This is a genomic window from Lentzea sp. NPDC020367 (genome assembly GCF_044387305.1).
In the GTDB taxonomy this organism is placed as follows: domain Bacteria; phylum Actinomycetota; class Actinomycetes; order Mycobacteriales; family Pseudonocardiaceae; genus Lentzea.
Genome location: NZ_JBIRVV010000005.1, coordinates 475,103 through 531,766 on the forward strand (window position 1 = coordinate 475,103; position 56,664 = coordinate 531,766).

Sequence of the window (56,664 nt, forward strand, 5' to 3'; positions counted from 1 at the left end):
CACGTCCAACCAGAAGATCACGGAACTACTCGGCGAAATCGACGCGGGCCAGGAGGGCCAGGAGGACGGCGACAACACCGAGTGAGCAGCGTTTTTGCAGGTAGGGACTGCGCGCTCACACTTAGGCTAGGACCCGCCGCCCGAATCTTCGTGGCGGAAGAAAGCGGCGGGCCCTCCGAGGCACAGACTCCTGCGCCACGACTCTGGGGGAACATCACCGAGTCCGGGAGTTCCGATTGCAGTCACAGCACCCAGTAGGTGCTAAGCCTCCACAAAGTGCAAAGCATGTGACTGGGGTCACATGCGAGGATCCTTAGCATTCGCATCTATCACAGATGTGCCACACACGGAGTGTGACCCTCATCTCTCAGCAGGCGTCGATCGTGGCGCGCAAGCCGATCACAGTCCAGACTGAACGCCAACTTGAAGGGCTGAGGCCCGGTTGCCGGAATCTGTGGCGGAAGACGGCACCAGCCTCCCGAGGTGTGAAAGAGGGATAGTGACCGCGCCGACAGACGCGGTGAGCAGGACTGGAGAGACCCGCGGCGGCATGCCCCGGTGGGTCTCCTTCCTCCTCACCCTCGCAGTGATCGACTTGATCTACCTTGAGGTCCCGCCGCCGATCGGAGCGGACGACGTCAAGGAAGTCCTTAGGCTTGCCCTACCAATCATTGGCGGGCTTCTCCTGACGCAGTGCTTCCGATACGTAATGCGCCTTCTCTTTACGTTTGGACGCACGATCTCCAACAAGGTCAAGCGTTCAATTTCATGGCTGCGAGACTACAAACAAGCGCTTGACGAATGGCGCGTCCAGCGCGACCGCAACCCTAGCGACCGTGGCGACGGATAACAAGAACACGACAGCCACCCCTGGCAATCCCAATACGCCAGGGGTGGCCGCCTTTTCCGAATTCCATCGCGCAGAGCTACCTAGATTGATAGCTTTTCTTACTTACTTGGGCTACACCCTAAATGATGCCGAAGACGCCGCCCAGGAGTCCCTATGGCTGCTTTATCAGCAGTGGGATTCCATTGAATCTCCATCAAAATGGGTACGCGTCGTCGCGGCGCGTGCCGCAGCCCGTACCGCGTACACGCGAAAAAGGGTCGAGCTCGCTGGCAGCCCTGGGGATGTCGAGGAGCTCGCAAATGCTAGCGGCTTGACTTTTAGCGACTCCGAGTTTCGGCAACGACACGAAATAATCGAACTACTCGGCACCCTGCCGCAACGCCAGCGAGTCGCGTTGGCGTGGTGGCTAGACGGTTTCACCACCAGAGAAATTGCAGAGGCGATGGACATGCGTGAATCAACCGTCAGATCCAGCATAAGACACGCAAGGAACAGACTGAGGAATTTGCTGGATAAGCAAATTAAATGAGCACTCCCCTGCGGGAAAATCAGCGGGCGCGACGGTCTACACGGACGCGCGGAAGAAGACGCGGAAGGTCGGGCTGTCGCCGCAACAATTCGCCTCGCCGCTGGCGGGAGATCCGTATGCCGCTGTGTCGACGTGGCTCGCGGCCGGCGTACCCCCGACCGAGGTCGCCGAGCGTGCGGGCCACACCGTCGACGTTCTGCTGAAGGTCTACGCGAAGGTGATGGACGGTCAGCGGGACACGTCCAACCAGAAGATCACGGAACTACTCGGCGAAATCGACGCGGGCCAGGAGGGCCAGGAGGACGGCGACAACACCGAGTGAGCAGCGTTTTGGCAGGTAGGCTCATATGAGAACGCCCCGAGCAATGATCTTGCTCGGGGCGTTTTCTGTTCCGTGCATGTTCCGTGAGCCGTGGCAGACCGACGCAGTTAGCGGCAGACGGTGACCTGCGGCGCTGACGTCGTTGGCAGCATCAGACCAGGTCAACCGGCATTTCGGCCCTTCACGCAGGAACTGCGGAACGGCACTGCGTGGGCGAGGTCAGCCGCGCAGTTCCATCGTGCAGCACTTCGGGCCGCCGCCCGACTTGCGCAGCTCCGAGATGTCCACGAGCACGGGCTCGAACCCGCGCCGCGCCACCTGCTCCGCGAGGTGGGTCGCCTCGAACGGCATGACGACGTGCTTGCCGTCGGAGACCGCGTTCAGGCCCAGGCAGACGGCGTCGTCGTCGTTGGCGATCACGGCGTCCGGGAAGAGGCGGCGAAGGACCTGCTGGGAGCCCGGCGAGAAGGCTTCCGGGTAGTAGGCGACCAGTGGGGTCGGGGACTGGTCGTCGAGCATGAACAGGGCCACGTCGAGGTGGTAGAAGCGTGGGTCGACCAGCTGCAACGACACCACGGGCACGCCCAGGACCTCTTGGGCCTCGCCGTGTGCGCCTGGGTCTGTGCGGAAGCCCGTGCCGGCCAGCAGCAGGGAGCCGGTCCAGGTGAAGTCGCCCTCGGCCTCGTTCACGGCGGTGGGCATGACGACCGAGTTGTAGCCCGACGACAGGAACCAGCGGCGGAAGTGGTCGGCCTCGGCGCTGCGTTGTTCGGCTCGGAAGCGGGAGCCCAGCACTCGGCCGTCGATCACGGTGCCGCTGTTCGCGGAGAACACCATGTCGGGGAGGCCGGCTACCGGCTCGATGACCTGTACGTCGTGGCCCAGGCGCTCGTAGGTCTCCTTGAGCGCGGTCCACTGCTCCACGGCCAGCGTCGTACTGGTCGGCTGGGTGGGATCCATCCACGGGTTGATGGCGTACTCCACCGTGAAGTACGTCGGCGGGCACATCAGGTACCGACGGGTCGTCGGCATGCGCGTCGGCGCTAGGGGCGTGGCGATGTCGAGCGTGATCGGCTCGCCGGGCCCGGAGATGGATACGGTCATGGATCGAAATGTAAACGGCGGTTAGACCATCGATCAACGCCGCGACATTGCGTTAACTAGGGCAGAATGTTGCGTGTGGACAGCATCGACCAGCGAATCATTTCGTGCCTCATGGCCAACGCCCGTTCCAGCTACGCGGAGATCGGCAAGGAGGTGGGGTTGAGCGCTCCCGCGGTGAAGCGGCGGGTGGACAAACTGCTGGACACGGGGGTGCTGCGGGGGTTCACGGCCGTGGTCGATCCGGAGGCGCTCGGGTGGGGTACTGAGGCGTTCGTCGAGGTGCACTGCAAGGGGAACGTCGCGCCGCACGACATCCAGCACCGGCTGGAGCCGATGGCCGAGGTCAGCGCTGCTTATACGGTGTCCGGGGCGGCGGACGCGATCGTGCACCTGCGGGCCGCGGACATCCATCACCTGGAGACCGCGCTGGAGCGGCTGCGGGCCGTCGAGATCATCGACAGGACCGTGTCGACGGTCGTGTTGTCCCGGCTCCTGGACCGGCCGCTGGCGCCCTAGGGTTCTGGGCATGGCTGAGGTTCTGCTGGAGTTCGACGAATCCGTCGCGGTGATCACGATCAACGACCCGGAGCGGCGCAACGCACTGACGATCGACCTGTCGCAGGAGCTCGCGGACAAGGTCGAGGAAGCGGAACGAGAAGCCAACGCGCTGATCATCACGGGTGCGCCGCCCGCGTTCTGCGCCGGCGCGGACCTCACCCAGCTCGGCAACTCCAAGGACGAAGGCCTCAAGAAGATCTACAAGGGCTTCCTCGCGGTGGCCGACGCCAAGATCCCGACGATCGCCGCGGTCAACGGCGCGGCGGTCGGCGCCGGGCTCAACCTCGCGCTGGCGGCGGACGTGCGGATCGCCGGGCCGAAAGCGAGGTTCGACGCCCGGTTCCTGCAGCTCGGCATCCACCCCGGCGGCGGTATGACGTGGATGTTGCAGCGGATCACCAACCGGCAGACCGCGACGGCCATGACGCTCTTCGGGCAGATCTTGGACGCCGACCAGGCCGTCACCCAAGGGCTCGCTTACGCCAGGGCCGAAGACCCACTGGCAGTAGCGAAAGAGCTGGCTAGGGCATCCGCGGAGGCACCAGGGGAACTCGTCCGGACCATCAAGGCGACGATGCGCCTGACCGATGTTCTCGACGACCACGCGGAAGCGGTGGAGACCGAGCTGACGCCACAGGTGACTTCGATCGACACTCCAGAGTTCGCTGCGAGGCTTGCCGCGATGAAGGCTCGGATCAGCGGGCGGTAGGTGTTACCTTGGGTAACAGGTATCGAGGGTGACGTCTGCCGCATTCGGGTATCCGCTGGTAGCGCTGTGCTTACCGTCTAGTTAAGGACCCGGTGCGGCAGATGGGACAGTTCGTCTCGCCTGGTGGTACACGGCCCGTCTCGCAGGCGGTCCTGGCGACTACCCTCGTGGTGGGGCACGGCCACCCTTGGAGAGAGGTATCGGCGTAGGAATGAGCACTGAGACTCGCAAGCTGGATCGCGTTGTGATCCGCTTCGCCGGCGACTCCGGTGACGGTATGCAGCTCACTGGAGACCGGTTCACGTCGGAAGCGGCGGCGTTCGGCAACGACCTCGCCACGCAGCCCAACTTCCCCGCCGAGATCCGCGCACCACAGGGCACGCTGCCCGGTGTGTCGTCGTTCCAGCTGCACTTCGCCGACTACGACATCCTGACGCCCGGCGACCGTCCCGACGTTCTCGTCGCGATGAACCCGGCCGCGCTCAAGGCGAACGTCGTCGACCTGCCGGACGGCGGCATCCTCATCGTCAACACCGACGAGTTCTCGAAGCGGAACCTGACGAAGGTCGGGTACGACTCGAATCCGCTCGAGGACGACTCGCTCGAGAAGTTCCAGGTCCACAAGGTCGCCATGGCGACATTGACCATCGGCGCCCTCGAGGAGACCGGCCTCGGCAAGAAGGACGCCGAACGCGCGAAGAACATGTTCGCGCTCGGCCTGCTGTCGTGGATGTACCACCGGCCGACCGAAGGCACGGAACGGTTCCTGCGCGAGAAGTTCGCGAAGAAGCCCGACATCGCCGAGGCCAACGTCCTGGCGTTCCGCGCCGGCTTCTACTACGGCGAGACGACCGAGGCCTTCGCCGTCACCTACGAGGTGGCGCCCGCGAAGCTCAACGTCGGCACGTACCGCCAGATCACCGGCAACACGGCGACGGCGTACGGCATCGTCGCGGCGGCGCAGCTGTCGGGCCTGCCGGTCGTGCTCGGCACGTACCCGATCACGCCGGCGTCGGACATCCTGCACGAACTGAGCAAGCACAAGAACTTCGACATCACCACGGTGCAGGCCGAGGACGAGATCGCGGGCATCGGCATCGCCCTCGGCGCGTCCTACGGCGGTGCGATCGGCGTGACGTCGACGTCCGGCCCCGGCATCGCGCTGAAGTCCGAGACCATCGGCCTAGGCGTGATGACCGAACTGCCGCTGCTCGTGATCGACGTGCAGCGCGGTGGCCCGTCCACCGGGCTGCCGACGAAGACCGAGCAGGCCGACCTGCTGCAGGCGATGTTCGGCCGCAACGGCGAGTCGCCCGTGCCGATCGTGGCGCCGCAGTCCCCTTCGGACTGCTTCGACGCCGTGGTCGACGCGACCAGGATCGCGCTGAAGTACCGCACGCCGGTGCTGTTCCTGAGCGACGGCGCGATCGCGAACGGCTCCGAGCCGTGGATGATCCCCGACGTCGAGACGCTGCCGGACCTGACCGTCGAGTTCGCGACGGATCCGGAGAACTTCCAGCCGTACTCCCGTGATCCGGAGACGCTGGCCCGGCCGTTGGCGGTACCGGGCACCCCTGGTCTGCAGCACCGCATCGGCGGTCTGGAGAAGCAGGACATCACCGGCAACATCTCGTACGACCCCGACAACCACGACAAGATGGTCCGCCTGCGTCAGGCGAAGATCGACGGCATCGAGGTGCCGGACGTCGTGGTCGAGGACCCGGACGGCAACGCGAAGGTCCTGGTCGTCGGCTGGGGTTCGTCCTACGGCCCGATCGGCGCGGCCGCACGCCGGGTGCGCAAGCTCGGCCTTCCGGTCGCGCACGCGCACCTGCGGCACCTCAACCCGTTCCCCAAGAACCTGGGTGACGTGCTGAAGTCGTACGAGAAGGTCATCGTGCCGGAAATGAACCTCGGCCAGCTGGCGTTGCTGCTGAGGGCGAAGTATCTGGTGGACGCCGTGTCGTACACCAAGGTGCAGGGCCTGCCCTTCAAGGCGGAAGAGCTGCAGGACGTGCTCGCTGACGTGATCAAGGGGGTGTCGGCGTGACCGCTATCGACATCGGACTCCCCGGCTTGACCGGGGTTCCCACCACCGACGAGAAGCAGTCGGCCAGGGACTACAAGTCGGACCAGGAGGTCCGCTGGTGCCCCGGCTGTGGCGACTACATCGTGCTCAACACCATGCAGTCGTTCCTGCCGTCGCTGGGTCTCAAGCGCGAGAACATCGTGTTCGTCTCGGGCATCGGGTGCTCGTCCCGCTTCCCGTACTACATGAACACCTACGGCATGCACTCCATCCACGGCCGTGCGCCGGCCATCGCCACGGGTCTCGCCGTGGCACGGCCGGACCTGAGCGTGTGGGTGGTGACCGGTGACGGTGACGCGCTGTCCATCGGCGGCAACCACCTGATCCACACGTTGCGGCGCAACGTGAACCTCAAGATCCTGCTGTTCAACAACAGGATCTACGGCCTCACCAAGGGCCAGTACTCGCCGACCTCGGAACCGGGCAAGGTCACCAAGTCGACTCCGATCGGCTCGGTCGACCACCCGTTCAACCCGGTGTCGCTGGCACTGGGCGCGGAGGCCTCCTTCGTGGGCCGGGCACTCGACTCGGACAAGGCCGGTCTCACCTCGGTGCTGCGCCAGGCCGCGGAACACCGCGGCTCGGCGCTCGTGGAGATCTACCAGAACTGCCCGATCTTCAACGACGGCGCGTTCGACGTGCTGAAGGACGCGGACGAGGCACAGCGGCGGATCATCAACGTCGTCGACGGCGAGCCGATCAGGTTCGGTCGTGAAGGCGAGTACTGCGTGGTGCGCGAGGGCTTCGGGCTCGCGGTCGCGAAGTCCGCGGACGTGGACGCGAGCGACATCGTCGTGCACGACGCGTCGGACCTGAACCTGTCGTTCGCGCTCTCGCGGCTGTCGACGCAGGACCTCACGCACACCGTCACGGGTGTGTTCCGGCGGGCAGACCGCGCGACGTACGACGACGGCGTGCGCGCACAGGTCAACGAGGCCAAGAACGCCAAGGCCGCGGACCTGAGCAAGCTGTTGCACGGCAAGGACACCTGGACCGTGGTCGGCTGACCCCGGAACCGCTGAAAGGCCCCCACCGAACGCGGTGGGGGCCTTTTGTCACCTCTGGTGCGAGCGGCGGTCGTACGAGACGGCGTAGATCGTGCTGCGAGCGGCCAGCACCGGGTCGTCCGAGAGCTCGATGCCGTCGACGAGCGAGGTCGGGTCGAACACCTGCGACTGCCAGTACTCCTGGTCCGGCGCCTCCCCGATGATCTCGATCCGGCCGACGTCGACGGACCGGCGGTCGTCCGGCCACGCCACCGTCGAGTCGTGCGTCGGGTCGCCCGGCTCGCCGAACGTCACGCGCAGCACGAACGAGATCGGCAGCCGGTCGCGCAGTTCCTCGGTGAGGTGGTGCGGGGTCCACGACGACGAATCAGTCGCGTCGACGATGCCCGCCTCCGGCACCCACGAGTAGCGGATCGGGCGCACCACACCGGAAGCGTCACGCCACAGGAACGCGTGGATGGCCCAGTACTGCGTGGTGCCGTAGCTGTCCGGGATCGCGATGGTCTTGGCCGCCACCAGCGCGGGGCCGACGGTCGGATGCGCGCCGACGAACGACTTGATGTGCGGCACGGACGGGTCGTGGGCATCGGTGTCCGCCTTGGCGGCCTTGATGAACTCCACGAACTCCTCAGGCGTCGCCGCCACGAACCGCTGCACGTTCACCATCACCAGGTCGGTGTTGGTGCCGTCGGCGAGGTGGAACTTCGTCGCGAACCCCCGCACCGAACGGTCGCTGTCGAACGCGTGCGGGTTGGCGTCGGTGTGCGAGAAGCGAACGGTCGCGCGGACCGGTGCACCCTGGAGATGCGGGGCGGTGGTGAACGGCGCCGCGGCACCGTTGGGCGTGAACACGGCTTCGTAGACGAAGCCTCGGGCGTGGGCGCGGCGGAAGCCGTGGTGGGTGCCCTTCAGATCCTCGATCGAGTCCACGATGGTCGAGGAGATCTGGGATTTCGCCAGCTCGGATGACATGCGTCGAAGCTATCGACGCACGTCATCCGCAGCCAGAACAGCGTTCCATTTGGCGGTGATCGATCAGGGGGCGGGACGGAAACCGGCCTTCTCGGCGTCCGCCTCGGTGCGGAACCACACGTCGGCCCGCGTCTCCACGAAGTTCGCGGAGCCCTCGGCGTAGTAGCGGCGACCGGTCAGCGTGGCCTTCACCGCGAAGTCCGCGGCCGGCGCGTGGCCGTCCGACTTCGGCAGCACCGAGCCAGGACCGAACGGCGAGCGCGGGTTGAAGCCCTCCGGCTGCTGGAACCTCGCCCCCGACGGGCTGCCCGCGGGCGTTCCGTTCGGACGGCCGCCGGTGGACGGCGAGAATCCGACGGGACGCGGGCGGGCCGGCAGTGCGGCGGGCGTCGGCTGCGGTTCCGGCTTCGGGGACTCGAACGCCTGGAACGCCGGGAAGCTCTGCTGACGCTGCGGCGTGGTGCGCCGGGCCTCGCGGATCGGCAGGCCCGCCTCGGTGTGCCGCGGCGGCAGGTCCTCGATGATCGGTTCGGGCTCGGGCGGGGCGGCGAGCAGCGGCTCGTCGCTCGGCACGAACTTCGGCACGAACGGCTGGTCGTTGCTCGTGTCCGGCAGCGAACGGGTCTGCCCGAGAGCCGGCAACGGCTCGTCGGCCTCCAGCAGCGGCTCGAACAGCGAGCGCCGGGCCTCGGCGACCGGCGCGGGCGGCGCCACCGGTGCGACAGGCGTCTCGATCCCGTGGGAGAACGCGGCACCGACCGCACGCGGGGTGCGCTCCGGGACCTCGTCGAGCTCCACGCGCGGCTCGAACGCCGAGAACGGCGCGGGCGCCGGGGCGCCGGGGGTCGAGAACGGCTGGGAGAACAGCGACTGGGTGTAGCTGACCTCGGGCTCGACGAACTCCTCGTACACGGGCTCGAAGACCGGCTCAGGCTCCTCGCGCAGCGCGTGCGCGGACTCCTGCGCGGGCTCCGGCTCCGGTTCGGGCTCCGCCTCGGCCTCGGGCTCCGTGAACTCCTGCTCCTCGGCCAGCGTCGACTCGAAGACGCCGTTGCGGACGCTCGGCGCGTCCAGGTCGACCGGCTCGACGATCGGCTCGATCAGGCCGGTCTGCTCGGCCGGCGACTCGGGCTCGACCTCGTGCGCGGGTTCGGTGAAGCCGTCCAGCTGACCGGAGATCTCGTCGCGCAGGCCGGGGTACTCACCGGTGAGGTCGTTGTCCGGCCAGCTGCCCTCTTCGACGGCGATGAACGTCGTCTGCTCGGAGCGGGTGCCGGTGGGCTCGTCCTCCTGCTCGGCGGCCTCGTCGAGGAACGCCTCCTGCTCCTCCTGGGCCCACACCTCGCGCGGCTGGTAGATGAAGTCGTCGGCCTGCTCGTCGACCTCCGGCCCCGCGGTCGGCTGCGTGGCCGGGGCACCGGGCTCGGCGACCGGTACGGCCGGCGGCACCGTGGGCACGTACGACGTCTGCTCGGACGGGAGCTCCGGCTCGTCGTCGAAGTCCGCGGCCTCCAGGCCGGAGAGCTGTAGGACCGTCGTCTGCTCCGCCGGGGTCTCGGCGGGGACGTCCTCCGGGCCGAGACGCTCGAACAGCGACCGCGGACGGTCGTCGTCGGCTTCGGCGAGTGCCTTCTGCTCGGCCAGCTGCTCCTCGAAGCGGCGCTGGGCCTCCTCCGGCTCCAGGTACTGGCGGACCGGTGCGGCCGGCTCCTCCTCGACCTCGGGCTGGGCCTCGAACGTCGTCGTCTCGTACGTGGTGGTCTCGAACGGCGCGCTCTCGTACGGCGCGGGCTCTGGCTCCTCCACGACCGGGAGCGGCGCCGGAACCGGGAGGGGCGCCGGAGCGGGAGCCGGCACGGGCTCACCGAAGTACGCCGGCGGCTCCGCGTACGGCGCGGGCGCGGGCGGCAACGCCGGAACGGGCGTGGGCGGCGTCAGCACGTCGTCGCTCAGCGACCGCGGCGGCGCATCCCACTCGTCGACCACGAAGTCGTCGACGGGAACTGGCGCGGCGACCGGCGAGGCCGAACGACGCGCGTCGAGAAGTTGATCATCCAGGTCGGCAATCTGCTTGCGTGCGGGGCGCACCATCACCAACCAGGTGAGCAGTACTCCCGCAACGAAGGACAGCAGGCTCCACAGCCAGACCTGCCCGAAGATGTTCACGGGTAAGCCCCTTCTACGACCACACTCCGACCCCACTCACTCGGAAGGGTGAGCAGGGCCAAACTACAGTGCCTTTGATGATGCTCCGTCACTACGCCGTTCAGCGCAAATAACGGGTGGAAAGCCCAGCGTAGAGTGGGATTTTGTGCCCCCTCTGACAACCTCGGCCATCACTTCGCCAGAAGTTCACACCCAGGGGCGAGGACTCACCTACGGCGCACTCGCCTACGTCCTTTGGGGCCTGTTCCCGGCGTACTGGCCACTCCTCGTACCCGCCCAGCCGGTCGAGGTGCTCGCACACCGGATCGTCTGGTCGTTCGTCACGCTCGCCATCGTCGTCATGATCCTCCGACGGTGGCGCCCTTTCCTCGATCTATCCGGAAAAGGCTGGCTGATCGTTACCGCAGCGGCCGTGTTGATCACGGTCAACTGGGGCACCTACATCTACGCGGTCAACGCCCACCACGTCGTGGAGGCCGCGCTCGGCTACTTCATCACGCCACTGGTGAGCGTGGCGCTCGGCATGATCTTCCTGAAGGAACGCGTGCGGCTGCCGCAGACCGTAGCGATCGCTGTGGTCGTCGTCGCTGTGATCGTGCTCACCGTCGACTACGGCAGGCTGCCGATCATCTCGCTGGTCCTCGGCTTCTCGTTCGGCGTCTACGGCCTGCTCAAGAAGAAGGTGCCGCTGGACTCCATCACCAGCCTCACCGCAGAGAGCGCGGTGATCGCCCCGATCGCGCTCGTGTACCTGCTCTTCCTCGGCAGCGCGAACACCTTCACCACCGCGGGCGCCGACCACACGTTGCTGCTCCTGAGCACCGGCATCGTCACGGCGGTCCCGCTGGTGTTGTTCGGCGCAGGCGCGCAACGGATTCCGCTGATCACGATGGGCATGCTGCAGTACCTGGCTCCGGTGCTGCAGTTCGCCTGGGGCGTGTTCGTGGTGCACGAACCGATGCCGGCCAGCAGGTGGATCGGGTTCGCCCTCGTCTGGCTGGCGCTCGCGATCTTCACGGTCGACGGGCTGAGGAACCGGCGCAAGCAAACGCTCGCGCCGGTCAGCTGATCGCTAGCGAGAACGCTCCACGACGTAGACCGCGAGCTCCTCGAGAGCGTCACGGGCGGCGCACTCCGGCAGCTTGCCGAGTTCCGTGCGAGCCCGGTCCGCGTAGTCGTCGAGCGTCTCGCGGGCCTTGTCCATGCCGGACGACTTGCGCAGCAGCGTCAGGGCCTCGTCCACCAGCACGTCGTCGGTGATCGGCCCCGCCAGCAGTTCGGCGAGCCGCGTCTCGGACGGGTCGGCCAGCGCGTAGAGCATCGGCAGCGTCTTGACGCCCTCGCGCAGATCGGTGCCGGGGGTCTTGCCCGACTCCACGGACGGCGACGCGATGTCGATCACGTCGTCCGAGATCTGGAACGCCGCCCCGATCACGTCGGCGTAGCGGCGCAACGCGTCCGTCTGCTCCTCGGTCGCGTCGGAGAACATGCCGCCGAACCTGGCGGCGGTGGCGATCAGGACGCCCGTCTTCTCCTCGATCACCTTGAGGTAGTGGGAGATCGGGTCCTCGTCCGGCTTCGGGCCGACGGTCTCGCGCATCTGACCGGTCACCAGGACCGAGAAGGTCTCCGCGATGATCCGCGCCGCGTCCGTGCCCAGATCGGCGGTGAGCCGGGACGCGTGGGCGAACAGGAAGTCGCCCGTCAGGATCGCGATGCTGTTGTCCCACTTGACGTTCGCGGAGACCGCTCCGCGCCGCATGGTCGCCTCGTCCATGACGTCGTCGTGGTAGAGCGTCGCGAGGTGGGTGAGCTCGACCACAGTGGCCGCCTTGATGACCTTGTCCCGGTCCCAGTCGGCGCCGAACTGCGATGCGAGCAGTGTGAAGAGCGGGCGGATCCGCTTCCCGCCCGCCTCCACAAGGTGAAGCGAGGTTTCCGTCACCGGGGCGAACTCGCTCTGCACGACGTCGTGCAGATTGCGCTCCACCTCGGCCAGGCCGTCCTGGACTACCTCGGTGAGCACGGGGTCCACCAACGCGAACCCCGGTCCCACATGCTCGCTACTGGTCACACCAGCAGACTACGTACACCTAGCTGAGGAAGGAGCCGGTACCCGCCCAATCGAGCACGAACGTGGGCCACAAACCCAGCACCAAGGTCACCACGGCACCCAACGTGATCGCGATCGTGGTGAACGCGCCGGGCACCGTCACGGTCGGGCCGTCCGGAGCCGGGTCGCTGAAGTACATCAGCACGATCACCCGCAGGTAGAAGAACGCCGCGATGGCCGAGGCCACCAGTGCGATCACCACGAGCGGCGTCAGGCCGGCCTCGATCGCCGCGCTGAACACGACGAACTTGCCGATGAAGCCGGACGTCAGCGGAATGCCCGCCAGGGCCAGCAGCAGGAACGTGAAGGTGGCCGCCACGATCGGCGACCGCTTCGCGAGACCCGCCCACTGCGACAGGTGCGTCGCCTCGCCGTCCGAGTTACGGACCAGCGACACGATGCCGAACGCGGCGATCGTGGTGAAGCCGTACGCCAGCAGGTAGAACATGGTCGCGCTCACACCGGGGGCGTCGCCCTCGGGCGTCAGCGCGATGGAGCCGATCAGCAGGAAGCCCGCGTGCGCCACCGAGGAGTACGCGATCATGCGCTTCACGTCGGTCTGGGTGAGGCCCAGGATCGCGCCGATCACCATCGACACGACCGCGACGCCGTAGAGCACGCCACGCCATTCCCACTGCGTGTTCTCGAACGCGACCGTGAGCACACGCAGGATGCCGCCGAACGCGGCGACCTTGGTGCACGCGGCCATGAACGCCGTCACCGGCGTCGGTGCGCCCTGGTACACGTCCGGAGTCCAGGCGTGGAACGGGCCGACGGCGGCCTTGAACAGCAGGCCCACCACCAGAAGGCCGAAGCCCGCGAACAGCAGCGTGTCGGAACGGTCCGTGCCGCCGGCGGCGGTCGCGATGGCCGAGAGCTTCACCGAACCCGCGTAGCCGTACAGCAGAGCAACGCCGTACAGGAAGAACGCGGAGGCGAAAGCGCCGAGCAGGAAGTACTTCACAGCCGCTTCCTGCGAGAGCAGGCGACGGCGGCGAGCCAGGCCGCACAGGATGTACAGCGGCAGCGACAGGACTTCCAGCGCGATGAACATCGTCAGCAGGTCGTTCGAGGCGACGAACGTCATCATGCCGCCGAGCGCGAACAGCGTGAGCGGGAAGACCTCGGTCTGCATGCCGGTCTTCGTCGCCTGCGCGCGGTCCTGCACGGTGCCCGGACGGATCGCGGCCTGCGCCACGAACGCGCCACCGGGCTCCACCGAGCGGTCGGCGATCAGCAACACCGAGCCGAATCCCAGCACCAGCAACGTGGCCCACAGGAAGAGCGACGGCGAGTCGACCGCGATCGCCCCCGCCAGCGTCGCCACGCCCTGCTCGGGACGCTCCGACGTCGCGTAGACGATCAGTGCGCCAACGGCACCGACCAGCGTCACGAGCGTGAGCACGAGCTGCACGGCCCACCGCTGATGCTTGGGCAGCAACGCTTCCAGCAGCACGCTGACGCATGCGGCGCCGAGCACGATCAGCAGCGGCGCGATGGCGCCGTAATCGATCTCCGGCGCCTCGATCGTCTGCGCCTGAGCGACGAGAAGGTTCACGTCACTTGCCTTCCTGCACGGTGACCGGGTCGGTCACGCCGACCTCGGTCAGCGTCGCCCCAACGGTCGGGGTGATGACGTCGAGCACCGGCTGCGGGTAGAACCCGAGCGCCAGCACGATGACAACGAGCGGTGCCAGCACTGCGATCTCACGCTTGTTGAGATCACCGATGGCCGTCTTCTTCTCCGGGTCACCGACGGCACCCGGTCCGGCGGCCGCACCCAGCAGCGCGTCGCCGCGCAGCGGGCCGGTCATGATCCGCTGGTAGAGCCACAGCACGTAGAGCGCCGCGAGCACCATGCCGACCGTCGCGATGATCGTGAACACCGGCTGCGTCGGGAACGAGCCGATCAGCACGAGGAACTCCGAGACGAACGAGTTCGTGCCCGGCAGCGACAGCGTGGTCAGACCCGACAGCAGCAGCATGCCCGCGAGCAGCGGGGCCACCTTCGACATGCCGCCGTAGTCGGAGATCAGCGACGAACCACCGCGCGCGATCACCATGCCGACCACCAGGATCAGCATGCCGGTCGAGACCGAGTGGTTGAGCATGTACGACACCGAGCCCACGCCTGCCTGCGACGTGAACGAGAAGATGCCGAGCGCGATGAAGCCGAAGTGGGCGATCGAGACGTAGGCGAGGAACCGCTTCATGTCCCGCTGGCCCGTGGCGAGCAGCGATCCATAAAGGACACCGGCCACCGCGAGCACGAGCACGAACGGCGCCAGGTTCTTCGACGCCTCCGGGAACATCGGCAGCAGGTAGCGCAGCATGCCGAACGTGCCGACCTTGTCCAGGATGCCGACGACGATCACCGTGACGCCGATGGGCGCCTCGGCGGCCGCGTCGGGCAGCCAGGTGTGGAACGGCACGAGCGGCGCCTTGATCGCGAACGCCAGGAAGAAGCCGAGGAACAGCCAGGTCTGCGTCGTCGAGTCGGCGTCGCTGACCACCTTCACCAGCGTCGCCCAGTCGAACGTGCCCTTGCCCAGCTCGTCCGACGCCATCGCGTAGGCGCCGATCGCGGAGGCCAGCATGATCAGGCCGCCGAGGAACGAGTACAGGAAGAACTTGACCGCCGCGTACTGCCTGCGCGCGCCGCCGTAGCCGCCGATCAGGAAGTACATCGGGATGAGCATGACTTCGAAGAGCACGTAGAACAGGAAGACGTCGGTGGCGGCGAACACCGCGACCGTCACGGCCTCCTGGATCAGGATCAGCGAGAGGTACCCGCCCTGCGAACGGCCGGCGGGCAGCTTCTCCGTCCAGCCGGCACCGATCACCAGCGGGATCAGCAGCGCGATGACCGCGATCATCACCAGCGCGATGCCGTCGATGCCGAACTGCAGCCGCACGCCGAACGCCGGGATCCAGTCCACGCCCGCGGCGAGCTGGATGCGGTCGCCGTTCGGGTCGTAGGCGGCCCAGAGCAGAACGGCGAGCACGAGCTCGACGACGGAGAACGCCAACGCGACGAGCTTGGCCTTCTTGTCGTCCTTGCGCAGGAACGCCACCACCAGCGCGCCGACCAGCGGCACCACCAGCAGTGCGATCAGAACCCAGGTCACGAGAACCTCACCACCAGGAGCGCCCCGAGCACGAAGATCGAGCCCAGCAGCATGGACAGTGCGTAGGAGCGGACGAACCCGGTCTGCAGCCTGCGCAACCGGCCGGAGCTACCGCCGAGCAGCGCCGCGGTGCCGTTGACCACACCGTCGACGCCCTTGAGGTCGAGGAACACCAGCGCGCGGGTGAGCCAGGTGCCCGGCCGCGCGAACAGGGCCTCGTTCAGTGCGTTGCCGTAGAGGTCCGCACGGGCCGCGCGCACCGGGAACGACACGCGCACCGGACGCTCGACCGGCTGCTTGCCGCGGCCGAAGAGCAGGAACGCGAGACCGGCGCCCACCAGGGCGAGCACGACGGTCAGGATCCCGACCATGCCGTGCGAGATCACACCGTGCTCTTCCTTCAGCTCGCCCAGCGAGGGCTCCAGCCAGCCGGCCAGACGTCCGCCGGAAGAGAGGAACCAGCCGCCACCGATCGAGCCGACCGCGAGGATGATCATCGGAACGGTCATCGTCAGCGGGGACTCGTGCGGGTGGTATTCCTTGCCGTCCTCGGTCTTGAGTTCCTTCCAGCGGGGCTTGCCCAGGAAGACGAGGATCAGCAGGCGCGTCATGTAGAACGCGGTCAGCGCGGCACCGAGCAGTGCGACACCACCGAAGACGTACGGGCGCCAGCCCTCCCCGGTGAACGCCGCCGCGATGATGGCGTCCTTCGAGAAGTAGCCCGCGAACGGCGGGATGCCGATCAGCGCGAGGTAGCCGAGCGTCCACGTGACGAACGTGATCGGCAGGTACTTCGCGAGCCCGCCCATCCGGCGGATGTTGCCCTCGTCGTTCATGCCGTGCATGACCGAACCGGCACCGAGGAAGAGCCCTGCCTTGAAGAAACCGTGCGTCAGCAGGTGCATGATGCCCAGCGCGTAGCCGATCGGGCCGAGGCCCACCGCGAGGATCATGTAACCGATCTGCGAGACCGTCGAGTACGCCAGGACCTTCTTGAAGTCGTCGTAGGCGCAACCGATGATGCAACCGATCAGCAGCGTGACGCCACCGATGATCATGACGACCAGCCGGCCGTCCTCGCTCAGGTTGTAGAGCGGGTTGGAGCGGGCGATCAGGTACACGCCCGCGGTGACCATGGTCGCCGCGTGGATCAGTGCGGACACCGGGGTCGGGCCGGCCATCGCGTCCGGCAACCAGGCCTGGAGCGGGAACTGACCCGACTTGCCGCAGGCACCCAGGAGCAGCAGCAGCGTGATCGCGAGGACCTCGGCGGAGGAGAACTCGCCGACGCGGCTGAAGACCTCGGTGTACTGCGTGGTCCCGAGCTTGTTGAACATCAGGAAGATCGCGATCGCGAGGCCCAGGTCACCGACGCGGTTCATCAGGAAGGCCTTCTTGGCCGCCGATGCCGCTTCCGGCTTGTACTGGTACCAGCCGATCAGCAGGTACGAGGCGAGACCGACGCCCTCCCAGCCGAAGTACAGGGTCACGAAGCCGTTGCCCAGCACCAGCAGGAGCATCGCCGAGACGAAGAGGTTGAGGTAGGCGAAGAACTTCCGCCTGCCTTCCTCGTGCGCCATGTAGCCGATCGAGTAGATGTGGATCAGCGAGCCCACACCGGTGATCAGCAGCACGAACGTCAGCGACAGCGGGTCGATCCGCAGTCCGAACGCGACGGTCAGCGCGTTGACGTCGATCCAGTTGAACAGGTGCAGGTTCTGCACCCGCTCCTCTGCGTTCGAGATGCCGATCGTCGAGAAGAACAACGCGAGCGCGTAGCCGAACGACGCCAGCAGCGTGGCACTGCCGAGCAGGTGACCCCACTTGTCGGCGCGCCTGCCACTGACCAACAGCACCGCCGCACCGAACGCGGGCAGCGCGAGCAACAACCAGGCGAAGCTCGCGACCCCGCTGGCGACAACAGGTTCCGTCACCGGTGACCCCTCAGTACTTCAGCAGGTTCGAGTCGTCGACCGAGGCCGAGCGACGCGTCCGGAAGATGGACATGATGATCGCGAGGCCGACGACGACCTCCGCCGCGGCGACGACCATCACGAAGAACGCCATCACCTGACCGTCGAGCGAGCCGTTGATCCGCGCGAACGTCACGAGGCTCAGGTTGACCGCGTTGAGCATGAGCTCGACGCACATGAAGACCACGATGGCGTTGCGGCGCACCAGGACGCCGACGGCGCCGATGCTGAACAGCAGTGCCGACAGCAGCAGGTAGTACGTGGGAGTCACGACTCACTTCCCTTGAGCGCGTGCGCGTCGGCCTCGTGCCCGGTGCCGGCCACGTCGGCGACGTCGTCCGAGAGCGTGGCCTTGTCGGTCGCCTCGATGACCTCGAACAGCGACTCCTCCGCCACGGTGCCGTCGGGCAGCAGGGCGGGGGTGGCCACCGAGTTGGCGGTGGCGAAGACGCCGGGGCCGGGCAGCGAGCCGACCCGCTTGCCGTCCTGGAAGCGCTCCTCGACGAGTTCCTTCTGCGTCTTCTTGGAGGGCTTCCCGTCGCGGCCGACGAAGGCCAGGATCATCGCGCCGAGGGCGGCGGTGATCAGCAGCGCCGACGTGAGCTCGAACGCGAACAGGTAGTCCGTGAAGAGCTTCTGGCCGATGTTGCCGACGTTGCCGCCGTTGGTGGTGTTCGCCTCGGCGAGGCCGCGGGCGTCGACACCGTTCAGCGCGCGGCCGACCGAGCCGACCAGCAGCACGGCGAACCCGATGCCGAGCAGCGCGGCCGCGAGTCGTTGTCCGCGGATCACTTCGACGACGGAGTCCGAACTGTCGCGGCCGACCATCATCAGCACGAACAGGAACAGCATCATGATCGCGCCGGTGTAGACGATGATCTGCACGAAGCCGAGGAACGGCGCCTGCTGGACCATGTACATCATGCCGAGGCTGAGCATCGTCACGACGAGCCACAGCGCGGAGTGCACCGCGTTGCGCGCGAAGAGCATGCCGAGCGCACCGGCCAGCGCGAGCGGGCCGAGGATCCAGAACATGATCGCCTCGCCCGTGGTCACGGTGTCGACCACGCGCTGCACGGGCTCCGGCTGCTGGGCGAGGAAAGCCAGGAGGCTCACTGCTGAGCCTCCTTCGCGAGCCGCGGGCCGTTGACGTAGTAGTCCTGCTCGTTCTCGCCGAGCCGCATCGGGTGCGGCGGCTGCTCCATGCCGGGCAGCAGCGGGGCGAGCAGGTCTTCCTTGGTGAAGATCAGGTCCTGGCGGTTGTCGTCGGCGAGCTCGTACTCGTTCGTCATCGTGAGCGAACGGGTCGGGCACGCCTCGATGCACAGGCCGCAGCCGATGCAGCGCAGGTAGTTGATCTGGTAGTCGGCGCCGAAGCGCTCACCGGGGGAGAACCGCGCCTCCTCGGTGTTGTCACCACCCTCGACGAAGATCGCGTCCGCCGGGCAGGCCCACGCGCACAGCTCGCAGCCGACGCACTTCTCCAGCCCGTCCGGGTGCCGGTTGAGCTGGTGACGGCCGTGGAACCGCGGCGCGGTCACCTTCTTGACCTCGGGGTACTCCTCCGTCACCACCTTCTTGAACATGGTGCCGAAGGTGACTCCGAAGCCTTTCAGGGACTCGAACATCCCTACTCAGCCTCCTTACCGGTGGTGACGGCTGCCGTCTCCTTGGGGAGAGTGGCGACCTTGACCTTGCGTTTCGGCGCGGCCTTGGGAACGACGAGGTCGAGCGGCGGGACGGGGAAGCCGGAACCCGCGAGCGGAACGCCCTTGGTGTCCTGGACCTTCTTGTCCGGCAGCAGGAACGAGACCAGCAGCACCAGGCCGACGATGACGCCGAGCGCGATGAGCCGCTGTGCCGTGGAGAGCTGCTGGATCGCGCCGGTGCGGATGACCGCGACGGCCATGATCCAGACGAGGCTGGTCGGGACCAGCACCTTCCAGCCCAGGCGCATGAACTGGTCGTAGCGCATGCGGGGCAGCGTGCCGCGCAGCCAGATGAAGATGAACAGGAAGCCCAGCGTCTTGATGATGAACCAGAGCAGGCCCCACCAGCCGGTGTTCATGAACTCGCCGCTCCACGGGGCGTGGTAGCCGCCGAGGAAGAGCGTGGTCGCGAGCGCCGAGACGGTCACCATGTTGACGTACTCGGCGAGGAAGAACAGCGCGAACTTCAGCGAGCTGTACTCCGTGTGGAAACCACCGACGAGCTCCGACTCGGCCTCGGGGAGGTCGAACGGGGCGCGGTTGGTCTCGCCGACCATCGACACGACGTAGATCGCGAAGCTGGGGAACAGCAGGAGGCCGAACCAGCCGGGCGCGAACCCGAGCACGGTGGTCGCCTGCGCGCCGACGATGTCACCGGTCGACATCGAGCCGGTGAACATGATCACCGCGACGATCGACAGGCCCATCGCGATCTCGTAGGAGATCACCTGCGCGGCCGACCGCAGCGCGCCGAGCAGCGGGTACGGCGAGCCGGAGGCCCAGCCGGACAGCACGATGCCGTAGACGCCGATCGAGGAGCAGGCCAGCACCACCAGCACGCCGACCGGGAGGTCGACGAGCTGCAGCGCGGTCTGCTGGCCGAACAGGTTGACCTCGCCCGCGAGCGGGATCACCGAGAACGCGAGGAACGCGGGGATGCAGGAGATCACCGGCGCGAGGAAGAACACCCACTTGTCCGCGAGGACCGGGCGGATGTCTTCCTTGAACGCGAGCTTCAGACCGTCCGCGAGCGACTGGAGCCAGCCGTTCGGGCCGACCCGGTTGGGGCCGGGGCGGTGCTGCATCCGCGCGACGACCTTGCGCTCCCAGTTGATCATGAACAGAGTCATGACCACGAGGAACGCGAAGATCGCGACGACCTTGATCAGCACCAGCCAGATCGGGTCGTCGGCGAGGAGCTTGGCGGTCTCGCCGATCTCCGCTGCGACGAACTGCTGGGTCATGACTTCACCCCACTGACGGAGACGATCGAGCCGTGGCCCGCGCCGAGCGTGCGGCGCACGGTCACGTCACCCGAGTTGGTGGGCAGCCAGATGACGCCCTCGGGCAGGTCGTCGGTCTCGACCGGGAGCGTGATCGCGCCGCGGTCGGTGGAGACCGTGACCTGACCACCGTTCTCCAGGCCGAACTGCTGTGCGGTGGTCACGGCGACCTTCGCGACGACCGGGCGGGCCGTACCGGCGAGGTTCGGCTCGTCGACCTGCAGAGAGCCGTTGCCGAGCAGGCGGTGCCACGTGGCGAGCACTGCCTTGCCGGCACCGGCCGGGGACACCAGCGGCGCGGCGACGTTGAGCGACGAACCGCTCGGCGTGCCCTCGCCCAGGCGGGCCAGGTCGGCGGCCGAGGCGGCGGGCGTCTGCGTGAACAGGTCCGCGTCCATCTCCACCGCGAGGGTGTCGAGCACGCGGCAGTCCGGCAGCGCGCCGGTGCCTTCGAGCGTCGCGCCGAACTCGCGGCGGCGGCCCTCCCAGTTGAGGAAGCTGCCGGACTTCTCGACCACCGGGGCGATCGGGAGCACGACGTCGGCGTACGCGGTGACCGCGCTGGGCCGGAGCTCCAGGCTCACGACGAAACCGGCGCCCGACAGGGCCTTCTCCGCGAGCCGCGGGTCCGGCAGGTCGAACGGGTCGACGCCACCGATCAGCAGACCGGACAGCTCGCCGTTCGCGGCGGCTTCGAGGATGCCCGTGGTGTCGCGGCCGGGCGTCGCGGGAAGCGAGCCCTCCTCGACGCCCCAGGTGCGCTCGACCTCGGTGCGCGCCGCGGCGTTCGCGACGTGACGGCCGCCGGGCAGCAGGTTCGGCGTGGCACCGACCGCGAGCGCACCGCGCTCACCGGCACGGCGCGGAATCCACGCGACCTTGGCGCCCGTGCGCTCGGCCAGCCTGGCGACCGCGGAGAACGCGCCGGGGATCTCGGCGGCGCGCTCGCCGACCAGGATCACCGCACCGGGCTTGCCGAGCAGGTCGACGACGTCGGAAGCGTGCTCCGGCAACGCGTTGATGGCGTTCGCCTCGGCACCGGGCACGCAGGCGAGCAGCGTGCCGTAGGTCTTCTCGACGGCCGGGGTCGTGTACTGGCCGAGGTGGAAGACCTTCGTGGTGCCCTTGCGAGCGGCCTTGCGCAGGCGCAGGAAGACGATCGGCGCCTCTTCCTCGGGCTCGAACGCGACCAGCAGCGCGGCCGGTGCGGACTCGATGCCCTGGAAGGTGACTCCGGTCTCCGGGTTCGTGAACACCGTGGTGCCGGACAGGAACTCCAGCTCCTCGGCGCTGTGCGGCCGGGCGCGGAAGTCGATGTCGTTGGTGTGCAACGCGATCCGGGCGAACTTCGAGTACGCGTAGGCGTCCTCGACGGTCAGCCGGCCACCGGTCAGCACGCCGACGCCGTTCGCCTCGCGGGCCGCCGTCAGACCGGCCGCCGCGACCTGCAGCGCCTCGGTCCAGGACGACTCGCGCAGCTCACCGGACTCGGCGTCGCGGACCAGCGGACGCCTGATGCGGTCACCGGTCGTGGCGTAGCGGAAGGCGAACCGGCCCTTGTCGCAGATCCACTCCTCGTTGACCTGCGGGTCGTCGCCGGCGAGCTTGCGCTGCACCTTGCCCCGCCGGTAGTCGGTGCGCTCGGCGCAACCGGAGGAGCAGTGCTCGCACACACCGGGCGCCGACACCAGGTCGAACGGCCGCGCGCGGAAGCGGTAGGCAGCGCTCGTCAGAGCGCCGACCGGGCAGATCTGGATGGTGTTGCCGGAGAAGTAGCTCTGGAACGGCTTCTCCTGCGCGATGCCGATCTGCTGCTGCGAACCGCGCTCCAGCAGCTCGATGAACGGGTCGCCGGCGATCTGCGCGGAGAACCGGGTGCAACGCTGGCAGAGCACGCAACGCTCGCGGTCGAGCAGCACCTGCGTGGAGATGCTGATCGGCTTCGGGAACGTCCGCTTGTGCTCGTGGAAGCGGGAGTCGCTGCGGCCGTGGGCGAGCGCCTGGTTCTGCAGCGGGCACTCACCGCCCTTGTCGCAGATCGGGCAGTCCAGCGGGTGGTTGATGAGCAGCAGCTCCATCACACCCTGCTGGGCCTTGTCCGCGACGGGCGAGGTCAGCTGGGTCTTCACGACCATGCCGTCCGCGACCGTCATCGTGCAGGAGGCCTGCGGCTTCGGCATCGGCCGGCCGCCCATCTCGACCTCGACGAGGCACTGGCGGCAGGCGCCGGCGGGCTCCAGCAACGGGTGGTCGCAGAAGCGCGGGATGACCGTGCCGAGGCGCTCGGCCGTGCGGATCAGCAGCTCGCCCTTGGGCGCGACGACCGTCTCGCCGTCGATGACGAGCTTGACGTGACCCTCTGGCACGACAACCTCGGCTGCGGTGGGCTTGTCAGGCGCGATGGTCATGCGTTCGCTCCAGCCAGGACCTTGGAGTTCTGGTCGCACAGGGCGAGGAACTCGTCCTTGAAGTACTTGATGCCGCTGGTGATCGGGCTGACGGCACCGTCACCCAGCGCGCAGAACGAGCGGCCGAGGATGTTGTCGCAGACGTCGAGCAACGTGTCGATGTCGCTCGCCGTGCCGTTGCCCGCCACCATCCGCTGCAGGATCTTCACGAGCCAGTACGTGCCCTCGCGGCACGGCGTGCACTTGCCGCACGACTCGTGCTTGTAGAACTCCGTCCACTTCATGACGGCCCACGGCACGGACACGGTCTCGTTGAAGATCTGCAGGGCGGTGGTGCCCAGCATCGAACCGGCCTCGGCGGCACCCTCGAAGTCCAGCGGCACGTCGAGGTGCTCCGCCGTGAACAGCGGGGTGGACGAACCACCCGGCGTCCAGAACTTGATCGGGATGCCGTCCTTCATGCCACCGGCCATGTCGAGCAGCTGCCGCAGCGTGGTGCCCATCGGCGCCTCGTACTGGCCGGGGCGCGTCACGTGACCGGACAGCGAGTAGATCTTCGGACCGGGTGAGCGGTCGCGACCCATCTCGCGGAACCAGTCGGCGCCACCGTTGACGATGAAGGGAACCGACGCGATGGTCTCGACGTTGTTCACGACAGTGGGCGACGCGTAGAGGCCCGAGGTCGCGGGGAACGGCGGCTTGAGTCGCGGCTGGCCACGACGGCCCTCCAGCGAGTCGAGCAGCGCGGTCTCCTCGCCGCAGATGTACGCGCCGGCGCCGGCGTGGATCACCACGTCGAGGTCGAACCCGCTGCCGAGGATGTTCTTGCCCAGGTAGCCCTTGGCGTACGCCTCGCGCACCGCCGCGTTGAGGCGGCGGATGCAGTGCAGGACCTCGCCGCGGACGTAGATCGCCGCGAAGTTCGCGCGGATGGCGAACGACGTGATGATCACGCCCTCGATCAGCGAGTGCGGGTCCGCCATCATCAGCGGGATGTCCTTGCAGGTGCCGGGCTCGCCCTCGTCGGCGTTGATGACGAGGTAGTGCGGCTTGCCGTCGCCCTGCGGGATGAAGCCCCACTTCATGCCGGTGGGGAACCCCGCGCCGCCGCGGCCGCGCAGTCCGGAGTCCTTGCACTGCTGGATGAGCTGGTCCGGGTGGGCCGTCAGCGCCTTGGGCAGGGCGGTGTAGCCACCGGTGCGCTCGTAGGTCTCGATGGTCCAGGACTTGGGCTCAGTCCAGCGCTTGGTGAGAACAGGAGTCAGCGGGTCAACCATTGTCTTCCCTACTTCTTTTCCGGCAGGGCAGGGAACTCGACCGTGGACGGCGTGTTCGGCGCGTCCCAGCCGCGGTCCTTGGCGATCTGCGCACCGGCCAGCGTCTCCGGCGCCGCCGACGGGCCGTCGAGGTCGGCGTCGCGACCCTCGAAGAACCCGGCGAGCTGGAGCTCGGCCTGCTTGAAGTCGGTGAGCGGGGCGCCGCGCGTCGGGGCGGGCTTGTCCCCTGACTGCAACGCCTTCACGAGTCCCAGCGCCTTGTCCGGCGTCTGGTTGTCGTAGAACTCGTAGTTGACCTGCAGCACCGGGCCGAGGTCGCACGCGGCGAGGCACTCGGCGTGCTCCAGCGTGATCGAACCCTGCGTGCCCGGCTCGCCCGCGGTCTCCTCGTGGCCCACCCCGAGGTGGTCGGAGAGGGTCGAGTAGATGGCGTCGCCGCCCAGCGCCGCGCACAGCGTGTTCGTGCACACGCTGACCAGGTGCTCGCCGCACGGCTTGCGCTTGTACATCGTGTAGAACGTCGCGACCGCGCTGACCTCGGCCTCGCTCAGGTCGAGCTGTCCGGCGCAGAACCGGATGCCGTCCTGCGAGACGTAGCCCTCGACCGACTGCACGAGGTGCAGCATCGGCAGCAGCGCGCTGCGGGCCTGCGGGTAACGAGCGACGATCGCCTGCGCCCTGTCCACAGTGGACTGATCGAAGGCGGTGTCCTGTGCCTGAGTCATCGGTCGCAACCACCCATCACGGGGTCGATCGAGGCGACGGACGCGATGACGTCGGCGACCATGCCGCCTTCGCACATCGCGGGCATCGACTGGAGGTTCACGAAGCTTGGTTCGCGCAGGTGCACGCGCATCGGCCTGGTGCCGCCGTCGGAGACGACGTGGTAGCCGAGCTCGCCGCGCGGCGACTCGACCGGCACGTAGACCTGGCCCGCCGGAACCTTGAAGCCCTCGGTCACCAGCTTGAAGTGGTGGATCAGGGACTCCATGGACTGGCCCATGATCTTGCGGACGTGCTCGAGCGAGTTGCCCATGCCGTCGCTGCCGATCGTGAGCTGGGCCGGCCACGCGATCTTCGCGTCCTCGACCATGACCGGACCGGTCGGCAGGCTCTTCACGACCTGCTTGATGATCCGCAGCGACTGGTGCATCTCCTCGAGCCGCAGCAGGTACCGCGCGAAGCAGTCCGCCGCGTTCGAGGTCGGTACGTCGAACTGGTAGTTCTCGTAGCCGCTGTACGGCTCGATCTTGCGCAGGTCCCAGGCGAGGCCGGCGGAGCGCAGGATCGGGCCGGTGATGCCGAGCGCGAGGCACGCGTCGACGGGCAGGTAACCCACGCCCGCCATGCGGTTGCGCCAGATCGGCTGACCGGTGAGCAGCTTGTCGTAGTCCGGCAGCCGCTTTTCCATGATCTTGACGAACGCGGTGATCTTCTCGACCGCGTCGTCCGGCAGGTCCTGCGCGAGACCACCGGGACGGATGAACGCGTGGTTCATCCGCAGGCCGGTGAGGTGCTCCAGCAGGTGCAGGGCCTCCTCGCGCTCGCGGAAGCCGGAGGTCATGCCGGTGAGGGCACCGAGCTCCATGCCGCCGGTGGCGAGCGCGACGAGGTGCGAGCTGATGCGGTTGATCTCCATCAGCAGCACGCGGATCGCCTGCGCCTTGTCCGGCACCGTGACGCCGAGCAGCTTCTCGACGGCCATGCAGTACGCGGCCTCGTGGTGCAGCGGCGCGAGGTAGTCGGTGCGCGTGATGAAGGTGACGCCCTGGACCCAGTTCCGGTACTCGAGGTTCTTCTCGATGCCGGTGTGCAGGTACCCGATGACGCTGCGGGCGTGCGTGACCGTCTCGCCCTCGAGCTCCAGGACCAGGCGGAGCACGCCGTGGGTCGAGGGGTGCTGCGGGCCGAGGTTCATGACGATGCGCTCGTCGTGGACCGCGTCCGCGAGCACCTCGTCCCAGTCGCCACCGGTCACCGTGTAGACGGTGCCCTCGGTGGTCTTCCGGGAGTCGGCGATCTCGGGAGTCTCTTTGGTCTCCACGGAGTCGCGGCCGGGCCCGCTCGTGTCGGTGCCCGTCGTCGCGTCGGAAAGCCGCTCGGTCATGAGTAGGACCGCCTCTGGTCCGGCGGAGGAATCTCCGCGCCCTTGTACTCCACCGGGATGCCACCCAGCGGGTAGTCCTTGCGCTGGGGGTGTCCGTCCCAGTCGTCCGGCATGAGGATGCGGGTCAGTCCGGGGTGACCGTCGTAGATGATCCCGAACATGTCCCAGGTCTCGCGCTCCTGCCAGTCCGCCGTCGGGTAGACCTCGACGAGGCTCGGCACGTGCGGGTGCTCGACGTCGACCGCGACCTCCAGCCGCACCCGGCGGCGATACGTCATCGACGTGAGGTGCACGACCGAGTGCAGGCGCTGCGGCACGTCGGCGCCGTAGTCCACACCGGACACGGAGCTGCAGAGCTCGAAGCGCAGCGCCGGGGTGTCGCGGAAGATCCGCGCGACCTCCAGCAGCGTCTCCGGCTTGAGGTAGAAGGTGATCTCGCCGCGGTCGACCGTCACCTGCTGCACCGTGTCGGCGGGCAGGCCCTTGTCCGCGATCGACGCGAACAGTTCGTCGGCGACCTCGTCGAACCAGCCACCGAACGGGCGCTCGGCGGGCGCGGCGACGTGGGCGGGCAGCCGCAGGCCACCGAAGCCCGACGTGTCACCGGAGCCGGAGACGCCGAAGAGTCCCTGGCGGTCCTTGCCCGCGAAGATCGGCGCCTTCGCTTTGGCGTCTGTCGGATTGGTCTTCTCGAGGTCTTCTCCCGCGCGGTTGACGCTGGAGTGCTCGCCCCCTGGCTCGGTCACTTCTTCCTCGCAAAACGCTCGGACGACGGGATGAGATCGGTGCGGTAGCCCGAGTCGGCGAGTGCCTTGGCGCGCACGGCGTTGAGCGGCTCGTCCATGATCTTGGCGTGGATCTTGAGGATCGCGTCCATCAGCATCTCCGGCCGCGGCGGGCAGCCCGGCAGGTACATGTCGACGGGCACGACGTGGTCGACGCCCTGCACCACCGCGTAGTTGTTGAACATGCCGCCAGTGCTGGCGCACACGCCCATGGCCAGCACCCAGCGCGGCTCGGGCATCTGGTCGTAGATCTGCCGCAGCACCGGCGCCATCTTGTTGGTGACGCGGCCGGCCACGATCATCAGGTCCGCCTGGCGCGGTGAGGCCCGGAAGACCTCCATGCCGAAGCGGGCCAGGTCGTACCGCGGACCACCCGTCGTCATCATCTCGATGGCGCAGCAGGCCAGGCCGAAGGTGGCAGGCCACAGCGAGGACTTGCGGGTCCAGTTGACCAGCTTCTCGACGCTGACCAGCAGGATGCCGTTCGGGAGCTTCTCCTCGAGACCCATGACTTCCTCAGTTCCAGTCGAGGCCGCCGCGACGCCACACGTAGACGTACGCGAAGCCGACCGTGGCGACGAACAGGACGATCTCCACCAGCCCGAACAGGCCGAGCTTGTCGGCCGCTACGGCGAACGGGTAGAGGAAGACCATTTCGATGTCGAACAAGATGAACAGCATCGCCGTCAGGTAGTAGGCGACGGGCATGCGCCCACCACCGATGACGGGCTGCGGACTCGGCTCGATGCCGCACTCGTACGCGTCGAGCTTCGCCTTGTTGTAGCGGCGCGGTCCGATGTAGGGAGCCGCGGTCACCGAGAACAGTGCGAACGCCCCGGCGAGCGCGAACATCAATACGAGGGGGAGGTAAGGGTCAAGCACGCTCCGTCGTCCTTTCCTCGCGGTCGCCCGCACCCTAAGGGTGTTGTTCTCCAGCGCGTTTGTTAGGCGAACCTAACAAACGCTTGTGAAACAGTTCACAAGCTTGTTCAGACTGTTGTGAAGTGATTCACAAGGTCGCCCGCCAGTGTAGAACGCCTGTAAATGACCTAGATCACAGGGTCTGACCTGGGGCTTTAACGTGGTGGACACATGCGAAACGGCACCGGCTCGTATTGAGCCGGTGCCGTCACCTAATCGGAGTAATTTACGCGCTGGGAGCGAGCTTCGTGGCGGCCACGATCAGGCGGTCCATTGAGTCGCCGTCCTTGGGGTCGTAGAGGCCCGCCAGGAGCTTGAGCACCAGTTTCATCAGGCGTTTCCGCGGCATTCCGTACTTCGTTGCGGTCCGCATGATCGCCGGGTTTCCGATGAGCTTCGAGAAGACGTTCCCGAGCCGGTAGTAACTGCCGAGCGCCTCTTCGATCCGGACCGGGTAGCCGTGCAGCGCCCGTTCACGGTTGACGCCCGTCCGCGCAAGCGCTTGGACGATCGACTCGGAGGCGATCTTGGCCGACTCCATGGCGTAGCCGATGCCCTCGCCGTTGAAGGGGTTGACCATGCCGCCGGCGTCGCCGACGAGCAGCAGACCCGCGCGGTAGTGCGGCTTGCGGTTGAGGCCCATGGGAAGCGCGGCGCCACCAATGCGGCTCGTCGCGTTCTCCTCGCGGAAGCCCCACTCCTCCGGCGTGCCGTCGAGCCAGCTGCGCAGGAGCTGGCGGTAGTCGGTCGTCCCGTAGGCCTTTGACGTGCTGAGAATGCCCAGGCCGACGTTCACGCTGCCGTCGCCCATGCCGAAGATCCAGCCGTAGCCGGGCAGCAGCTGGCCGTCCGGAGCCCAGAGCTCGAGGTGCGACTCGAGGTAGTCGTCCTTGGTGCGCGGGCTGTTGTAGTAGCGCCGGACCGCCACGCCCATGGGCTTGGCGTCGTCCTTCTGCAGGCCGATGCTCAGAGCCAAACGAGCTGACACACCGTCACAACCGACGACGATCGGGGCCCGGTAGGTGACCGGGTTCTTTTCCGGTCCCTGCTTGGCCTCGACGCCGACGACCCGGCCGTTCTCGATGATGGCCTTGGTGACCGTGGTGTGCTCGTGCATGCGCGCGCCGGCCGCCTTCGCCGCGTTCGCGAGCATCTCGTCGAAGTCCATCCGCGGACGCACGACACCGTAGTTCGGGAACGTGGCCAGATCCGGCCAGTCCAGCTCCATCGTGACGCCACCGCCGACGACCCTGAGCCCCTTGTTGTGGAGCCAGCCGTTGCTCTCGCGGGTGTCGATGCCCAGGTCGATGAGTTGCTTGACGCCACGAGGGGTCAGGCCGTCGCCGCAGACCTTCTCCCTGGGGAAGGTGCTCTTCTCCAGGAGGAGAACGTCGAGGCCCGCCCTGGCGAGGTAGGTGGCCGCGGTCGAGCCCGACGGTCCCGCCCCCACCACGATGACGTCGGCGTCCTCGTTGATCCCGCGCCTGCTCATCCAGACTCCCTGCGTGTACCGGTCACAGCTTCTGCTGGCGACTCTAACCGGACATTGCTGAGGGTCTCGTTGCCGAGCGGGTCTAGCGGCGTGCGTGCGTCACGTTCCAGCGGGGTTGGTCACGTTCCGTGCGGGCGGTCGCCTTGCGGGGGTGGTTGCGCGGGTAGTGACGAAGTGCGGGGTTGCGATTGGGGCTTGACCTTGAGCCTCTAGCTGGGCGCGTAGTCGGCCTCAAAGACCGGGGTGAAGAGCGCCCCGGCCGAGCCCAGACAGGGTGGCACCCAGCCCCTCAAGGTCAAGCCCCAATCGCCATGAGCGGGGTGCACCGCCACCCAGCCCTGAAGGTTCAGACGGCTCGCTTCGCATCGCCACGCCCGGACTCGTACGTGGTTGCTTTGCGAGGGCAGTGCCTCAGGCCGTCGACTCCGCTGCGGCCTCAGGTTCCGCCTTCGGCTTCGGCTTCGTCGCGCGGTGCAGGGCGACCATGCCGCCGGTCAGGTTGAACCAGGCCACGTCCTCCCAGCCCGCCTGCGAGATGAGCTCGCCGAGCGAACGCTGGTCGGGCCACGTGGCCATGGATTCGGCCAGGTACGAGTACGCGACCGGGTTGCTCGAGACGAACTTCGCGATCAGCGGGAGGAGTTTGAGCAGGTAGCGCATGTAGACGAAGCGGAACGGCTTCCAGACCGGCGTGGAGACCTCGCAGATCACCATGCGGCCGCCCGGCTTGGTCACACGGGCCATCTCCCGGAGGGCCACGACCGTGTCGTTGAAGTTGCGGATGCCGAAGGAGACCGTGACCGCGTCGAACGAGTTGTCCTTGAAGGGCAGGCGGAGGGCGTCCGCCGCCACCTTCGGGACACGGCGGTGGGCTCCTGAGGCGAGCATGCCGACGGAGAAGTCCGCCGCCACGCACCAGGCGCCGGAGGCGGCGTACTCGACCGTGGAGACCGCGGTGCCCGCGGCGAGGTCCAGGACCTTCTCGTTCGGGCGGGCGTCCAGGACGCGCCTGCTCCAGTCCCGCCAGCGGCGGTCGAAGCCCAGCGTCATGACCGAGTTCGTGCGGTCGTAGCCCTTGGCCACGCCGTCGAACATCTCGGCTACTTCGCGGGGGTTCTTGTCCAGGCCGGCTCGCGACATGACTAGAGACTAAGTCAGGCTCGCTGAGATCATCTTCAGGGCACCTTCAGGGCGGTCAGCATGCCGTCCACCGCCGTGTGCCACGGGTACTCCTCGGCTCTGGCTCTGGCGGCCTCTCTCGAGCCTGACGTCAGCAGGCGCTGGGCCGCGGAGGCGAAGGCCGGGGCGTCGTCGGGGACCGCGGCGCCGCAGGACGGTTGGACGATCTCCTTCAGAGCGCTGCTCTGGCTGACGACCACCGGGGTGCCGCTCGCGAGGGCTTCCAGCGCGGCCAGGCCGAACGTTTCGTGTGGGCCTGGCGCGAGGGACAGGTCTGCTGACGCCAGCAGGGAGGCCACGTCCAGGCGGGACTTCACGAAGCCCAGGAACGTCACCGGCAAGCCCGCCGCCCGCTTTTCCAGCGAGGCGCGTCTTGGGCCGTCGCCGGCGATCACCAGGCGGGTGGAGTGGCCCTGTTCGTGCAGTTCGGCGAGGGTGTCGACGGAGCGTTCCACGTGTTTCTCCGGCGACAGGCGTCCACAGTGGATCAGCAGGTTCTCCTTGCCCTGCAAGAGGTCTCGGCGAAGATCTGCGGAGTGGCGGCTCGGGGTGAACGTGGCCAGGTCCACGCCCAGCGGGACCTGGGTGACGTTCGAGGCGCCGATGCGTTCGAACTCCTCGCGGGCGAAACCTGTCGTGCAGACGACGGTGTCGTAGGAGGCGGCCATGCGGCGGTTCGCCCAGTCCGCGGCGTGGACGGCCGGGGTGGTCGGCAGCACGAACTGCAGCAGGCGGTCGAGGCGTTCGTGGGAGATGACCACGTTCGGGATGTCGCGCTCGCTCGCCCACGCCCCCATGCCGCGCAGGGTCAGGCGGTCGGAGACCTCCAGGCGGTCCGGTCGAAGGTGTTCCATCAGGGTTTTGACGCGCCACGGGTCCACCACGCGGTAGCCGCCGGTGTACGGGATCTTGACCGCGGGCAGCGTGATGCGGCGGACTCCGCCCGGCAGTTCCTCGTCGGCGTGACGGGGGCCCGGCACGACCAGCACCACCTCGTGGCCCAGCTGCGCGTAGCCGGTGCCGAGGTGGTGCAGCGCGGTGCGGAGGCCGCCCGACTTGGGGCCGTAGAAGTTGGCGAGCTGCACGATCCTCAAGCGGCCGCCTGGTGAGTTAGTCCGATCACTGCGGCGTAATGGCCCATCAGCTGGTCGCAGATCGCCGGCCAGGTGCGGGAGAGCACCGACTTGCGGGCCGCCAGACCGAACCGCTTGCGCAGCATCGGGTCGCGGAGCAGGTCCACGTACTGCGCGATGTCTTCTTCGAAGAGGTAGCCCGTGCGGCCGTGCCGAACGAGGTCGCGCGGGCCGCCCGCGTTCGGTGCGAGCACCGGCAGACCGGTCGCCAGGGCTTCCTGCACGGCCTGGCAGAACGTCTCGTGCGGGCCCGTGTGGATGAAGACGTCCAACGACGCGTAAGCCTCGGCAAGTTCGTGGCCGGTGCGGAAACCGAGGAACTCCGCGTTCGGCATGTCCTTCTCGAGCTGCTCGCGGTCCGGGCCGTCGCCGACGATCCGCAGCTTCACGCCCGGCAGGTCGTGCAGTTCCTTGAGCCTGGAGACCTGCTTCTCCGGCGCGAGGCGACCGACGTAGCCGATGGTGAGCTCGTCGTTGTGCCTGGGACGCGGGTGGAAGAGGTCGATGTCGACGCCACGGCCCCACCGGTGCACGCGCGGCACGCCGTGGTGTTCCAGCGCCTCGACCGCCGAGCTCGACGGTGCCAGCGTGCGGTCCGCCAGCGTGTGCAGGCGTTTGGTCCACCGCCACGCCGCGCGCTTGGTGAGCCCGAGGCCGTAGTTGCCGGCGAACCCGGCCACGTCGGTCTGGTAGACCGCGACGGTCGGCACGTCGAGCTTGCGCGCGGCTCTGAGGCCGTACGCGCCCAGCACGAACGGCGACGCGAGGTGCACGACGTCGGGCCGGAAGTCGGCGAGCGCGTGCAGCACTCTCGGGCTGGGAACGCCGATGGGCAGACTGGTCACCATCGGCACGTCGACCGCAGACACTCTGACGACGGGCGTGCCGTGGTGTTCGTCCGCGCCGGCACCGGGCGCCACGACCAGCGCCTGATGGCCGTTGCGGCGCAGGTGCTCCAGCACGCGGAGCACGGAGTTGGTGACGCCGTTCACCTGAGGCAGGAAGCTCTCGGTCACGATCGCTACTCGCACAGGGACACCATGAGGTGCCCGCATGAAGTCCGCGTGACCTCAGATTTGACGTGGACGGAACACCTCACGTCGTGGCCAGGTGATCGTCGATTCGTCATCTGCGCTTGGGTTCCCGGTCATCCGACGCGGTGAAACTAGGCCAGCATGACCGTCTTGTCGTCCCGTCCCGCTCACCCGGTCGACCCCGGCCTCGTGTCCATCGCGCTGGAAGTGGCCGGTCGCCTGGCGAACGACGCCTCGGACGTCATCATGGCCACCGCCGGCCGCGGCGTGCGTCCCGACTCCGGCGAGTCACCGTTCGACTGGGTCACCGACACCGACCGCACCCTGGAACGCCACACCCGGCGCGTGCTCACCAAGGAGTTCCCGTCGATCCCGGTGTTCTGCGAGAACTCCGACTCCGGGGACGCGCCGAGCGACTCCGAGTTCCGCTGGGTCGTCGATCCCGTCGACGGCACTGCGAACTACACGGCAGGCATGCCCTGGTGTGCCTACAGCCTGGCGTTGGTGGACCGCTGGGGCCCGGTGGTCGGCGTCGTCGCCGACCCGTACCGCTCGCAGATCTACGCCGCCGCCCGCGGCCGTGGCATGCGCGCGAACGGCACCCCGATCCGCCTGACCGAACGCCAAGGCGACTCTCTTGTCGTGTGCACCGAGATGACGCGCACCGGTCCGTGGCCCGGCATGGGCGAGTTCATCTCCACGGCAGCGATAGCAGGCACGGGCGTGCGCGTTCTCGGCTCGAAATGCCTGGCCGTCGCACAAGTGGCGCTGGGTCACGTGGCGGCGGCCGTGCTGCACGGCTACCACGAGTGGGACGTGGCCGGTGCGGTGTCATTGGCCGTGGAGTCGGGTGCGGTCGTGCTCGACAGACGCGGCGAGGGCGCTCAACTGCCCGTGGACGGACTACTGGTCGCCGCTCCCGAGGCAGCCGACGAGGTGCTGGGCTGGTGGCAGTCCGCGCTTCAGGCCGACAGCTGAGGAAGCTGCTTCTCCAGCACCTCGAGGTGCGTGCGCGCCTCGTCCAGCTCCGGGTGGTCGAACATCTGCAACGCCACCCGCCCGACCTCGTTCTCGAACTGGTGGAAGTCGTGCGTGGCCTTCAGCAACCGCTGGTAGACCGGGTGCTGGCTGTCGACCGCGCCGAGCGCCCGCCCGAGCTGAGCGATGCCGCGCACGTCGTCGAGCTCCTTGGTGAGCTGCTCGCTGATCCGCTGCAGCCAGTCCTTGGCCGCCGACTTCGGCACGGTCTGCACGGCGGCGGCGACCCGGCGCGTCGACTCCGCACACCGTTCGACCAGGTCGGACCACATGTCGTAGGGCTGCTGCGGCAACGGCGGGTGCATCGGCCGCTGGATCTGACTCGGCCGCTGGGCCGAGCGGCGGATGAAGCCGACGGCGATGCCGAGGACCCCGCCGGGGATGGCGCCGAACATGAAGACGATGGTGAGGATCGCGATGATCGTGACGGGGAGCGAGGACGGGTTCTCGCTCGGGACGCTCACCTCGACGGCCGTGGTGAGGGCGCCCATCAGCAGGGCACCGATACCGGCACCCCAGAGCGTTGAGCGGACGACGACCCCCATGGCACTGATCGTGCCACGTTCATCGCCCGTTCGTCGGAGAACTCAGGCGTCGAAGTCGACAGTCACGCACTCGCTGGTCGGCAACGCCTGACACGTCAGCACGAATCCCGCCGCCACCTCGGACTCGTCGAGCGCGTAGTTGCGGCGCATCTCGACGCTGCCCTCGGTCACCAACGCACGGCACGTGCCGCACACCCCGCCCTTGCAGGCGAACGGCAGGTCGGCGCGAACGCGTTGGGCGGCGTCCAGGATCGGCTCGTCGGCGGGCAGGGGCAGCGTGGTCGACTTGCCGTCCAACACGACCGTGACCGAGGCCGCGGCGTCCACCACGGCTTCCGTGCGGCGGGGTGGGGGTGGTGGCTCGTCCACGTAGAAGAGTTCGTGGTGCACGCGGTCAGTGGCAACGCCGCGATCGCGCAGCACGGCCGTGGCGTCCTGCACCATCTCGTAGGGGCCGCACAGCCACCACTCGTCGATGGCGTCGAACGGGACGACGCTGCCGAACAGGGCCGTCAGCTTGGAAGCAGTGAGGCGGCCGGTGAACAGTTCCACGTCGCGCGGTTCGCGGGACAGGACGTGGATCAGCTGGAACGTGGCCGGGTAGCGGTCCTTCAGGTCGGCCAGCTCGTCGGCGAACATCACCGTGTTCGTGCTGCGGTTGCCGTACATCAGGGTCACGCGGGCGCCGGTGGCCAGCACGGTCGCGGCGATCGACAGGGCCGGGGTGATGCCGGAGCCCGCGACGACCAGGCCGTGGTGGGTGCCGACGCCGGTCGGCGTGAACTTGCCCAGGGGCGGCAGGACTTCGAGCACGTCACCGGGGGCCACGCGGTCGACCAGCCAGGTGGAGAACTGGCCGCCGTCTACTCGCCGCACGCCGATGCGCGGGGCGGCGCCGGTGGGGGCGCAGATCGAGTACGAGCGGCGTTCGTCGCCCTGGCGCAAGGTCAGGTACTGGCCCGCGGTGAAGGCGAAGTCCTCCGAGAGGTCTGCCGGCACGTCGAAGGTGACGGCCACGGCGTCGTCGCAGAGGCGGTCCACCTGGGCGACCGTGAGCTTGTGGAAGGCGGCGCGGCGCGACAACTCAGATCTCCTTGACGTGCTCGAACGGTTCGGCGCAGGCGTGGCAGCGGCGCAGGGCCTTGCACGCGGTCGAGCCGAACCGTGAAATCTCCGAGGTGTTCAGCGAGCCGCACTGCGGGCACGCGACCTGGCGTGACGGCGGTACCAGGTTCAGCGGGATCGGGCCCGCGACCGCCGGGCCGATTCGGGACGGCGGCGCGATGCCGGCGGCGGCCAGCTTCGAACGGCCCTCGTCGCTGATCCAGTCCGTGGTCCAGGCCGGGGAGAGCGACAGGCGCACCTCGACCTCGGCGTAACCGGCGCCGACGAGCGATCGGCGCAGGTCAGCGCCCATCTCGTCGATCGCGGGGCAGCCAGAGTAGGTCGGGGTGATGGTGACGACGACGCGACCGTCCTGTTCGGACACCTCGCGGAGCACGCCGAGGTCGGCCAGCGTGAGGACCGGGAGTTCCGGGTCCCGCACGGCCGACGCGACCTCCAGTGCCGTCGTCACCAGACCGCTCCCGGCAGCGAACGGTGCAGGTGCTGCATCTCGGCGAGCAGGTAGCCCATGACCTCGGTGTGCACGCCGTCGCGGCCCGCCATGCCCGCGACACGAGCGGCACGGGTGTCCTTGGGACGCGTGAGGCCCGCGGCGCTGAGCACCGCCTCCAGCACACCGTCCACTTCGGACCGCAGCGAGGCCGGGTCGACGGCGACGCCCTGAAGCGTGGCTTCGACCGAGTGCGTCGCGAAGAGTTCGTCCACGAACGGCCACACGCGTTCCAGACCAGCCTGCATGCGGCGGTGCGACTCGTCGGTGCCGTCGCCTAGGCGAACGGTCCACTGAGCGGCGTGGTCGCGGTGGTAGGCCAGCTCTTTGAGGCCCTTCTCGGCGATCGCGGCGAGGACCGGGTCGGCCGAGCCACGCAGGCGCGAGAACAAGGCGAGCCGCCACGACGAGAACACCAGCAGGCGCGCGATGGTCGTCGCGAAGTCGCCGCCGGGCCCAGGACCGCAGTCGATCTCGGCCAGGTGCACGTTGCGGAACTCGCGTTCGTCGCGAAGGTAGGCCAGGGCGTCCTCGTCCCGGCCGAGCACCTCGCCGGCGCGCGTCAGCAGCATGCGGGCCTGGCCGAGCAGGTCCAGCGCGATGTTGGCGAGCGCGATGTCCTCTTCCAGCTCGGGAGCGCGCGAACACCACTCCGAGAGGCGCTGCGAGAAGATCAACGCGTCGTCGCCGAGCATCAGGCAGTACGCGGCGAGGGCCTCGCGATCGACACCCTCGGAGAACTCGCGGTTGACGCCGGACAGGGCCTCCGAGAAGCCCGTTCCGAACGCCCAATGCGCGTCCTCGTGGCCGAGAAGCGACTCATAAGCGTTGTCGAAGCTCATAGGTGCGGCACGTCCTCGGGAATCGCGTAGAACGTCGGGTGCCGGTAGACCTTGTCCCCCGCGGGCGCGAAGAACGGGTCCTTCTCGTCCGGCGAGGACGCGGTGATCTCCGTCGCGGGCACCACCCAGATCGACACGCCCTCGTTGCGACGCGTGTAGACGTCACGGGCGTTGCGCAGCGCCATCTCCGCGTCCGGCGCGTGCAGCGAACCGACGTGCACGTGGTTCAGCCCGCGCTTGCCGCGCACGAACACTTCCCACAGCGGCCAAGACGTGCTCACGCGGCACCTTCCTTACGTGCGTGCTTCTGAGCGTGCGCGGCCGCGGCGTCACGGACCCACGCGCCGTCCTCGTGCGCCTTGCGGCGGTGGGCGATGCGCTGCTCGTTGCAGACGCCACCGCCCTTGACGACCTGCCAGAACTCGTCCCAGTCGGGCTGACCGAAGTCGTACTCGCCGCGCTCTTCGTTCCACTTGAGCTCGGGGTCCGGGAAGGTCACGCCGAGCTTCTCGGCCTGCGGCATGCTCATGTTCACGAACTTCTGCCGCAGCTCGTCGTTGGTGTCGCGCTTGATCCGCCACGCCATGGACTGCTCGGTGTTCGTCGACTCGGCGTCCGGCGGGCCGAACATCATCAGCGCAGGCCACCACCAGCGGTTCACCGAGTCCTGCACCATGTCGCGCTGCTGCTGGGTGCCGCTCATCATCGTCATCAGCAGCTCGTAGCCCTGACGCTGGTGGAACGACTCTTCCTTGCAGATGCGGATCATGGCGCGCGCGTACGGCCCGTACGACGTGCGGCAGAGCGGCACCTGGTTGCAGATCGCGGCGCCGTCGACCAGCCAGCCGATGACGCCGACGTCGGCGAACGTGAGCGTCGGGTAGTTGAAGATCGAGGAGTACTTCTGGCGGCCCTCGATGAGCTTGGTCGTCAGGTCCTCGCGGTCGGCGCCGAGCGTCTCGGTCGCCGAGTACAGGTAAAGCCCATGTCCAGCCTCGTCCTGCACCTTCGCGAGCAGGATCGCCTTGCGGCGCAGCGAGGGCGCGCGGCTGATCCAGTTGCCCTCCGGCTGCATCCCGATGATCTCGGAGTGCGCGTGCTGGGCGATCTGCCTGATCAGGGTCTTGCGGTAGCCGTCGGGCATCCAGTCGCGCGGTTCGATGCGCGATTCGGACCGCACGGTGCGCTCGAAGCGCAGCTCCAGGTCATCCGCCATGCCCCGATGTTACACCCGGACGCCGAATCTGCGTAGAACTGTCACAACGGCGGCGATGACGATCCAGACGATCACGAGGAAGGTTCCAACGGGAAGCAAGCTGAGAGTCGCCGTCCGGCCGGCGACGCGGGTGAGTTCGGGGTTCGTCTGGTCGTACTCGACCCGCACGTTGTCCCCGACCTTCAGCCCGTCCGGGTACAGCACGCCCTGCGACGGGATGATCACGCGCCCGTCGGGTGTGGCGTAGCGCACAACGGTCCGGTTGAAGGACACGGAGTCGACCTGCGCGACCGCCTGCCCCATCGACCGCTCGATGGCCACGTCATCACGCCAGCACGCGATCGGCAGCAGCACGCAGACGAGCGTGATCACGCCACCGACGACGAACAAAGCCCTGCAAACCGCACGGCGGACGCGTACACCGCGGGGCGACTTGGTCACTGCGTCCTCCACCACAACTGAGAAGTCTAGAGCCGGGCGGATGCCGCGCTTTCAGGTTGAGGTCCATACAGTCAAAGAGTGACCTCAGCACCGACATCGCGAGCACGGCAGCGAATCCGCGTCCGGTCGAAACGGGACACCGCCGGTGACCTGCTCGGAATGCTGCCCGACCCGGAGCGCGCGCTCGCGTGGGTGCGCGACGGGTCCGGCCTGGTCGGCTGGGGCGAGGCGGCACGGCTGGAGGTCAGCGGACCGGACAGGTTCGCGCAGGCCGACAAGTGGTGGCAGGAGTTCGTGTCGCACCTCGACGTGGACGACGAACTGGGCGTGCCGGGCAGCGGCCCCGTGGCGTTCGTCTCGATGGCCTTCGCCGACTCGCCTGGCGACTCGGTGCTGATCGTGCCCGAGGTGGTCGTCGGCCGCCGCAACGGCGAGCAGTGGGTCACCACGATCGGCGCCTCGGACCCCGCGCCGCTGGTCACGCCGTTGTCGCGGCCTTCGACGGTGCGGTACTCGAACGGTCAGCTGCCGGTCACGCAGTACCGCGAGGCCGTGCGCGAGGCCGTTCACCGGATGCGCGGCGGCGAGCTGGACAAGGTGGTGCTGGCCCACGACCTGGTGGCGCGCACCGACCGGCGGCTGGACCAGCGGTTCGTGTTGCAGGGTCTCGCCCGGCGCTATCCCGAGTGCTGGGCCTACGCCGTGGACGGCCTGGTCGGAGCCACGCCCGAGCTGCTGCTGCGGCGGACCGGGTCCGTCGTGGACTCGCGGGTGCTCGCCGGGACCACCTGGCCGCACGACGGGGTGTCCGATGAGGAGCTTGCTTCGGCGTTGATGTCGTCGGAGAAGAACCTCGAGGAACACGACTACGCGGTCACCTCTCTCGCGGAGACGTTGCGGCCCTTTTGCACGACCATGTCCGTCGAGGGGCCTTCTGTTCTGCGGCTGCCCAACGTGTCGCATCTTTCCTCGGACGTGATCGGGACGTTGGAGTCGTCGGTGTCGTTGCTGCACCTCGGCGAGGCGGTGCATCCGACCGCCGCCGTGGGTGGGACGCCCCGGCTGGACGCGACTCAGCTGATCTCGCAGCTGGAGGGGATGGATCGCGGGCGGTACGCCGGGCCCGTCGGGTGGATCGACGGGAACGGGGACGGGGAGCTCGGGATCGCGCTGCGCTGCGCGCAGATCTCGGGGTCGACGGCTCGGCTGTTCGCCGGGTGCGGGCTGGTGGCCGACTCGGATCCCGACATCGAGGTGCAGGAGGCGCACGCCAAGATGCGGCCTATGCGTGAGGCCCTTGAAGGGCTTTAGCAACGAAGGCCGCCTTGCCGTTCGTGTACGCCTCACGGTCGTGGCCGCTTTGTTGAGCTAGTTGGCGTTTCAGGTCTTCGTAGGCTTGCGCTCGTTCTTCGTCGCTTCTCAAGATGTCCCGGAAGCGGATCTGGTCGGTCCACCTCTGGTGGCCTGCCTGGATCAGGTGCAGGTGGGCTTCTCGCCGTTGGTTGGTCGCATCTGGCTTGACGAAGAAGCGGCGCCACGGGCGGTTGTCGAGTTCCTTGGGCACGTAGGACCAGCCGGCCGCGGCGAGGAGATCGGACGCGTTGGTCGTGACGGTGTCCAGGTCGGTGACCGAGGCCATCAGGTCGATGATCGGCTTGGCGGAGAGGCCTGGGACGGCTGTGGAGCCGATGTGTTCGATGCCGTCGACCAGCCAGGGGTTCAGCAGTTGCCGGAGGCTGTCGCGCTCCGTTGCCGCGCGGTCGGCCCATCGCGGGTCGTGCGGGTGCAGTTCGGCCCGCTCGTAGGCCCAGGCCGGGGCGTCCTCAGCCATTCGTCAGCACGCCGAACCACTGCTCGGCGCCGTACTCCTCGAACCGGTCCACCTCGGTGAACCCCAGCTTCGCCACGAGGCGAAGCGAGGCTTCGTTGGCGAGTTGGGTCGACAGCACCACCGGTTCGCCGGGGTGCGCGCCGGTGAACCAGTCGAGTGCCGCCGCGCACGCCTCGGCCGCGTAGCCGTTGCCCCACGAGTGCGGCAGGAACAGGTAGCCGAGCTCGGCCTCCCCCGCGTCCGGCCAGACTCGGCCCTTGCGCGCGGGATCGCGCCGGTCGAACGTGATCATGCCGATCATCGTGCCGTCGAGTTCGACCACGAAGAAGCCGAAGCGACGGCCTGGCACCTCGGGCGCGGTGCGCTCCACCTCGTCACGCGGTTGGGCGCCGCCGATGTAGGTGCCGACCTCCGGCGAGGCGAACAGGTCCACGAACTGCGGCCGGTCGCGGGGCTCCGACTGGCGCAGGACGAGCCGTTCGGTCTTGATCGGGGCAGGTGGCCAGGCCACGGCTCCAGGTCGGTCTTGGTCTGTGGTCAAGGCCCCTCCACACGCTGACGCAGGGGTCCCCCCGAGCTGGGAACCCCTGCGTCATAACGTACTCAGCCGGTCTGACAGTCCGGAACTGCTTGTGCGCGAACCACTTGAACTACTTGTGCGCGTCCAGCAGTTCGTGGGTCAGCTGGATCTTGGCGCGCGACTTCGGCTCCGCGGCCTTGTCCGAGGCAACGGACAACGACTTCGACGCGACGTCCGCCGCACGTCCGGGAGCCTCGGCCGGCTTGCCCTTCGTGAACAGCCACGTCTGGAACAGCTGGTCGAGCTGCTGGCCGGAGACCCGCTCCGACAGCGCGATGAACTCCTCGATCGTGGCGTCCGAGTACTTCTTCTCGGCCACCCAGGTCTTGAGGATCTCGAAGAACTTCTCGTCGCCCACGGCCACGCGCAGGGCGTGCACGGCCAGCGCGCCGCGGTCGTAGACGGCGCCGTCGAACACCGCGCCGGCACCGGGGTCGCCGGGCAGGACGTTCCAGAACTCGCTGTCCGCCGGGTACAGGTCGTAGGTGAAGTCGGCGTTCTCCTGCGCCGTGCCCTCACCGACGTGCTCGGACCAGAGGAACTCCGCGTAGGAGGCGAAGCCCTCGTTCAGCCAGATGTCCCGCCAGTGGTGGACCGAGACGGCGTCGCCGAACCACTGGTGGCCCAGCTCGTGCGCGACGACGTAGGTGTTGGCGCCGCGGCGGAAGAAGCCCGTGTCGTAGTTCGGGCGGGTCTGGTTCTCCAGCGCGTAGCCGAGGTTCGGGGTGACCACGCCGCCCTGCGCTTCGAACGGGTACGCGCCGAAGTTCTCCGAGAGGAACTCGATGACCTCGGGCGTGCGCTCGATGCTGGCCTTCGCGGCGTCGGCGTTCTCGCCGAGGCGCTCGGAGTAGGCGTTGACGTACGGCTGGCCCGACGGGGTGGTGCCCTGGCGGAGCTCGAACTGGCCGATGGTCAGGAACGTCAGGTAGGTCGCCTGCGGCTTGGTGCTGCGCCAGTTCCAGCGGGTGTAGCCGTTGATCTGGCGGGTCTGGCCGACGAACGTGCCGTTCGAGATCGCCTCGACGCCGTTCGGCACGGCGACGTTGACGTCGAAGGTGGCCTTGTCGGTGGGGTGGTCGTTGGACGGGAACCACCAGGAGGCGATCTCCGGCTCGCCGATGGCCAGTGCGCCGTCGGCGGTCTTCGTCCACGCCGTGAAGCCGTTGCGGTCCTTCACCGTCGACGGGCTGTCGGCGTAGGTGACGACGATCGTGAGGTCCTGGCCCTTGCGGACGCCGCCGCGCGGGGTGAGCGTGAGCTCGCCGTTGTCCGAGACGAACGAGGACGGCACGTTGTTCACCCTGACCGACTTCACCTTGAGCAGGAAGTCGAGGTTGAACTGCGTGAGGTCCTCGGTGGCCTTGGCCAGGATCGTCGTGGTGCCCGACAGCTGGTCGCCGGTCGGGTTGTAGTTGAGCCTGATGTCGTAGTGGGAGACGTCGTACCCGCCGTTGCCGTACGTCGGGAAGTACGGGTCGCCGGCTCCGGGAGCACCCGGAGACGCCGCCAGCGCCGTCCCCGCGAAGAACGTAATCGCGGCCGCGGACGCCACCGCGGCCGTCGTCTTTGATCTGATCGACATGCGGCGGACGCTATCCACACGATCATGGACGAACTACCGACTTACGTATGTTTCCTACCTGCTGAAAACGGTTGACACCGTCGACTTGAGACGTTGGTGCAACGCGCGCAGTTCGTCACGTTTTGCCTGCACTTCGACCACTTGGAGGCCCTTCGGTGACGCAATCGCGCTACGGAACTCCTCCTGGTCGTCCACAGTGGAGTGTGGAATTCGGTAGCCCGCGCACAAAGCGGTCAGATCAGTCCCGTGCGGGGTGCCGAAAATCCTTTCGAAACTTCCGCCGTACTCCGGTGCGCCTTGTTCCAGCAATGAAAAGATCCCACCTCCGTCGTCGTTGAGCACGACGATCGTGAGGTCCGGCACCCGGTCGGCCAGCAGGCCGTTGCTGTCGTGCAGGAACGTCAGGTCGCCCATCAGCGCGAACGCCGGCCCGTCGTGGTTCAGGGCGAGTCCGATGGCCGTGGACACGCTTCCATCGATGCCCGCGGCACCCCGGTTGGCGTGCACGGCGACGTCCGAACGCCGCTCCCCCGCGAAGTCGACGTCGCGGATCGGGTTGGAGGAGCCCACGAACAGCAAGGAACCCGACGGCATCGCCTGCGTCAGATCGCGCGCGACGTGCAGGCCGGTCGGCCACGGCTCGGCGTCCAGGAGGTCGTCGACGGCCACGCTGACGTTCTTCACGGCGCTCTGCCACGACTGCAGCCACTCGCCGTCGAGCGCGGCGGGCTCGGGCAGCCAGGTCGACGCACGCGTGGCGGTGAACTGCACGTCCGGCCACTGCGCCCGGTCACCGATCGCATGCACGATTGGAGTGCTTCCCAGCAACGCCTGCTGCCCCCGCGACAGGGTGACGCGGCCGACGACGAGAACGGCATCGGGCTTCAGCTGCTCCGGCAGGCCCGCGTTGAGCAGCAACGACCCGTGCCGCAGGCCGCCGGGCGCGGTCGGCTCGGCGATCACCGGCCACCCCAGCCGGGAGGCCTTCAGCAGCCGTTCCGGACGGTCGTCGCCGAGCAGCACCAGCGTGCGGGCCGGCAGCGAGGACGGCCGGGTCTCGACGGTGAACGTGCGGTCCGTCTCCGTCCACGGGCCGCGGTCCGACGCGGGCCACGCGTCGTCGGACGGCGTCAAAGGCGGCCGGAAAGGCACGTTGACGTGCGACGGGCCGTCCGCGGCGATCGCGCGGCAGATCAACGAGCGGGTCGTGGGCTCGTCGGCGCCCTCCGGCATGTGCAGCGTCGGAATGCCGAGCACGTCGTACTGGTCGATCGTCTGGCTGGCGCCGGTGCGGTAGAGGTCGACCGGGCGGTCTGCGGTCAGCGCGATCAGCGGCACGTTCGTGAGCTGCGCCTCGATGACGGCCGGGTGCAGGTTCGCGACGGCGGTACCGCTGGTGCACGTCACCACGGCCGGTTCGCCGGTCTTCGCGAGACCCAGCGCGAGGAAGCCGCCACTGCGCTCGTCGATGCGCACGTGCACCGTGAGCAGGCCTTGCTGCTCGGCCTGGTGCAGCGCGAACGACAGCGGGGCGTTGCGCGAACCGGGGCACAGCACGACGTGACGCACGCCGTTGCGCACCAGCTCGTCGACGATCAGCCTCGCGTGGGCAGATGACCCGTTCATCTCTCGATTGTCCCAGTCGGCATCTCTACCCTGCTGAGAACGGGGGTGGGGGATGACACAGGAGCCGGAGCCGCGCAACGAGATCAACGGGGACGTCCAGGGTGAGGCGGTGCAGGCCGGCCGCATCGGACGCGATCTGAACTACAAGCCGCACAACGTCCACCACTACCACGCGGCGGACAGGGAAGCGGAGCCGGAATTCGACTTCTGGCTGGTGTTCGCCGGTGTCGTCTCGGTCGTCACCGGCATCGCCATGATCTACCTGGGCACCCAGGACGACGGCGGGCTCCCGTTGTTCGGCCTCGGTCTCAGCGTCACCCTCGACTACCTGCACTTCCTGGACCGCAGCGCCATGGGAGACCCCGACAGGGTCTTCACCTTCGGCCTCGGGATCTGGCTGATCTGGTCGGCCCTCGACCTGTTCGCCGGCAAGAAGCAGGCCCGCCAGCGCGATCGGACCACAGCCCAGGCCGCCCTCTGGACGTCGCTCCTCGCGGTCTACCTGGCCGCCGGGGTACCCGCGCGGTGGATCTGGATCTGCCTGATCGGGTTCGCCGTCGGGCTGATCTGCCTGCTGCGCGGTCCCCAGGTGCTCCGCCCCGGACGACGGACTGTCGCCATCGTGGCCGGAGTCATCGCCCTGGTCGTGTGGGTCGTGCCGGAGTTGCACGCCCTGTGGGGTGACACGGCGGGAGCCTCGGTGTTCTGGCAACTCGCCGGTTCCCTGCTGCTGCTGGTGATCGTCGCGGTGCCGGTGCACGCGGTGATGACCGCTCCGGCCGCGAACGCCGCCCGCGTGCTCCGCGCCTGGGCGTTCTGCCTCGGCCTGAAGCTCATCGCCGCCACAGCGCTCGCGATGGACGGCGAACGTGTGCCGGACGGCTCGGTGTTCCACTCGTGGTGGTTCCCGGCGGCCGGGATCGCCGCAATGCTGCTCGCCTCGTCGAGTGTCCGGGAGCGCCCTTCAGCGCGGGCGGCTTAGAGTCTCGTCCGTGGCAGATCAGGAGCTCTTCGACCCGTCGTTGTGGAAGCCGATCGAAGGCTTCGACTTCACCGACATCACCTACCACCGCGCGCTCGACCAGGGCACGGTCCGCATCGCGTTCAACCGGCCCGAGGTGCGCAACGCGTTCCGGCCGCACACGGTGGACGAGCTGTACCGGGCACTGGACCACGCGCGGATGTCGTCGGACGTCGGGTGCGTGCTGCTGACCGGCAACGGCCCCAGCGCCAAGGACGGCGGCTGGGCCTTCTGCAGTGGCGGTGACCAGCGGATTCGTGGGCGCAGCGGCTACCAGTACGCCTCCGGTGAGACGGCGGAGAGCGTGGATCCGGCCCGTGCGGGGCGGTTGCACATCCTGGAGTGCCAGCGGCTGATCAGGTTCATGCCGAAGGTCGTCATCGCGGTCGTTCCCGGCTGGGCGGCCGGTGGCGGGCACAGCCTGCACGTCGTGTGCGACCTCACGATCGCGAGCGCCGAGCACGCGAAGTTCAAGCAGACCGACGCGGACGTCGGCTCGTTCGACGGCGGCTACGGGTCGGCCTACCTCGCACGGCAGGTCGGGCAGAAGTTCGCCCGCGAGATCTTCTTCCTCGGCCGCACGTACTCCGCCGAGGACATGTACAAGATGGGCGCGGTCAACGAGGTCGTGCCGCACGCCGAGCTCGAGACGACGGCGCTGCAGTGGGCACGCGAGATCAACGGGAAGTCGCCGACCGCCCAGCGGATGCTCAAGTACGCGTTCAACCTGATCGACGACGGCCTGGTGGGACAGCAGATCTTCGCCGGCGAGACGACCAGGCTCGCGTACATGACCGACGAGGCCGTCGAGGGACGGGACTCGTTCCTGGAGAAGCGCGACCCCGACTGGTCCAACTACCCGTACTACTTCTGAGCAGGTAGAACATGCTCGACGAACTGCGCGCGGCCCTGCAGGGCGGCGATCCGCTGGTGGACGGCCCGCTCGACGGCTGGGAGAAGCGGGCCGTGCTCGGCGTGCCGACCTCCGGGTCGACGGGCGAGCCGAAGACCGTGCTGCTCGACGCGGACGCGCTGACGACGTCCGCCCAGGCCACGCACGAACGCCTCGGCGGGCCCGGCACGTGGCTGCTGGCGCTGCCCACCGGTCACATCGCCGGGGCGCAGGTGCTGGTGCGGTCGATCGTCGCCGGCACGACCCCCGGTGTGCTCGACATGTCGAAGGGCTTCCGCGCCATGGGTTTCGCGCACGCCGCGCGGCCGGTGCTGGCCCAGCCGGGACGTCACTACACCGCGTTGGTGCCCACGCAACTCTCCCGGCTCGTCGTCGGTGAGGGGCCGGGGCTGGAGGCGCTGCGGCAGTTCGACGGCGTGCTGATCGGCGGGGCCGCCACCCCGCCGAAGCTGCTGGAGCAGGCGCGCGCGCTCGGCGTGCAGGTCGTGACGACGTACGGCATGAGCGAGACCGCCGGCGGGTGCGTGTACGACGGCGAACCGCTGCGGGGCGTCTCGTTGCGCACCGACGACGTGATCGAGATCAGCGGGCCGGTGCTGGCGCTGGGGTACCGCGGCAGCGCGGAACCGTTCGGCGAGTGGTTCCGCACCGGCGATCTCGGACGGCTGCGCGAGGGGCGGCTGGAGGTGCTGGGCCGTGCGGACGACGTGATCGTCACGGGCGGCGAGAAGGTGCCTCCGGTGCTGGTCGAACGGGCCCTGGCGACCGTTGAGGGCGTGCTGGAGGCGTGTGTCGTCGGCCTTCCGGACGACGAGTGGGGCCAGGTCGTGGCCGCCGTGGTCGTCGCACGTGGTGAGGAGCCTTCAGTCGACGATCTGAGGGCCGCCGTGGCACGGGACGTGGGCCGGGCGGCGGCGCCGAAGCTGGTGCGGTTCGTGTCCGAGCTGCCGTTGCGCGGGCCCGGCAAAGTCGACAGGACAGCTGTCGCGAACGCCTTTAGGTGAACCTTTACCGCTGAGGACAACTCTCCCCGCGAAGCGCGCGGAACCCCATCCGCGCGCGCTAGCGATGGGGGTTTCTTCATGCGCTACCTGTTACCGCTGGTCGCCGGCGCCACGCTGGTGGTCGGTCTGGCGTCTCCCGCCCAGGCGGCGGCCGCCTCGAACGAGTGGGCCGCCGACGTCAGCGGCCGCACCGTCACGTGGGGCGGTTCCCCGCGCACGGGCCTGATCGAGCTCGGCACGCACAGACTCGCTCAGCCCGCCAACGCGGTCACGGCGGCGGTGACCGGCGATGGTGTCGTCGACGTGCGCGGACTGCGTGCGGACGGCCAGTGGACCGAGTGGCTGGAGGCGCCGGCGACGTTGCCGGTGACCACGTCCACCATCGAGACCCGCGTGGTTTTGAGCAGTGGCAAGGCATCGCGCGTGAAGCTGACCGCTTCGCAGGCGCCGGCGACCGTTGCCGCGGACGACGTTTCCGTTGCTGCCGCTGGACGTGCGTACCGGGTCTACGCGACGCGCGAGGGTCTGGTCGGCGGCACCACGGCGAACGGCCACACGATCGTTTCGCGTGACCACTTCGTCGCGCTGCCGTCGCGGCGTGGCCTGGCCAACAAGAACTCCGGCAACTACAGCGTGCAGGTGTGCGCGTCGAACGGCCGTTGCGAATGGGCGCCCGTGTGGGACGTCGGCCCGTGGAACACCAAGGACGACTACTGGAACGCGTCCGCGACCCGCGAGATGTGGAAGGACCTGCCGCAGGGCAAGCCCGAAGCGCAGGCCGCATACGAGAACAACTACAACGGCGGCAAGGACCAGTACGGCCGTGAGGTCGCGAACCCGGCGGGCATCGACCTGGCGGACGGCACGTTCTGGGACGGCCTCAAGCTGACCACGAACTCGTGGGTGACCGTGACCTACCTGTGGACGGGTTCCGGTCCTGTCGGGACGGTCCGCACGTCCGCGGCCAACGGCACGGTGAACGTCCGCAGCGGCGCGAACTCCACGTCGTCGCAGGTGGGTCTGGCCGGCAACTACGCGCAGGTCAGGGTGACCTGCCAGCTCACCGGTGAGTCGGTGTCGGGCACGCAGGGCACGTCGAACGTCTGGTACCGCATCGCTTCGGGCAAGCACATCGCCAAGGCGTACGTCGCGGGTGTGAGCGGCGCTACTGCCTGCTGATACACCCCTTTGGCGGGTCCTCAGGAGCCATACCGGAGGATGGAGGCATGGCCTCAGTCGTCCAGTGGATCCAGGGGACCCGCCCGCGCACGCTGCCGAACTCGATCGCCCCGGTGGTCGTGGGAGCTGCTGCGGCGCACCACATCGACGAGTTCAACGTGCTCTACACGGTGCTCGCTCTCGTCGTCTCGGTGGCGTTCCAGGTCGGCGTGAACTACGCGAACGACTACTCCGACGGCATCCGCGGCACCGACGACAACCGGGTGGGACCGTTCCGCCTGACCGGATCCGGTGCCGCCGAGCCCGCCAAGGTGCGGCTGGCGGCGTTCATCTCACTCGGCGTCGGCGCGTTGGCCGGCCTGGTGCTGGTGGCGTTGTCCGGGTACTGGTGGCTGCTCGGGTTCGGCGCCGTGTGCATCGCCGGGGCGTGGTTCTACACGGGTGGCAAGCGTCCGTACGGCTACGCGGGCCTGGGCGAGATCGCGGTGTTCCTCTTCTTCGGCCCGGCCGCGGTGCTGGGCACGCTGTACGTGCAGACCGGTGAGATCACCGGCATCGGCATCGGGTCGTCCATCGCGATGGGGTCGATCTCGGCCGCGGTGCTGGTGGCGAACAACCTGCGCGACATCCCGACGGACTCGGTAACGGGCAAGCGGACCCTGGCCGTGGTGCTGGGCGACAAGGACACGCGCAGGCTGTACCTCGCGCTGGTCGCGGTGCCGTTCCTGATCGCGCTCGGAATGGTCGTGCGGGTGCCGTACGCGCTGCTGGGGTTCCTCGCGGCGCCGGTGCTGCTGCCCGCCGTGCGCCGGGTGGCCGCCGGGCGTGGCGGCCGCGACCTGATCCCGGTGCTGCAGTTCACCGGGATCGCGATGCTGGCGTGGGCCGTGCTGGTCAGCGTCGGCCTGGTCCTGGACTGACCGCTACCAGGCGTCTTCGGTGAACTGGGTCGGCTCGTCGTCGTCCGTCCGCACGGGCCTGCGCGGGGGTGGCGGCGGGGCCGTCTCGCCCTTGATCAGCTCATCCAGCCTGGCGCGGTCGGCGTCGAGTGCCTGGCGCACCAGCGGATCGTGGCCCGCCTCGCCGGTGAGGACCTGACGCCAGCTCAGGCCGGCACCGCGCGCGATGCGGTCGGCCAGCTGGCGCATCGCCGGTGAGGCGTCGCCGGACTTCGCGAACTGCATCACCCTGCGGATGTCCTCAGTGGACGGTTCCTTGCCCTTGAGGTTCTGCTGGGCGGACCGCATCGCGCGATCCGCCTCGGCGACGGCGCTGCTCAGGAAGTCCTCCGCCGCGAGGATGTCCGGTGTCCGCCAGGCCGTCATCACCACTTGTCCTCCGTGAAGATGTCGGGGGCGTTCTCGTCGCCGTCGTCACCCCGGTTCCTGCGCGGGTCCTGGGCGGCCATGATCTCTTCGGCGGTCAGGCCCTCCTGCAACATCTGGAAGGCCTGCTTCATCTTGTTGACGTTCTCCTGCTGCATGGCCTGCACGTCGGGATCCTGCGCGGCCTTGCCGGAGACGACGTCCTCCCAGGTGAACTCGCCCGCGTCCACCTTGCGCTTCAACGCCTTGAGCTGTTCGGGCGCGTCCCGTTCCTGTGCTGCCCGCTCGACCTGCTGGGCGATCGCCTTGAAGTCGACCGGCGGAACGGGCGGCAGCGGCGTTTCCTTGAGGCGGTTCGCGAGGTCCTGCGCCTCCTTGAAGCGCGCGTCGACCTGCGCCTCGGCCGCCCGCAGCTCCGCGGACTTCCAGCTGTCGTTCGGGGTGGTCATCAGTTCTCCCTAGCGAAGAGCCCGCGCTGGATCGGCCTGGCCTCACCGCGGATGTCGCCCACCTCGGCGCGCTGCGCGAAGGTGCGCCACTGCCGGAAGTCTACTTCGGACAGACCGAGCTCCCTGGCCGTTTCGTAGTTCTCGCCGAGGAAGTGCAGCACGGCCTGGTCGCCCAGGACACCGATGATCTCGAACTCCGCACCCCGGTACGTGCAGAGCGTGCGGACCAGCTGGAGGTCCTCGACGACCGCGTCCGGCACCTCGAGGAACCGGACGCCGTTCTCCTCGGTGAAGTCCGGCGGCGCGGGCTGACCGGCCAGCGGGTGCAGCAGGACGGAGCCGGGCGTCGGCCCGAAGTCGATGTCGAAGTCCACGCCCTGGAACCGGCCGATCAGTCCACGACGGACGGTCGGCCGGTGCGGAACCGGGGCCTGCCAGTACCTTCCTGGACCGAAGCTCACGTCTCCCGTGGGGACCCAGCCGACCTGGCGGTTGAGGTACTTGCCGACGCTGCGGCCTTGTCCGTTGGGCTCGAAGCGCCAGAGTTCCGTGCCCGCCGGGAGTTCGGCGAGCTCCATGACGTACTCGGGGATGGGGTGCGCGCTCGGCGTGTAGCCGGTGCCGGTGAACGGGACCGGGTAGACGCGCGTGGTGCCCATCTTCTGCGCGCCGTCGAGCGTCGGCCCGCCGAAGCTGGTGTCGAAGAGCTCGGTGGTGTGGGCCAGGAAGCGCAGCAGGTACTGCGTGCCCTTGGGCCAGTCCGCGACCTTGTCGACGCCGAACGCCTCGGCGAACTGGTCGGACGTGCCCTGCGGGAAGTCCTGCCCGCGCGTCACGAACCCGGCGGCCCGGTGCGGTTCGAACTTGCCGGGCACCACGACGTTGCCCAGGTAGAGCTGCGCGATCGCGGGGTGCACGATCTTCTGCAGGATCGTCTCCGGCCCGATGCCGGCCGCCTTGCGCACGGCCTGTGGGGTGCTCATCCCGGGTTCTTCTCCTTCCACCGCGCCAGGAAGTCGGTGCGGTCGACCCGCACGTCCTGAAGCTCGTCGACGTCGAGCGTGGCCCGGTAGCCGTTGTACTGGTCGCCTTCGAGCCCGTTCTGCGCGGCCCACACGTACTCGCCGCCCGCGTACCCGGCCTCGGCCTTGCCGTTCTCCGTCCTGACGACGTTGAACGGCTGCCCGCGCCAGGTGGCCGTGCAGGTTTCCAGGTACCAGGCCTGGAGTTCCTTCACAGCCACCGTTTTGAGCTCACGGTTCCCGTAGGTCTGGAACCCTTCGCTGGTCGCGTAGGTCACGCCGGGGATCTTGCGGATCCACACGTCGTTCCCTTCGGCGCCCGCGAAGAAGGTCTCGCCGCGGTACTCGGCCATCTCCTGGGAGTACTGGGTCATCAGAGCTTCGTCCAGCCGAACTTGCGGTCGTACACGGCGTGCAGTTTCTCAGTTCCGTCCGCGTTCACCTGCCAGATCTCGGCACGATCAGGCAACGGTGTGCCGCCGTCGACGCGCCACTCCGGCATGCCGCCCATCGTCGACCCGGTACCGGTGAACGGGTCGTACCCGTCGTACGGCTTCGTCGCACCACCTGCCGCCGCCATCTGCTGCTGCGACGCCTCGTAGTGCGCCTTCTCCTGCGGCGACTGGTACTGCTCGGCCGGGTACGGCCCTGGCTGGGTGAAGTCCGGCGTGTCCTTCTTCGGCCCGCCGAACGGCACGTTGTGCGCGCCGGCGTTCTGGTCGGTGATCTCGTACCGGAGCTGCATCGCGTTCTGCGCGCCGGCCGGGATGGGCGTCCAGCCCTTGCCCTTGTCGTCGAGCGCGAGGCCGTCCCTGAGCCCCTGCGGCGTGTTGACGTCGACCACGTCCTGGCCGCGGGCGATCGAGCCGCCCATCTGGTTCTGCCAGGTCTCCTGCTTGCTGCCCGCGGCGTGCGGCTGGTCGGGCAGGTAGGTGCTGACCGCGCTCGGGTTGAGCGCCTTGGTGACGATGTCGCCGGTGTCGACCTTGATCTGGTTGCGGACGTCGGCCACGTGCTGGGCCTCGCTCGCGCTCAGGTCGGTGGACAGCTTCTGGCTCAGCTCGACGTAGCGGTCGCGGTCGGCCTGGTTGGGCAGCATCTGCTCGAGCTGGTGCTGGTAGCCCTGACCCTGCGCCGCCATGGCGGCCGCGTCGAAGTGGCCCTTGAGGTCCGGGCCGGTGGGCGTCTGCAGGTTGGCGTTGTTGTCGCCGTCGCCGTTGTGGCCGGGGGTGGTGGCGTCGTCGTGGCCGGGCTTGGGGTCGGTGTCGTGGGTGGCCGGGGTGTCGTGGTCCGGCTGGGTGTCGTGGGGCTTGACGTCGTCGGCACCGCTCGTGTCGGTGTCGTGCGGCTTGCCGTCGTCGGGCCGGGCGTCGCCGTCGTGGGGCTTGGTGTCGGCGTCGTGCGGCTTCGCGTCGCTGTCGTGGGGCTTGGCGTCAGCGTCGTGGGGCTTGGTGTCGCTGTCGTGCGGCTTCGGGTCAGCGTCGTGCGGCCGGGTGTCGGCGTCGTGCGGCTTGGTGCCGTCCGGGGTGTCGTGGGGCTTGGTGTCGTGGGACCCGTTGGGCGTGGTGTCGTGCGGACGCGGGCTCGACGGGTCGTGCGGAGCGGTACCGGACGGAGTCGTGTCGTGGGGACGCGTGCCGCCGTCGTGCGGTGCCGAGCCACTTGGGGTCGGGTGGTCCGTGGTGGGGCTCGGGTGTCCCGGAGGGGAAGGCAGCCCGCCGCCCGCGCTCGGGGTCGGGTGTCCGGGAGGCGACGGCAGGCCGCCGCCCGTGTGGGACGGGGCGGGGGCGGTTGCCGTGCCCGTGCTGGCGCTCGGGTGGTCGGGAGGCGTGGGCAGGCCGGACCCGGGCGTCGGGTGAGCACCCGAGTTCGGCGGGGTCGGCAGGCCGGAACCGGGCGTCCCGTGCGCGCCGGAGTTGGGCGGAGTCGGCAGGCCGCTGCCCGAACCAGGCGTCCCGTGCGCGCCGGAGTTGGGCGGGGTCGGGAGGCCGGAGCCGGGCGCCGGGTGGCTGCCGGGCGAACCTGGCGTCTGGTGCGGGGCGGAGTGGCTGCCCGGCGCGCCAGGGCCCGACGGAGGCGTGGGCAGGCCGGAGCCGCCGGGGCGGGTGCCGGACGCCGGGGTCGTGGGCGGGCTGGGCAGGCCTGAGGCGTGTCCGGGAGGGGTCGGCAGGCCCGTGGGGGCCTTGGGGCCGGCCGGGGCGCCCGCGCTCGGGAAGGACGGGACGCCGCCCGCTCCCGGACGTGAGCCGGAGCTCCTGGTCTGGTCGCCGCCGCCTGCACCTGGGGCCATGGGGGCGCCCATCGGCATCGCGCCGCCCATGGGGGTCTGGTGGGGCGCCGGCGGGGCTGCGGCGGGGGCAGCACCGGCCGCGTGCGTGGTGTTGGTGGGTGGCGCGACGGTGCCGTGGCCGCCGGACGAAGGCACGCCGCCAGAGGAAGGCACGCCGCCTGAGCCGGCGTGACCGCCGGTGGGGACGCCACCAGTCGGCATGCCGCCACCTCCGCCGCCGCCCAGTGAAGGCGGTGCGGACGTGGCTGAGCCGGTGGCCGCCGCTGCGTGGGTGGCGGGGGCGTCGGGGCCGCCGTGCACCGCGGGCGCGGGCGCTACTGGGGCGCCGCCGGGTGCCACGGAGGAGACGGCGGCCGGTTTGGTGTCCTCGGAGCCGCCTGGCGGGGCGTAGACCTCGCGGACGTGCGAGCCGATGTCGCGGCCCCGGTCGGCGATCTCGGTGGCCGAGTCCTTGATGGACGCGGCGTCGTCGCTGATGTCCCTGACGGCGTTGCGGACGTCGCGGCCCGCCTCGGCCACCTCCTGGGTGGCGTTCATGGCCTCGGCCAGGGAGTCGGCGTCCTTCAGCTTGCCGATGGCGGAGAAGACGCGGCCGACGGCGTCGAAGAGCGCCTTCACGTCGGCGATGAGCTTCTGGACCGTGTCGATGATGTCCATCACGCGCCGGTAGATCTGGTACGCGTTCCAGACCATCTCGGCTGCCTTGATCCAGCCCGCGACCGGGATCCAGACGGTGGCGGCGGCTTCGAGGAGCTTGTTGACGAGGTAGTCGAGCAGGCGCGCGGCCTGCTTGCCCAGGGCCTCGGCGCCGGAGGCGACCGTGTCGAAACCCTTCGCGATCAGCTGGGCGACGCCCATCTCCGCGAGCAGGCCGGCCTTCCAGCCGAGAGCGATGTACTTCTCGTGGGCGCGGGCCGCGTCGCCGTCCCAGTGGCCGCGCACCTTGCCCACGGCGTCCGTGAGGTTGTACGAGACGTCGTTCATGGCGTTGCCGACCATGCGCCAGGCGTCGCCGTCCGCACGGATCTTCGACCAGTCACCGGTGATCGGCGTGATGATCGTGGAGACCAGGCTCTCGCCGGTCACGGCCTCGAACACCCAGTTGACCGCCTGAACGCCCCAGCCCTGGTCGCGCAGGACGTCGTTCAACGACGCCGTGTCGACGTCGGGCTGCTTGAGCGAGGCCGCGACCGGGCGCGGGGAGCTGTACGACGCGGTGGTCACTTCAGCAGCCCCTCGAAGATCCGGCGCTGAAGGGCGTCGATGTCCTCGTAGCCCTTCGCCGTCGCGTCCACCGCCGCGGCCGTGCCTTCGAGCTTCGACTTGCCGAAGTCGAGCGTCTCGTCGAACAACGCGCGCACGATGTCCACGCCCGGCTGCAGCAACGTCAGCAGGCCGGTGAAGCCCGCCTTGTCGCACGCCGTGGCGTGGACGTACTTGCGGATCGTGTCGAACTCTTGGGCCTCGGCGCGCAGGTACTCGGCGTACGCGCGCATCTCGGCCGCGTCGGTGAACAGCGTCGACACAGCGTCCCCCCTGCGGACTCAGGTGCTCAGGTCACGCTGTGACGCAGAACGCTCGTCACCAGTTCCCCGTGCGGTGGAAGTTGTTGAGACGTTCAAGGCACGGGTCGAGATGCATGCCCTGAGCGGATACCCATGTGTCGTCGTAGTAGGTGTTCGCGTAACGCTCGCCGCCGTCGCACAGCAAAGTCACCACGCTTCCGCGGGTGCGAGACTGCCTCATCTCGGCCACGATCTGGAACGCTCCCCAGAGATTCGTTCCAGTCGATCCGCCGACCCGCCGGCCGAGCAGGTCCTCCACGTACCGGATCGTCGCGACGGACGACGCGTCCGGCACCTTGATCATCCGGTCGATGACCTCGCCGATGAACGACGGCTCCACCCGCGGCCGCCCGATGCCCTCGATGCCGGAACCGCGCGTCGCCACCAGGTCGCGGTTGCCGTCACGCCACGCGTCGAAGAAGACCGAGTGCTCCGGGTCGACGACGGCGAGCCGCGTGTTCAGCTTCTGGTAGTGGATGTACCGGCCGATCGTGGCCGACGTGCCGCCTGTGCCCGCGCCCACGACGATCCAGTCGGGAGTCGGCGACGGCTCCAGCTTCATCTGCTCGAAGATCGACTCGGCGATGTTGTTGTTGCCCCGCCAGTCCGTGGCGCGCTCGGCGTGCGTGAACTGGTCCATGAAGTGGCCGCCGAGCTCGGCCGCAAGCCGCCGCGACTCGTCGTAGAGCGCCGACGGTTCGTCGATGAAGTGGCACTTGCCGCCCTGGCGCTCGATCAGCGCGACCTTCTCGGCCGAGGTCGAGCGGGGCATCACCGCGATGAACGGCAGTCCGAGCAGCCGGGCGAAGTACGCCTCGGACACCGCCGTGGAACCGGAGGAGGCCTCGATGACGGGCGTGCCACCGGTGATCCAGCCGTTGCAGATCGCGTAGAGGAACAACGAGCGCGCCAGCCGGTGCTTCAACGAACCCGTGGGGTGCGTCGACTCGTCCTTCAGGTAGAGGTCGATGCCCCACTCGAGCGGCAACGGGTAGCGCAGCAGATGCGTGTCCGCGCTGCGGTTCGCGTCCGCCTCGATGATCCCGACGGCCTCGCACACCCAGTGCCTGGTCCTGCTGCAAACGCGGTCAACGGAGGTACTCACAGCCCGCACGATAACCGGGCAGACGTCCTACGCCTGGGTGAGAGGACCTTCGTCACCACGCAGTTCGGAACGGAGCTTGTCGCGCTCGGCCTTCCGCTTCGCCTGGTGCTCGTCCAGGCCGGTCGCGACCCGCTGCCGCAGTCCCTTGAAGATGAACAGCGACGCCGGCAGCGCCACGACCACGCCCACGGCGAGGGCGGGCAGCAAAGGAACCTTGAACAACATGAGCGCGCCCATCACCACGACCACGAGGCCGAGGCGGGCGAGGACGTAGAGCGTCACATCACGAGCGAGCACCCGTTCAGGTTACGTCGCCGTCCTCGTCGCCGGTGTTCGGGCGCCCCTCGAAGCGCGTGGAGAGCACCACCGTCGTACGCGTGCGGGCCACACCGTGAATGCGCCGCAACCGCCCGAGCGCGCGCTCCAGATCGTCGACCGTCGCGACCCTGACCTTGACGATGAACGACTCGTCGCCCGCCACCCGGTAGCAGGACTCGACCTCGTTGAGCTCGGCCAGCGCGACCGCGACCTCGTTGTCGTCCGCGATGTCGGTGGGGTGGATGCCGATCAGGGCCGTCACGCCCAGCCCGACCGCGCTGGGGTCGACGACCGCGTGATACCCGA

The 56,664-nt window shown here is 68.5% G+C and carries 56 protein-coding genes (1 of these 56 running past the window's edge); 14 read left to right on the forward strand and 42 right to left on the reverse strand.

The genetic code is table 11. The annotated features are described in order from the left end of the window. Window positions 1-836 precede the first annotated feature (836 nt). Both ACH413_RS24105 and ACH413_RS24110 read left to right on the forward strand, forming a co-directional pair. Window positions 837-1,379 (forward strand): sigma-70 family RNA polymerase sigma factor, encoded by a 543-nt coding sequence (locus ACH413_RS24105; RefSeq protein WP_360047004.1) that lies wholly within the window; start codon window positions 837-839, stop codon window positions 1,377-1,379. A gap of 124 nt (window positions 1,380-1,503) precedes the next feature. After that, a complete protein-coding gene (locus tag ACH413_RS24110; protein ID WP_360047003.1) occupies window positions 1,504-1,701 on the forward strand; it encodes a hypothetical protein in 198 nt (65 codons plus the stop codon). A 219-nt stretch (window positions 1,702-1,920) separates the two neighbouring features. Here the strand turns inward: ACH413_RS24110 and ddaH are convergent, their stop codons facing one another. Beyond that, the gene (gene ddaH, locus ACH413_RS24115) at window positions 1,921-2,733 is read right to left on the reverse strand and encodes a dimethylargininase (protein WP_360047093.1); all 813 of its coding nucleotides are present in this window, start codon (window positions 2,731-2,733) and stop codon (window positions 1,921-1,923) included. A 147-nt stretch (window positions 2,734-2,880) separates the two neighbouring features. Between ddaH and ACH413_RS24120 the strand changes: the two genes are divergently transcribed. The 4 genes from ACH413_RS24120 to ACH413_RS24135 all read left to right on the forward strand — a co-directional run bounded on the left by ACH413_RS24120 (window position 2,881) and on the right by ACH413_RS24135 (window position 7,168). Next, window positions 2,881-3,321 (forward strand): Lrp/AsnC family transcriptional regulator, encoded by a 441-nt coding sequence (locus ACH413_RS24120; RefSeq protein ID WP_035913697.1) that lies wholly within the window; start codon window positions 2,881-2,883, stop codon window positions 3,319-3,321. 10 nt (window positions 3,322-3,331) lie between these two features. Next, window positions 3,332-4,072 carry an enoyl-CoA hydratase gene (locus ACH413_RS24125; RefSeq protein WP_360047002.1) on the forward strand — a complete coding sequence of 247 codons (741 nt, stop codon included), beginning with the start codon at window positions 3,332-3,334 and terminating at the stop codon, window positions 4,070-4,072. A gap of 211 nt (window positions 4,073-4,283) precedes the next feature. Next, window positions 4,284-6,122: a 2-oxoacid:acceptor oxidoreductase subunit alpha gene (locus tag ACH413_RS24130; RefSeq protein WP_360047001.1), complete on the forward strand. Its 1,839-nt coding sequence runs from the start codon at window positions 4,284-4,286 to the stop codon at window positions 6,120-6,122. After that, on the forward strand, window positions 6,119-7,168 hold the full coding sequence (locus ACH413_RS24135; RefSeq protein ID WP_360047000.1) for a 2-oxoacid:ferredoxin oxidoreductase subunit beta: 1,050 nt from the start codon (window positions 6,119-6,121) through the stop codon (window positions 7,166-7,168). The genes ACH413_RS24130 and ACH413_RS24135 overlap by 4 nt, the downstream gene beginning before the upstream one ends. A gap of 48 nt (window positions 7,169-7,216) precedes the next feature. Here the strand turns inward: ACH413_RS24135 and ACH413_RS24140 are convergent, their stop codons facing one another. Then, a complete protein-coding gene (locus tag ACH413_RS24140; protein ID WP_360046999.1) occupies window positions 7,217-8,140 on the reverse strand; it encodes a catalase family peroxidase in 924 nt (307 codons plus the stop codon). A 63-nt stretch (window positions 8,141-8,203) separates the two neighbouring features. Then, window positions 8,204-10,306 carry a hypothetical protein gene (locus ACH413_RS24145; protein ID WP_360046998.1) on the reverse strand — a complete coding sequence of 701 codons (2,103 nt, stop codon included), beginning with the start codon at window positions 10,304-10,306 and terminating at the stop codon, window positions 8,204-8,206. Between the two features lie 145 nt (window positions 10,307-10,451). On the opposite strand from ACH413_RS24145, the gene rarD reads away from it, so the two are divergent. Continuing rightward, entirely contained in the window at window positions 10,452-11,375 is a 924-nt protein-coding gene (rarD, locus tag ACH413_RS24150; protein WP_360046997.1) for an EamA family transporter RarD, read from the forward strand. Between the two features lie 3 nt (window positions 11,376-11,378). On the opposite strand, the gene ACH413_RS24155 is transcribed toward rarD, so the two are convergent. The 19 genes from ACH413_RS24155 to ACH413_RS24245 all read right to left on the reverse strand — a co-directional run bounded on the left by ACH413_RS24155 (window position 11,379) and on the right by ACH413_RS24245 (window position 32,845). Further along, the gene (locus tag ACH413_RS24155) at window positions 11,379-12,362 is read right to left on the reverse strand and encodes a polyprenyl synthetase family protein (protein WP_360047092.1); all 984 of its coding nucleotides are present in this window, start codon (window positions 12,360-12,362) and stop codon (window positions 11,379-11,381) included. A gap of 37 nt (window positions 12,363-12,399) precedes the next feature. After that, the gene (gene nuoN, locus ACH413_RS24160; protein WP_360046996.1) at window positions 12,400-13,977 is read right to left on the reverse strand and encodes an NADH-quinone oxidoreductase subunit NuoN; all 1,578 of its coding nucleotides are present in this window, start codon (window positions 13,975-13,977) and stop codon (window positions 12,400-12,402) included. 1 nt (window position 13,978) lies between these two features. Continuing rightward, the gene (locus tag ACH413_RS24165) at window positions 13,979-15,547 is read right to left on the reverse strand and encodes an NADH-quinone oxidoreductase subunit M (RefSeq protein WP_360046995.1); all 1,569 of its coding nucleotides are present in this window, start codon (window positions 15,545-15,547) and stop codon (window positions 13,979-13,981) included. Beyond that, entirely contained in the window at window positions 15,544-17,481 is a 1,938-nt protein-coding gene (nuoL, locus tag ACH413_RS24170; RefSeq protein WP_360046994.1) for an NADH-quinone oxidoreductase subunit L, read from the reverse strand. Before nuoL ends, ACH413_RS24165 begins: the two co-directional genes overlap by 4 nt. A gap of 10 nt (window positions 17,482-17,491) precedes the next feature. Then, window positions 17,492-17,791 carry an NADH-quinone oxidoreductase subunit NuoK gene (gene nuoK / locus ACH413_RS24175; protein ID WP_030473209.1) on the reverse strand — a complete coding sequence of 100 codons (300 nt, stop codon included), beginning with the start codon at window positions 17,789-17,791 and terminating at the stop codon, window positions 17,492-17,494. Continuing rightward, the gene (locus tag ACH413_RS24180; protein WP_360046993.1) at window positions 17,788-18,636 is read right to left on the reverse strand and encodes an NADH-quinone oxidoreductase subunit J; all 849 of its coding nucleotides are present in this window, start codon (window positions 18,634-18,636) and stop codon (window positions 17,788-17,790) included. The genes nuoK and ACH413_RS24180 overlap by 4 nt, the downstream gene beginning before the upstream one ends. After that, window positions 18,633-19,148, reverse strand: a complete 516-nt coding sequence (nuoI, locus tag ACH413_RS24185) for an NADH-quinone oxidoreductase subunit NuoI (protein WP_090065930.1) — start codon at window positions 19,146-19,148, stop codon at window positions 18,633-18,635. The genes ACH413_RS24180 and nuoI overlap by 4 nt, the downstream gene beginning before the upstream one ends. A gap of 2 nt (window positions 19,149-19,150) precedes the next feature. After that, the gene (nuoH, locus tag ACH413_RS24190; protein ID WP_093605932.1) at window positions 19,151-20,446 is read right to left on the reverse strand and encodes an NADH-quinone oxidoreductase subunit NuoH; all 1,296 of its coding nucleotides are present in this window, start codon (window positions 20,444-20,446) and stop codon (window positions 19,151-19,153) included. Window positions 20,447-20,469: 23 nt separating this feature from the next. Continuing rightward, the gene (locus ACH413_RS24195; protein WP_360046992.1) at window positions 20,470-22,920 is read right to left on the reverse strand and encodes an NADH-quinone oxidoreductase subunit G; all 2,451 of its coding nucleotides are present in this window, start codon (window positions 22,918-22,920) and stop codon (window positions 20,470-20,472) included. Continuing rightward, window positions 22,917-24,197, reverse strand: a complete 1,281-nt coding sequence (nuoF, locus tag ACH413_RS24200; RefSeq protein WP_360046991.1) for an NADH-quinone oxidoreductase subunit NuoF — start codon at window positions 24,195-24,197, stop codon at window positions 22,917-22,919. The genes ACH413_RS24195 and nuoF overlap by 4 nt, the downstream gene beginning before the upstream one ends. Before the next feature lie 8 nt (window positions 24,198-24,205). Further along, window positions 24,206-24,922: an NADH-quinone oxidoreductase subunit NuoE gene (gene nuoE, locus ACH413_RS24205; protein WP_360046990.1), complete on the reverse strand. Its 717-nt coding sequence runs from the start codon at window positions 24,920-24,922 to the stop codon at window positions 24,206-24,208. Next, complete coding sequence (locus ACH413_RS24210; RefSeq protein ID WP_360046989.1) at window positions 24,919-26,304, reverse strand: NADH-quinone oxidoreductase subunit D; 1,386 nt, start codon at window positions 26,302-26,304, stop codon at window positions 24,919-24,921. The genes nuoE and ACH413_RS24210 overlap by 4 nt, the downstream gene beginning before the upstream one ends. Then, the gene (locus ACH413_RS24215; protein WP_360046988.1) at window positions 26,301-27,050 is read right to left on the reverse strand and encodes an NADH-quinone oxidoreductase subunit C; all 750 of its coding nucleotides are present in this window, start codon (window positions 27,048-27,050) and stop codon (window positions 26,301-26,303) included. Before ACH413_RS24215 ends, ACH413_RS24210 begins: the two co-directional genes overlap by 4 nt. Beyond that, entirely contained in the window at window positions 27,047-27,598 is a 552-nt protein-coding gene (locus tag ACH413_RS24220; RefSeq protein ID WP_086666372.1) for an NADH-quinone oxidoreductase subunit B family protein, read from the reverse strand. The genes ACH413_RS24215 and ACH413_RS24220 overlap by 4 nt, the downstream gene beginning before the upstream one ends. 7 nt (window positions 27,599-27,605) lie before the next feature. Next, window positions 27,606-27,971 (reverse strand): NADH-quinone oxidoreductase subunit A, encoded by a 366-nt coding sequence (locus ACH413_RS24225; RefSeq protein WP_360046987.1) that lies wholly within the window; start codon window positions 27,969-27,971, stop codon window positions 27,606-27,608. A gap of 265 nt (window positions 27,972-28,236) precedes the next feature. Continuing rightward, on the reverse strand, window positions 28,237-29,502 hold the full coding sequence (locus tag ACH413_RS24230; RefSeq protein WP_360046986.1) for a geranylgeranyl reductase family protein: 1,266 nt from the start codon (window positions 29,500-29,502) through the stop codon (window positions 28,237-28,239). Between the two features lie 411 nt (window positions 29,503-29,913). After that, on the reverse strand, window positions 29,914-30,642 hold the full coding sequence (locus ACH413_RS24235) for a demethylmenaquinone methyltransferase (RefSeq protein WP_360045120.1): 729 nt from the start codon (window positions 30,640-30,642) through the stop codon (window positions 29,914-29,916). A 35-nt stretch (window positions 30,643-30,677) separates the two neighbouring features. Next, window positions 30,678-31,775 (reverse strand): glycosyltransferase, encoded by a 1,098-nt coding sequence (locus ACH413_RS24240; protein WP_360045123.1) that lies wholly within the window; start codon window positions 31,773-31,775, stop codon window positions 30,678-30,680. Next, entirely contained in the window at window positions 31,772-32,845 is a 1,074-nt protein-coding gene (locus ACH413_RS24245) for a glycosyltransferase family 1 protein (RefSeq protein ID WP_360045126.1), read from the reverse strand. The genes ACH413_RS24240 and ACH413_RS24245 overlap by 4 nt, the downstream gene beginning before the upstream one ends. A 144-nt stretch (window positions 32,846-32,989) precedes the next feature. Between ACH413_RS24245 and ACH413_RS24250 the strand changes: the two genes are divergently transcribed. Then, entirely contained in the window at window positions 32,990-33,826 is an 837-nt protein-coding gene (locus ACH413_RS24250; protein ID WP_360045129.1) for an inositol monophosphatase, read from the forward strand. Here the strand turns inward: ACH413_RS24250 and ACH413_RS24255 are convergent. The 7 genes from ACH413_RS24255 to ACH413_RS24285 are packed head-to-tail and all read right to left on the reverse strand — an operon-like array spanning window position 33,811 to window position 38,545. Next, window positions 33,811-34,431 (reverse strand): hypothetical protein, encoded by a 621-nt coding sequence (locus ACH413_RS24255; RefSeq protein ID WP_360045132.1) that lies wholly within the window; start codon window positions 34,429-34,431, stop codon window positions 33,811-33,813. The genes ACH413_RS24250 and ACH413_RS24255 overlap by 16 nt on opposite strands. A gap of 42 nt (window positions 34,432-34,473) precedes the next feature. Next, window positions 34,474-35,514: a 1,2-phenylacetyl-CoA epoxidase subunit PaaE gene (gene paaE / locus ACH413_RS24260; protein WP_360045135.1), complete on the reverse strand. Its 1,041-nt coding sequence runs from the start codon at window positions 35,512-35,514 to the stop codon at window positions 34,474-34,476. A 1-nt stretch (window position 35,515) separates the two neighbouring features. Next, window positions 35,516-36,007, reverse strand: a complete 492-nt coding sequence (paaD, locus tag ACH413_RS24265; protein ID WP_360045138.1) for a 1,2-phenylacetyl-CoA epoxidase subunit PaaD — start codon at window positions 36,005-36,007, stop codon at window positions 35,516-35,518. Continuing rightward, entirely contained in the window at window positions 36,004-36,888 is an 885-nt protein-coding gene (paaC, locus tag ACH413_RS24270) for a 1,2-phenylacetyl-CoA epoxidase subunit PaaC (protein WP_360045141.1), read from the reverse strand. Before paaC ends, paaD begins: the two co-directional genes overlap by 4 nt. Continuing rightward, window positions 36,885-37,169, reverse strand: coding sequence for a 1,2-phenylacetyl-CoA epoxidase subunit PaaB (paaB, locus tag ACH413_RS24275; protein WP_090065945.1), 285 nt, complete (start codon window positions 37,167-37,169; stop codon window positions 36,885-36,887). The genes paaC and paaB overlap by 4 nt, the downstream gene beginning before the upstream one ends. Further along, window positions 37,166-38,104 (reverse strand): 1,2-phenylacetyl-CoA epoxidase subunit PaaA, encoded by a 939-nt coding sequence (gene paaA / locus ACH413_RS24280; protein WP_360045145.1) that lies wholly within the window; start codon window positions 38,102-38,104, stop codon window positions 37,166-37,168. The genes paaB and paaA overlap by 4 nt, the downstream gene beginning before the upstream one ends. Before the next feature lie 9 nt (window positions 38,105-38,113). Continuing rightward, window positions 38,114-38,545, reverse strand: coding sequence for a DUF3592 domain-containing protein (locus ACH413_RS24285; RefSeq protein WP_360045148.1), 432 nt, complete (start codon window positions 38,543-38,545; stop codon window positions 38,114-38,116). Between the two features lie 78 nt (window positions 38,546-38,623). Here ACH413_RS24285 and ACH413_RS24290 point away from each other — a divergent pair, with 78 nt between their 5' ends. Beyond that, on the forward strand, window positions 38,624-39,856 hold the full coding sequence (locus tag ACH413_RS24290) for an isochorismate synthase (protein ID WP_360045151.1): 1,233 nt from the start codon (window positions 38,624-38,626) through the stop codon (window positions 39,854-39,856). Here the strand turns inward: ACH413_RS24290 and ACH413_RS24295 are convergent. The 4 genes from ACH413_RS24295 to menD form a co-directional block, all read right to left on the reverse strand. After that, window positions 39,828-40,376 (reverse strand): GrpB family protein, encoded by a 549-nt coding sequence (locus tag ACH413_RS24295; RefSeq protein WP_360045154.1) that lies wholly within the window; start codon window positions 40,374-40,376, stop codon window positions 39,828-39,830. The genes ACH413_RS24290 and ACH413_RS24295 overlap by 29 nt on opposite strands. Further along, window positions 40,369-40,887, reverse strand: coding sequence for a GNAT family N-acetyltransferase (locus ACH413_RS24300; RefSeq protein ID WP_360045157.1), 519 nt, complete (start codon window positions 40,885-40,887; stop codon window positions 40,369-40,371). The genes ACH413_RS24295 and ACH413_RS24300 overlap by 8 nt, the downstream gene beginning before the upstream one ends. A 139-nt stretch (window positions 40,888-41,026) precedes the next feature. After that, a complete protein-coding gene (locus ACH413_RS24305; RefSeq protein WP_360045160.1) occupies window positions 41,027-42,541 on the reverse strand; it encodes a M1 family metallopeptidase in 1,515 nt (504 codons plus the stop codon). A 54-nt stretch (window positions 42,542-42,595) separates the two neighbouring features. Further along, window positions 42,596-44,167: a 2-succinyl-5-enolpyruvyl-6-hydroxy-3-cyclohexene-1-carboxylic-acid synthase gene (gene menD, locus ACH413_RS24310; RefSeq protein WP_360045163.1), complete on the reverse strand. Its 1,572-nt coding sequence runs from the start codon at window positions 44,165-44,167 to the stop codon at window positions 42,596-42,598. A 52-nt stretch (window positions 44,168-44,219) separates the two neighbouring features. Here menD and ACH413_RS24315 point away from each other — a divergent pair, with 52 nt between their 5' ends. The 5 genes from ACH413_RS24315 (at window position 44,220) to ACH413_RS24335 (ending at window position 49,204) form a co-directional block, all read left to right on the forward strand. Next, window positions 44,220-45,149: a hypothetical protein gene (locus ACH413_RS24315; protein WP_360045166.1), complete on the forward strand. Its 930-nt coding sequence runs from the start codon at window positions 44,220-44,222 to the stop codon at window positions 45,147-45,149. A gap of 10 nt (window positions 45,150-45,159) precedes the next feature. Next, on the forward strand, window positions 45,160-46,062 hold the full coding sequence (locus ACH413_RS24320) for a 1,4-dihydroxy-2-naphthoyl-CoA synthase (RefSeq protein ID WP_093605881.1): 903 nt from the start codon (window positions 45,160-45,162) through the stop codon (window positions 46,060-46,062). Between the two features lie 11 nt (window positions 46,063-46,073). Beyond that, the gene (menE, locus tag ACH413_RS24325) at window positions 46,074-47,105 is read left to right on the forward strand and encodes an o-succinylbenzoate--CoA ligase (protein WP_360045169.1); all 1,032 of its coding nucleotides are present in this window, start codon (window positions 46,074-46,076) and stop codon (window positions 47,103-47,105) included. A 78-nt stretch (window positions 47,106-47,183) separates the two neighbouring features. Continuing rightward, a complete protein-coding gene (locus tag ACH413_RS24330; RefSeq protein WP_360045172.1) occupies window positions 47,184-48,284 on the forward strand; it encodes a hypothetical protein in 1,101 nt (366 codons plus the stop codon). A gap of 47 nt (window positions 48,285-48,331) precedes the next feature. Next, window positions 48,332-49,204 (forward strand): 1,4-dihydroxy-2-naphthoate polyprenyltransferase, encoded by an 873-nt coding sequence (locus ACH413_RS24335; protein WP_360045175.1) that lies wholly within the window; start codon window positions 48,332-48,334, stop codon window positions 49,202-49,204. A gap of 3 nt (window positions 49,205-49,207) precedes the next feature. On the opposite strand, the gene ACH413_RS24340 is transcribed toward ACH413_RS24335, so the two are convergent. The 9 genes in view from ACH413_RS24340 to ACH413_RS24380 are tightly spaced (at most 55 nt apart) and all read right to left on the reverse strand, a layout consistent with a single transcriptional unit that may run on beyond the window. Next, complete coding sequence (locus ACH413_RS24340) at window positions 49,208-49,609, reverse strand: hypothetical protein (protein ID WP_360045177.1); 402 nt, start codon at window positions 49,607-49,609, stop codon at window positions 49,208-49,210. Continuing rightward, on the reverse strand, window positions 49,609-50,058 hold the full coding sequence (locus tag ACH413_RS24345) for a hypothetical protein (protein WP_360045180.1): 450 nt from the start codon (window positions 50,056-50,058) through the stop codon (window positions 49,609-49,611). The genes ACH413_RS24340 and ACH413_RS24345 overlap by 1 nt, the downstream gene beginning before the upstream one ends. After that, on the reverse strand, window positions 50,058-51,041 hold the full coding sequence (locus ACH413_RS24350) for a hypothetical protein (RefSeq protein WP_360045183.1): 984 nt from the start codon (window positions 51,039-51,041) through the stop codon (window positions 50,058-50,060). Before ACH413_RS24350 ends, ACH413_RS24345 begins: the two co-directional genes overlap by 1 nt. Continuing rightward, on the reverse strand, window positions 51,038-51,454 hold the full coding sequence (locus ACH413_RS24355; RefSeq protein WP_360045186.1) for a hypothetical protein: 417 nt from the start codon (window positions 51,452-51,454) through the stop codon (window positions 51,038-51,040). Before ACH413_RS24355 ends, ACH413_RS24350 begins: the two co-directional genes overlap by 4 nt. Further along, window positions 51,454-54,594, reverse strand: a complete 3,141-nt coding sequence (locus ACH413_RS24360) for a hypothetical protein (RefSeq protein ID WP_360045189.1) — start codon at window positions 54,592-54,594, stop codon at window positions 51,454-51,456. Before ACH413_RS24360 ends, ACH413_RS24355 begins: the two co-directional genes overlap by 1 nt. Next, window positions 54,591-54,896 carry a hypothetical protein gene (locus ACH413_RS24365; protein ID WP_360045192.1) on the reverse strand — a complete coding sequence of 102 codons (306 nt, stop codon included), beginning with the start codon at window positions 54,894-54,896 and terminating at the stop codon, window positions 54,591-54,593. Before ACH413_RS24365 ends, ACH413_RS24360 begins: the two co-directional genes overlap by 4 nt. Window positions 54,897-54,951: 55 nt before the next feature. Beyond that, window positions 54,952-56,040, reverse strand: coding sequence for a PLP-dependent cysteine synthase family protein (locus tag ACH413_RS24370; RefSeq protein ID WP_360045195.1), 1,089 nt, complete (start codon window positions 56,038-56,040; stop codon window positions 54,952-54,954). A gap of 27 nt (window positions 56,041-56,067) precedes the next feature. Then, a complete protein-coding gene (locus ACH413_RS24375; protein ID WP_360045198.1) occupies window positions 56,068-56,337 on the reverse strand; it encodes a DUF4229 domain-containing protein in 270 nt (89 codons plus the stop codon). Between the two features lie 4 nt (window positions 56,338-56,341). Further along, window positions 56,342-56,664, reverse strand: partial view of an Lrp/AsnC family transcriptional regulator gene (locus ACH413_RS24380; protein ID WP_360045201.1) — the 3' portion only. 142 nt of this gene lie beyond the right edge of the window; only the last 323 of its 465 coding nucleotides appear in the window; the start codon falls outside the window, past its right edge; it ends in the stop codon at window positions 56,342-56,344.

Bases quoted from the DNA above. Each gene is read 5' to 3' on its own strand.
- ddaH (WP_360047093.1), bottom strand. From the start codon at position 2,733: ATGCCGACGACCCGTCGGTACCTGATGTGCCCGCCGACGTACTTCACG.
- ACH413_RS24125 (WP_360047002.1), top strand. From the start codon at position 3,332: ATGGCTGAGGTTCTGCTGGAGTTCGACGAATCCGTCGCGGTGATCACG.
- ACH413_RS24130 (WP_360047001.1), top strand. From the start codon at position 4,284: ATGAGCACTGAGACTCGCAAGCTGGATCGCGTTGTGATCCGCTTCGCC.
- ACH413_RS24140 (WP_360046999.1), bottom strand. From the start codon at position 8,140: ATGTCATCCGAGCTGGCGAAATCCCAGATCTCCTCGACCATCGTGGAC.
- nuoI (WP_090065930.1), bottom strand. From the start codon at position 19,148: ATGTTCGAGTCCCTGAAAGGCTTCGGAGTCACCTTCGGCACCATGTTC.
- ACH413_RS24195 (WP_360046992.1), bottom strand. From the start codon at position 22,920: ATGACCATCGCGCCTGACAAGCCCACCGCAGCCGAGGTTGTCGTGCCA.
- nuoF (WP_360046991.1), bottom strand. From the start codon at position 24,197: ATGGTTGACCCGCTGACTCCTGTTCTCACCAAGCGCTGGACTGAGCCC.
- nuoE (WP_360046990.1), bottom strand. From the start codon at position 24,922: ATGACTCAGGCACAGGACACCGCCTTCGATCAGTCCACTGTGGACAGG.
- ACH413_RS24210 (WP_360046989.1), bottom strand. From the start codon at position 26,304: ATGACCGAGCGGCTTTCCGACGCGACGACGGGCACCGACACGAGCGGG.
- ACH413_RS24220 (WP_086666372.1), bottom strand. From the start codon at position 27,598: ATGGGTCTCGAGGAGAAGCTCCCGAACGGCATCCTGCTGGTCAGCGTC.
- ACH413_RS24230 (WP_360046986.1), bottom strand. From the start codon at position 29,502: ATGAGCAGGCGCGGGATCAACGAGGACGCCGACGTCATCGTGGTGGGG.
- ACH413_RS24235 (WP_360045120.1), bottom strand. From the start codon at position 30,642: ATGTCGCGAGCCGGCCTGGACAAGAACCCCCGCGAAGTAGCCGAGATG.
- ACH413_RS24250 (WP_360045129.1), top strand. From the start codon at position 32,990: ATGACCGTCTTGTCGTCCCGTCCCGCTCACCCGGTCGACCCCGGCCTC.
- ACH413_RS24255 (WP_360045132.1), bottom strand. From the start codon at position 34,431: ATGGGGGTCGTCGTCCGCTCAACGCTCTGGGGTGCCGGTATCGGTGCC.
- paaC (WP_360045141.1), bottom strand. From the start codon at position 36,888: ATGAGCTTCGACAACGCTTATGAGTCGCTTCTCGGCCACGAGGACGCG.
- paaA (WP_360045145.1), bottom strand. From the start codon at position 38,104: ATGGCGGATGACCTGGAGCTGCGCTTCGAGCGCACCGTGCGGTCCGAA.
- ACH413_RS24295 (WP_360045154.1), bottom strand. From the start codon at position 40,376: ATGGCTGAGGACGCCCCGGCCTGGGCCTACGAGCGGGCCGAACTGCAC.
- ACH413_RS24305 (WP_360045160.1), bottom strand. From the start codon at position 42,541: ATGTCGATCAGATCAAAGACGACGGCCGCGGTGGCGTCCGCGGCCGCG.
- menD (WP_360045163.1), bottom strand. From the start codon at position 44,167: ATGAACGGGTCATCTGCCCACGCGAGGCTGATCGTCGACGAGCTGGTG.
- ACH413_RS24315 (WP_360045166.1), top strand. From the start codon at position 44,220: ATGACACAGGAGCCGGAGCCGCGCAACGAGATCAACGGGGACGTCCAG.
- menE (WP_360045169.1), top strand. From the start codon at position 46,074: ATGCTCGACGAACTGCGCGCGGCCCTGCAGGGCGGCGATCCGCTGGTG.
- ACH413_RS24330 (WP_360045172.1), top strand. From the start codon at position 47,184: ATGCGCTACCTGTTACCGCTGGTCGCCGGCGCCACGCTGGTGGTCGGT.
- ACH413_RS24335 (WP_360045175.1), top strand. From the start codon at position 48,332: ATGGCCTCAGTCGTCCAGTGGATCCAGGGGACCCGCCCGCGCACGCTG.
- ACH413_RS24340 (WP_360045177.1), bottom strand. From the start codon at position 49,609: ATGACGGCCTGGCGGACACCGGACATCCTCGCGGCGGAGGACTTCCTG.
- ACH413_RS24345 (WP_360045180.1), bottom strand. From the start codon at position 50,058: ATGACCACCCCGAACGACAGCTGGAAGTCCGCGGAGCTGCGGGCGGCC.
- ACH413_RS24350 (WP_360045183.1), bottom strand. From the start codon at position 51,041: ATGAGCACCCCACAGGCCGTGCGCAAGGCGGCCGGCATCGGGCCGGAG.
- ACH413_RS24355 (WP_360045186.1), bottom strand. From the start codon at position 51,454: ATGACCCAGTACTCCCAGGAGATGGCCGAGTACCGCGGCGAGACCTTC.